The organism is Actinomadura napierensis, assembly GCF_039529375.1.
In the GTDB taxonomy this organism is placed as follows: domain Bacteria; phylum Actinomycetota; class Actinomycetes; order Streptosporangiales; family Streptosporangiaceae; genus Spirillospora; species Spirillospora napierensis.
Map to the genome: position 1 here is coordinate 1 of NZ_BAAAMR010000080.1, position 46,529 is coordinate 46,529.

A 46,529-nucleotide genomic window follows, 5' to 3' on the forward strand; every position below is an offset into this window, starting at 1 on the left:
GTCGCGGCGGCGGTCCCGGCGGCCCTGCCCGAGGCGTCGCACCGGGGCGGCCCGAACGCGGCGACGGGCGTCCGCTCGCCGGGGAACCTGGTGGACCCCTCGACCATCGTCACCATCCCCGCGGCCCTGCCGGGCGGCGCGACGTTCACCCCGGACGCGCTCGGCGCCGACGGATCGGTCGTCGGCCGCACCGCCGACGGCCGCGTCTACACCGCAGGGCGGAAGGGCGGCCGTCCCAAGCCGCTCGGCGTCCGCGCCGAGGGCGGCCTCGCGGCCGGGAACGGCTTCGTCACCTGGATCGCGCCGGGCTCCTGGAAACTCAGCTGCCGCACCTCCGGGGGACGCACCGGCGCGATCGGCCCGCAGGGCGCCACGCCCGCCGATCCCGTCCTCACCGGCGGCGGCGCGGTCATCGGCGACGACCCGATGAACCAGCCGTTCGTCGCCACCGGCTGCGGCGACGCCGGCCACACCGTCGACAACCACGGCAAGGGCGTGCTGGGGTCGGCGCTGGCGTTCGCGTACCCGACGCTGTTCGTCGCGGACACCTCGAACGACGACGTCCTGCGCGAGATCGACGTCAGGACCGACGCGATCGTCCGGGAGCACCCGCTCCCGCCCGGCGTCCGCCCCCTGGAGCTCACCGGCAAGCCCGGCAAGGGCGGCGAGCGCCGGGCCGTCCCCGGCACCGGCCCCGAGCAGAAGTGGCAGGCGGCGGCCAGCAAGGACTACTTCGCCTCACTCGTGGACGGGACGCTGCGGATCGTCGCCCGCGACGGCTGGAAGGCCGTCACCCCCCTCGACCTGGGGAAGGCGCGGGGCGGCACGAAGGCGGACGGCGGCACGCGGCTCACCGCGGGCGACCACCTGATCGCCTACACCAGCGCGGGCGCCTCCGGCGTGATCTACACCAGGACGCTGGAGAGCCGGCGCGAGCACCCGTCCAGCGTCCGCTGGACGGTCGTGCAGGGACCGGTCCTCGCGGCGGGCGGCTGGCTGCTGTGGCGCGACGGCGCCGCCTACCGCCTGGGCCGCGCACGGTGACCCCGGCGCCCGGTCAGGCACGGTGACCCCGGCGCCCGGTCAGGCAGGGTGACCCCGGCGCCCGGTCAGGCAGGGTGACCCCGGCGCCCGGTCAGGCAGGGTGACCCCGGCGCCCGGTCAGGAGGTCAGCTCCCTTTCCAGGGGGGTGCGGAAGCGGGGGGTCGCGCGGACGTCGCCGTACCAGGCGGCAATCCGCTCGGCCTCCCGCGCGACGGCGGCCTCGGCGTCGGCGCCGGCGTCCTCCAGCAGCCGGACGGCGATCTCGCCGTCCTTGCGCTGCGCCCAGCCGCCGACGATCCGGCCGTCCCACCATATGGACGGGCCGATGTTGCCGCTGCGGTCGAACAGCAGCGGGCCGTGGTCGCCGAGGAACCAGCCGCGGTCCTGCCAGCCCATGGGGGTGGCGTCCAGCGCGGGCAGCAGCGCGGCGCAGGGCTCCGGCGGGGGAGTGGGGTCCAGGTCGTCGGCGAGGACGATGCCGGTCGTGCCGCCGAGGTCGACCTCGGCCGTGTCGAGGCGGGCGAGCGCCTTGCCGACCTCCCCGGCCGTCCAGCCCGTCCACCATTTGAGATCGGCGGCGGGCGCGGGGCCGAAGGCGCGCAGCCACCGCCGGACGACCTCGGCGCGCGCCTCGTCCGCCGGGACGGACGCGACGCCGCCGGGCAGCCACGTCTCGATCGGCGCCCAGCGGTACTGGCTGCTGACCCAGCTGCCGTTCGGGCGGCCCCGCACGATCAGCCCCTCGCAGCCGAGCGTCACCAGCACCCACGTCGTCACGCCCGTCGGCCGCGAGTACGCCTTGCCGGGCGCCGGGTCGACCTGGGTGCGCAGCAGCGGCACGGCCGCGCTCAGCTGCGCGCCGGTCGCCTCCCCGCGCGCCAGCAGCGTCCGGTGCGTCGCCTCCTCCACCTCCCGGAACCAGGCCGGGACGTCCGCGATGTCGCTGCCGCGCTCGATCAGGGCGGCGTATCTGCGGCGCTGCTTGGCGGCCAGGGCGTTCGCGGTGGACGCCTGCAGCGCCGGGACGAGGTCGACGGGCACGACGAACATCGTCCGGCGCATCGCCAGCATCCGCAGCAGCGTCCGGTCGTCGTACAGCGCGCGCTCCACGTCGGGCGGCCCGGCCGTGACGCAGCGGGCCGCGACGGACAGGAACACCGTGGCCGGGTCGGTGGCGTGCAGCACCACCAGTGACCGGGCGATCTCCGCGACGTCGTCGGTGCGGGCGGCCGGGGCCAGGCGGTGCCGCCGCATGAGCCGGGCGCGCCGCTCGGTGACGCTGATCGAACGCATGAACGAATCATAGGGCCGCGCGGCGCCCGGCGCGCCACGGAACTGGATCTTCGCGCCGCCCCGTGCTGCACTGTGCGGATGACCGGTGACGACGGGTCCGGCCTGGTCGTGTGCGCGGCGCTGCGGCTGGAGGCCCGCGCGGTGCGGCGCGGGCTCGCCCGCGCCCCCGCCGTGGTCGTCGGGTACCGCGCGCGGCACGCCGCCCGGCTGCCGGACCGCGCGGCCGTCGCCGTCGTCGGGTTCGGCGGCGCGCTCGACGGCCGGCTGTCCCCGGGGACCGTCGTGGTGGCGGACGAGATCCGCGGCGGCGGCAAGCCCGTGCCGTGCCCCGGCGCGCGGGCGCGGGCCGCCGAACTCGCCGGCGGCGGCCTGCGCGTCCATGTCGGGCCGCTGGTCACCGCGGACCGGGTCGTGCGCGAGCGGGAACGCCACGTGTGGGCGGCGGACGGTGCCTGCGCGGTCGACATGGAGTCGGCGCGCGTCGCGGCGGCCCTCCCGGACGGGACGCCGGTCGCGGCCCTGCGCGTCATCGTGGACGGCCCGCACCACCCGCTGCTGCGGCCCGGCACGGTCACCCGCGGCCTGGCCGCCTGGCGCGTCCTGGCGCGCACCGGCCCGGCGCTGGAGCGCTGGGCCGCGGCGCTCGCCTGAAGGCGGCGGCGCTCGCCCGAAGGCGGCCCGGGTCAGGAGTGGCTCATCCCGTGCATCTCGCCCGACTGGATGCGCCCGCCCAGGTCCTTGCGGAGCGACTGCAGGGTCGCCGGGGTGCTCACCGCCACCCAGCGCGTCCCCACCAGGTACGTCCCGCCCCACGGCTTCGCCTCGTCCAGCCACGCGTTCATGTCCTGGTCGCGGTCGAAGCTGACCAGGACGTACTGGCCCCGCGAGTTGCGGCAGTTGCCCTGCTGGAGCTGCTCCGCCTTGCGCCGGCCGACGAGGCTGCACCCCGTCCGGGAGGCCAGCTCGTCAAGGCTCGCCGGGGCGGCGGCCCGGTCGCCGTCGCCGGACGCCCCGGCCTTGCCGGCCTGGCAGCCGGCCGCCAGCGGCAGCGCCAGCACGGCGGCCGCCGCCAGGGCCAGGCCGGCGCGGGGGAGTCTCGCGGCGCGTCCGAGGTGATGCGTGGAGCCCATGGCCCGTCCTCCCGGGGAGAGATGCGCGGTACGACGGGGCAATACGTGCGCGGGGCCGGAAGGGTTCAGCGCGGCCGGGAGAGACTCGGAGCGAACGCGGTTCAGGTCGCCAGGCGGGCTCCGGCGGCGGCCCGCACGTCGGTCTCCTCGGCTTCGTCGTGGTGGAGGCGTTGCAGCCGGATGCGGGTCTCGGGGGTGACCGGCGCGAACCGGGCGGCCTCGGCGCGCACGCCCTCCTGGCAGTCCCAGAGGCCCTCGATGGTGTACGACTCGGCGGTGTGCGGGGCGGTGCGGGTCAAAGCGGTCACAATGCGGGGTCGCAGGAAAGCGTAGGGTGATTCGGTCCAAGCGGTCTTCAGCAACGGGACGGCCTCGCCGGCGCGCAGTCTCCCGAGCCCCTCGATCGGGCCCGCGGCGGCGCGCCACTCGCCTGCCTCCAGCGCCTCGCGCAGCTCGTCCATCAGCAGCGGGACGTCCTGGCGGGTGCCGTGCCTGGCGAGCATGCTGATCCCCATGAACGCGCAGCCGCCGCGTTCGGCGGCCCACGCCCGCGCCCACGGCAGCGCCTCCGGCCCATACTCGCGCAGCGCCCGGCACACCGCGCCGCCGAACCTGCTCGGCCGCTGCGGCAGCACCTCCTCAGCGAGGTCCAGCAGCGCCGGCGTCCGCCGCCGCCCGAGCTCGAAGACCGCCGCGATGGCGCCGTCGTCGCGGCGCCTCGCCAGCTCCAGCAGCTCCGCCTCGGTGCGCTCCGCCCCGCCCGGGATCGTGCTCACCGGCCGCCGCGGCCGCCCCGCCTCCCGCCGCCGCGCCAGCGCCTCGGCTATCCGCGGCTGCCGCACCGCCCAGCTCTCCAGCACCGGATTCGTCCCGCCCGCCACCAGCGACCGGATGTCACCGTCGTCGCACCGCGCCGCCACCAGCTCGTCCAACCCGTCCGCCAGCCGCGGGTCGCCCAGCAGCACCAGCTCGTCGAGCGCGTCGAACCAGTGCGCGCCCTCCTCGGCGTACCGGCGCAGCGGCACCGCCGCCTCCCGCCGGCTCAACCGCACCAGATGCCCCAGCACCTCGAGCGCCAGCCGCACCCGCCACTCGTCGCCGTCGGCATGGTCGGCCGGATCGGCGAGATGCTCCGCGACCGGCCACACCGGCAACTCCAGGTCCACCATCAACCGGGCGTAGTAGAGGCCCCGCGTCTCGCACTGCCGGTCCCACCGCGGATCCCTGCGGATGCAGTCGTAGACGTACTCGCCCGCACCGGGCCTGTCCGCCGCGCGCCGCGCGGCCCTCCCGAGCCCCCGCTGCAGCTGTCCGCGCAGCGTGCCCGCCGATTCCAACACGACCTCGTTGCTCACTCCAGCAGAATGCGCACCCGACCAGATAACGGGCAAGTGCTTTTGGTCTCTAGATGCTTCTTTGGGCGATCCAGGAGGCGTGCAGGTCGGCGTAGACGCCCGGCCGGGCGACGAGTTCGGCGTGCGTGCCCCGCTGCACGATCCGGCCCGCCTCGAAGACGATCACCTCGTCGGCGGCCTCGGCGGTGGACATGCGGTGCGCGATGGAGATCGCGGTGCGGCCGCGCGTCACCCCCTCCAGGGCGCGCTGGATCCGGACCTCGGTGGCCGGGTCGACCGCGGACGTCGCCTCGTCGAGCACGAGCAGGTCGGGGTCGGCGATGTAGGCGCGGGCCAGCGCGACCAGCTGCCGCTCGCCCGCCGACATGGACTCGCCGCGCTGCCCCACGGGGGTGTCCAGGCCCTGCGGCAGGCCCTCCAGCCAGTCGGCGAGGCCCAGTTCCGCGACGGCCCGGGCGAGGTCGTCGTCGGTGGCGTCCGGACGGCCGTAGCGGATGTTGTCGGCGAGGGAGGCGTCGAACAGGAAGCCGTCCTGCGGCACCATGACGATCCGCTCGCGCAGCGAGGAGAACCGCACCCGGTCCAGCGGCACGCCGTCGACGAGCACCCGCCCGGACACCGGGTCCATGAGGCGGGTGAGCAGCTTGGCGAACGTCGTCTTGCCCGACCCGGTCTGCCCGACGATCGCGACGCGGCTGCGCGGCGCGATCTCCACGTCCACGTCGTGCAGGACGGGCGGACCGCCCGGGTAGGCGAACCCGACGGACTCGAACCGCACCTCGATCGGGCCGCGCGGCAGGGCCTCGCCGTCCTCGCCGGGGTCGGCGACGTCCGGGACGGTGTCGAGGACGCCCAGCACGCGGCGCCACCCGGCGATCGCGTTCTGCGCGTCGTTGAGCACCTCCGTCGCCGTCTGCATCGGGCTGACGAACAGGGTGACCAGGAACAGGAACGCCACCAGCTCACCGGCGGTCAGGTGCCCGCCGATGCCCAGCAGCGTGCCCGCGACGACGACGCCGCCGGTCGCGATGGCGGCGACCAGCTCGCTCACCGGGAAGGTGAGCGCGACCATCGCCTGCGCGCGGGTCTGGGTGCTGCGGAAGTCGTCGACCGTCTCGTCGACGCGGCGGCCGGTGCGCTCCTCGGAGGCGTACGCGCGGATGACCGCCGCGCCCACCACCGACTCGCTCACCGCGGCCAGCAGGTCGCCCATCCGCTCCCGCACCTGCATGTACCGGGCGGACACGAGCCGCTGGAAGCGGCGCAGCGCGAACGCCAGCGGCAGGAACGCCGCCCACACCAGCAGCGCCAGCTGCCACGAGTAGACGAGCATCAGCACGCTCGCGACGAGCAGCTGCCCGATCGACACGATGAACATCAGCCCGCCGGACTGCATGAAGGTGCTGATCTGGTCGACGTCCGACGTCACCCGCGACACCAGCGAGCCGCGCCGCTCGCCGCTCTGCGTCAGCATCGACAGGTCGTGGACGTGCCGGAACGCCTGGACGCGCAGCCCCGCCAACCCGCCCTCGGACGTCTTGTACAGCCGGACGTTCATCGCGTACGCGCACAGCGCCGTCAGCAGCACCGCCACCGCGCACAGCAGCACCGCCGAGCGGATGAAGCCGATGTCGGGCCCGCCCGCGCGGTCCAGGCCCTTGTCCATGGTCTGCTGGACGGCGATCGGCACCACCACCCGGCCCGCCGTGGACAGCAGCGCCAGCACCAGCGTGCCCGCCAGCCCGGCCCGGAACTCGGGGCTGAGCCGCAGGCCGCGGCGCAGCGTCCGCAGCCCGCCCTCGGTCGCCGAGGTCTCGTCGATCCCCGTACCGCTGAGCACCGTCACGCCAGGGCCTCCTCGCCGCCGTCGAGCGCTTCTTGGTCCGCTTCCGCCCTCTCGTAGGCGGTGACGAGGTCGCGGTAGCCCGCCGAGGTCTCCAGCAGCTCCGCGTGGCCGCCGCGCGCGGTGACGCGGCCGTGGTCGAGGTAGACGACCTCGTCGGCCAGCGCGATCGTGGCCTTGCGGTAGGCGACGACCACGACGGTCGCGCCGCCCCCCTCGTCCTCCGCCGTCTGCGCCTCCCGGAGGCTCTCCAGGATGCGCGCCTCCACCTGCGGGTCGACGCTGGACGTCGCGTCGTCCAGCACGAGCAGCCGGGGCCGCCGCACCAGCGCCCGGGCCAGCGCGAGCCGCTGCCGCTGCCCGCCCGACAGCGTCGCGCCCCGCTCGCCGACCTTCGTGTCGAGCCCGTCGGCGAGCGCCGCGACGAACCCGTCCGCCTGCGCGAGCCGCAGCGCCTCCCAGACGCGCTCGTCGGGGACGTCCAGGCCGAGTGTCACGTTCCCGCGGACGGTGTCGTCGAACAGGAACGTCTGCTGCGGGACGAGCGCGGCCGTCGCGGCGACGCCGCCGCGGCGGACGTCCCGCAGGTCCACCCCGTCCAGCAGGACCGACCCGTCGGCCGGGTCGACCAGCCGCACCAGCAGCGAGGTGAGGGTCGACTTGCCGGACCCGGTGGGGCCGACCAGCGCGACCGTCCGGCCGGGGGAGGCGGTGAACGTCACGTCGTGCAGCACCTCGCGGTCGCCGTCGGCGCCCTCGTAGGAGAACCGGACGTCGCGGACCTCCAGCGCGGCGGCCTTGTCCTCGCCGAGCGCCGCGTCCCCGAACGGCAGCGACCCCGAGGCGTCCAGCACGCCGCGGACCCGCTCCCAGCCGACGACGCTGCGCGGCACCTCCGCCAGCACCCAGCCGAGCGCCCGGATCGGCCACGACAGCAGCGTGAACAGGTACGCCACGTGCACCAGGTCGCCGGCCGTCATCGCGCCGGACTCCAGCCGCAGCGACCCGATCAGCAGGACGGCCAGCACGCCGAGGTTCGGCAGCGCCTCCAGCACCGGGTCGAACAGCCCGCGGATCCGGCCGACCGCGATGTTGGCGTCGCGCAGCTCGTGCGCCCGCTCCCGGAACCGCTCGGTCTCGGACGCCTCCCGGCCGAGGGTCTTGACGACCAGGCCGCCCTCGAAGCTCTCGTGCGCGACCTCGCTGACCTCGGCGCGCAGCTGCTGCGCGCGGGTCGCCACCGGCGCGAGCCGGCGCTGGTACACCACGTTGATCAGCGCGATCGCCGGGAAGAGCAGGAAGGCGACGCCGGCGACCGCGACGTCGGTGAGCAGGATCGACACCGCCGCGATCAGCAGCATGAACACCACGCCGACCGCCATCGGCAGCGGCGCGATCGGCGCCCACACCGCCTCCACGTCGGCGTTGGCGTTCGACAGCAGCTGCCCGGTCGGGTGCCGGTGGTGCCAGGCCAGCGGCAGCCGCAGGTACTGCCGGGTCACCGACCGCCGGTAGGCGGCCTGCATCCGGTACTGCATCAGGCCCGCGTAGAAGCGGCGGCCCGCGACGCCGAGCGCCTTCAGCAGTGCGACGCCGACGATCGCCGCCGCCGCGCCGGACAGGGCCCCGGCCGTGGTGTGCCCCTCCCGGAAAGCGGGCAGGACGACGGTCTGGGTCACCCAGCCGAGCACCTGGGCGGTCCCCACGGTCATCGCCGCGTACACCGCGCTGGCGACCACCGACACGGTGAACACCCGCGGCTCGGCGCGGACGGCGACCCACAGCACCCGCATCCCCTCCCGGAGGACATGGGGGCTGACGCGTCTGGACGCAGGCGGCACGGCGACTCCTCGATCACGGCACGGCGACCCGGGATTTTGCCCCCTGCGTACGGGGTTGTGGGGGTTTGCGGGCCTGAATAGTCCCTACCATGCGGCCCGGACGCTTATTCCCGAGCGGCCCGCGGCGGCCTACGATCATTCAATGAGCACGCCCGAGGACGACCCCGTCCGGCGCGAGCGCGGCCTGCTGGCCGGCGCCCTGGCCGGGGCGGGGCCCGACGCGCCCACCCGGTGCGGCGGCTGGGACGCCCGCGACCTGGCCGCGCACCTGGTCGTCCGGGAAGGGCGGCCGGACGCCGGGCCCGGAATACTGCTGCCCCCGCTGGCCTTCTACACCGAGCGCGTCCGGCGGCGCACCGCGCGGGCCGTGCCGTTCGAGCGGCTGGTGGAACGGTTTCGGCAGGGTCCGCCGAAGTGGTCGCCCTACGCGCTTCCCGGTGTGGACAAAATCGCCAACGGCGTCGAGTTCTTTGTTCACCATGAGGACATCCGCCGGGCCGGCCCGGACTGGGAGCCCAGGGACCTGTCCGGTGAACTCGAGGAACTTCTCTGGCGACGCATAAAAATTGCCCGCTTTGTCCTAAGAAAAGTTCACGTCGAGGTAACGCTGGTGCGCCCCGACGGACGCAGCGCCCGGGTGTCCGGCGGCGGCCGCGCCCGGGGCCGCGGCGGCCCCGGCGGCGGCCCCGGGCCCGTGCGGGTGCACGGCCCGGTCGGCGAACTCGTCCTGTGGGCGCTCGGCCGCACGGACGTCGCGCGGGTCCGCCTCACCGGGCCCACGGACTCTGTCAAGACCCTGACCGAGACCGGTTGGAGTCTTTAACGGGCAGGTAACGGCGGGGTTCGCCGAGAGGAGAATCGCAACCCTTCCCGCTCCTGCGTTTTGCGCGGAACCGGTGATACGGTGGACCGGTCGGTTGCAGTCGTGGTTCTCGATCGTTTGTCCAGACGCCCGCGGACTGATGGCAGCGGGCGTTTTGGCTTTTCCGGGACCGTACCGGGGGGCGAGAGCGTTCCGCAGTGACCGCGCCGGGCCCGCGAGGTGTGGGCCCATGTTTTGCCGCAAGGAGAAAGACATGCCCCAGCAGGGCACCGTGAAGTGGTTCAACGCCGAGAAGGGCTTCGGCTTCATCGCCGTGGACGGCGGTGGACCGGACGTCTTCGTGCACTACTCGGCCATCCAGTCCTCCGGGTATCGCTCCCTGGACGAGAACCAGCGCGTCCAGTTCGAGGTTACGCAGGGTAACCGGGGTCCGCAGGCCGACCAGGTCGTCCCCCTGTAACACCCGCAGTCGTACGTCCGGGCCCGTCTCCCCTCTCCCGGGAAGGCGGGCCCTTTCGTGTCCCGCCGCCCCGCGCCGGGGGCCGTCGCGGGTACCGGGGACCACCCGGCACAATGGACACCATGTCCGTTCCCTCGTCCAATCTGGACCCCAAGATCGCCGAACGGCTGAAGCGCGACGCCGCCGGCCTGGTGCCCGCGATCGCCCAGCAGTACGACACCGGCGAGGTGCTCATGCTCGGCTGGATGGACGACGAGGCCCTGCACCGCACCCTCACCACCGGACGCTGCACCTACTGGTCGCGCAGCCGGCGGGAGTACTGGGTGAAGGGCGAGACCTCCGGCCACCAGCAGTGGGTGAAGTCCGTCGCCCTCGACTGCGACGCCGACGCGATCCTGGTCAAGGTGGACCAGGTCGGCGCCGCCTGCCACACCGGCGACCGCACCTGCTGGGACGCCGACGTGCTCGACGCCGTGGTCGGGGAACGCCCTGACGCCCGGTCATGACCCCCGGGCGTGAGCGCGGCCTCACCGCGCTGCTGTGCGCCGCCGGCGCGGGCCTGGCCCTGCTGGCCGGGAACCCCACCTGGGCCACGGTCAAGGCCGAGGACGCCATCACCCCGTTCTCCCAGCACCTGACCGGCCACGACCTCGGCGGCACCGCCACCGCCCTCGGCTGGGCCGGCCTCGCCGGGCTCGCCGCCCTGTTCGCCACCCGGGGCCGCATCCGGTCCGGGGTCGGCGTCCTCATCGCCCTGTTCGGCGCCGGCGTCGTCTACGCCTCGGCCGCGGCCGTCCAGCGCGCCCACGTGCTGTCGGTCGCCGGGGACAAGAGCGCCCTGCTGAAGATCGGCGCGCACCCCTCCCTGTCGGTCAACCTGTGGTGGATGGCCTCGGTGACCGGGGGCGTCCTGCTCGTCGCCGGCGGCCTCTTCGCCGCCGTCCGCGGCGCCCGCTGGCCCGGCATGTCCGCCCGCTACGAACGGACCGGCACCGACGCGCCCCGTCCCGCCGCCCGCAAGGCCGGCCCGGCCGGCGCCCCGGCTGAGGACCCGTCCGCCCTGTGGAAGTCCCTCGACCGCGGCGAGGACCCGACCGCCCCGGACGAGCCGGCCGGACCCCCCGCGCAGGATCCGGCCGGACGCGAGGAAGCCGGCCCCGCCGCGCACCGGAACGGCCGCCCGTGACCGCCGACGGCCTGGTCCTGGTCGCCGAGCACGACCCCGCCGTCGCCGAACTGCAGCGCCGCTACCTCGCCCGCGAGGGCTACGACGTGCGGATCGAGGCCGTCCCCGGGCGCGGGCCCGCCGCCGCCGAGCGCGCCCGGCCCGACGTCGTCGTCCTCGACCTGTCCACCAGCCGGCTGCCCGCCGACCTGTACCGCCGCGTCGCCGACGCGGCCCGCCCCGCGCCGGTCGTGGCCGTCACCGGGCCCCTCGACCCCGCGGTCTCCCGCGCCCTCGGCGAGCACCGGGTGGACCGCCCCTTCGGCCCCCGCGTGCTCGTAGCCGCCGTCGGCGACGCGCTGCGCCGCCTCGTCCCCCTCCCGGCGCCCGGCCCCCTGCGCGCCGGTCCCGTCGCCGTCGACCCGCACGACCGCACCGCCGCCGTCGGCGACCGCCGCGTCGCCCTCACCGTCACCGAGTTCGACCTCCTCGAGTTCCTGATGGCCAACCCCGGCCGCGTCTTCACCCGCGAGCAGCTCCTTGACGCCGCCTGGGGCCCCGGCGCCGGGGCCGGCAGCCGCACCGTCGACGTCCACGTCGCCCAGCTCCGCGCCAAACTCGGCCACGACAACCCCATCCGCACCGTCCGCGGCGTCGGATACGTGCTGGATGCGTGATTTTTCGGGGGGACGCCCTGCGGGCCGGCGCCTAGGGTGGGTGGGATGAGCCGTGCAGACGTGCCAGCGCATCCGGGGGCCGCTTCGCCTCGTCCGACGGGGCGCAGGGGAGTGGTGCGGGCGCTGATGCCGCAGGGGACCCTGCTGGGCGTGGTGGCGGCGGGGGCGACGCTGGTCGCGCTGGTCGACCCGAACCAGCCGGGCCACTACCCGACCTGCCCGTTCCTGGCCATGACCGGCTGCTACTGCCCCGGCTGCGGCGCGACGCGGCTGGTCAACGCGCTCACGCACGGTCACGTGGGCACCGCGTTCGGGTTCAACCCGCTGGTCTTCCTGCTGCTGCCCGTCTTCGGCTACCTCTACGTCCGCTGGACGGTGCTCAGCGTGCAGGGGCGGCCGATGCAGTCCGCGCTGTTCCGGCCGGTGGCGGTGTACTCCTTCCTCGGCGTGGTGATCGCCTTCTGGATCGTGCGGAACCTGCCGTTCGCGCACGCCCTGGCGCCCTGACCCGCGGGCGGCGCCGCCGGACACCGGAGCGCCGTGCCCGCCGGGGGCCCCGGACCCCTCCCGGGTGCGAGGACCGTCGGCGGGGGCGGCTACGATCGGTGCACGGATCGACCGAAAATAGGGGGCCTGCCACTTGAGCGTCTTGGACGAGATCATCGACGGCGTCCGGGCCGATCTCGCCGAACGGCAGCGGGAGGTCCCGCTCGGCGCGCTGAAGGACAAGGCGGCGGCCGCCGCCGCCCCCCGCGACGCGCTCGCGGCGCTGCGCGGGCCGGGCGTCTCGGTCATCGCCGAGGTCAAGCGCAGCAGCCCGTCCAAGGGCGCGCTCGCCGCGATCGCCGACCCCGCCGCGCTCGCCCGCGACTACGAGGCCGGCGGCGCCAAGGTGATCAGCGTGCTGACCGAGCGGCGCCGCTTCGGCGGCAGCCTGCAGGACCTCGCGGACGTGCGCGCCAACGTCGGCATATCCGTCCTGCGCAAGGACTTCATCGTCACCTCCTACCAGCTGTGGGAGGCGCGCGCGCACGGCGCCGACATGGCGCTGCTGATCGTCGCCGCGCTGGAGCAGGACGCGCTGGTGTCGCTGGTCGAGCGCGCCGAGTCGATCGGGCTGCTGCCGCTGGTCGAGGTGCACACCGAGGAGGAGGCCGCCCGCGCCGTGGACGCGGGCGCCAAGGTCATCGGGGTGAACGCGCGCGACCTGCGCACCCTGCAGGTCGACCGGGGGGTGTTCGCGCGGGTCGTCCCCGCGATCCCGAAGGACGTCGTGAAGATCGCCGAGTCGGGGGTGCGGGGCCCGCACGACCTGCTCGCCTACGCCTCCAGCGGCGCGGACGCGGTGCTGGTCGGGGAGAGCCTGGTGATCGGCCGCGACCCGCGGTCCGCCGTCGCCGACCTGGTCGCGGCGGGCGCGCACCCGGCGCTGCGGCAGAGCGGCTGACGGGCCGCGGTGGAGAGTCGATAGGCTACGTCCATGCCCGCAGAGCCGCTCCACGAGCGATGGCGGGGCCTCGCCGCATCTCCCTGAGACTGTCCGACGCAGGCCCCTTCACGCATGACAGGACGCGTTTCCCATGACCATCGACAGTGCGGCGCGCGCTGCCGCCGTCCCCGACGCCACCGGCCACTTCGGGCCCTTCGGCGGGCGGTTCGCCCCCGAGGCGCTGATGGCGGCGCTGGACGAGCTGACCCGCGAGTTCGAGACCGCCAAGAACGACCCCGCGTTCACCGCGGAGCTCGACGACCTGCTCGCGAACTACGCGGGCCGGCCGAGCCTGCTGACCGAGGCCAAGCGGTTCGGCGCGCAGGCGGGCGGCGCCCGGGTGCTGCTGAAGCGCGAGGACCTCAACCACACCGGCTCCCACAAGATCAACAACGTGCTCGGCCAGGTACTGCTCACCCGGCGGATGGGCAAGACCCGGGTGATCGCCGAGACCGGCGCCGGGCAGCACGGCGTCGCGACCGCCACGGCCGCGGCGCTGCTCGGCCTGGAGTGCACCGTCTACATGGGCGAGGTCGACACCGAGCGGCAGGCCCTCAACGTCGCGCGGATGCGGATGCTCGGCGCCGAGGTCGTCCCGGTGCGGACCGGCAGCCGCACGCTCAAGGACGCCTGCAACGAGGCGTTCCGCGACTGGGTCGCCAGCGTCGAGAACACCCACTACTGCATCGGCTCGGTGATGGGCCCGCACCCGTTCCCGATGATGGTCCGCGACTTCCAGCGGATCATCGGCGTGGAGGCGCGGCGGCAGTGCCTCGAACTGACCGGCGCGCTGCCGGACGCGGTCGTCGCCTGCGTCGGCGGCGGCTCCAACGCCATCGGCATGTTCCACGCCTTCGTCCCCGACGAGTCCGTCCGGCTCTACGGGTTCGAGGCGGGCGGCGACGGCGTCGCGTCCGGCAGGCACGCCGCGACGCTCGTCGGCGGCTCGCTCGGCGTCATCCACGGCATGCGCACCTACCTGCTGCAGGACGACGACGGCCAGACCCTGGAGACCCACTCGATCTCCGCGGGCCTGGACTACCCCGGCGTCGGCCCGGAGCACTCGTGGCTGCACGACTCCGGCCGCGCCGAGTACCGCGAGATCACCGACGCCGAGGCGATGGACGCGTTCTCGCTGCTGTGCCGCACCGAGGGCATCATCCCGGCGATCGAGTCCGCGCACGCGCTGGCCGGCGCGCTCAAGGTCGGCAGGGAACTGGGCCCGGACGCCACGATCGTGGTCTGCCTGTCCGGGCGCGGCGACAAGGACATGCACACGGCCGCCTCCTTCTTCGGCCTGATGCCCGAGGGAGACCCGCAGTGACCGTCAAGGACGCCTACGACAAGGCCAGGGCGGAGAACCGCGCCGCCCTCGTCGGGTACCTGCCCGCCGGGTTCCCCTCCTTCGACGGCGCGATCGAGGCCGCGAAGACCATGGTCGACGCCGGCTGCGACGTCATCGAGATCGGGCTGCCCTACACCGACCCGATGATGGACGGCCCCACCATTCAGGACGCCGTCCACCGCGCGCTCGTCGGGGGCGTCCGGGTCGCCGACGTGTTCCGCACCGTCGAGGCCGTCGCCGCCACCGGCGTCCCGACCCTGGTGATGACGTACTGGAACCCCGTTGACCGGCACGGCGTCGGCGCGTTCGCCCGCGACCTCGCGAGCGCCGGCGGCGCCGGGCTGATCACCCCCGACCTCACGCCCGAGGAGGGCGGCGAGTGGCTCGAGGCCGCCGACGAGCACGGCCTCGACCGGGTGTTCCTGGTCGCGCTCAGCTCCACCGGCGAGCGCATCGAGGCCGTCACCGGGGCCTGCCGCGGGTTCGTGTACGCGGCGTCGCTGATGGGCGTCACCGGTGCCCGCACCGCCGTCGACACCGGCGCGCCGCGGCTGGTCGAGCGCACCAAGGAGATCATCGGCCGGTCCGGCCGGGACCTGCCGGTCGGGCTCGGGCTCGGGGTGGGCAACGGCGCGCAGGCCGCCGAGGTCGCGGGCTTCGCCGACGGCGTGATCGTCGGCTCGGCGTTCATCCGCCGGCTGCTGGACGCCCCGGACCTCGCCACCGGCCTCGCCGGCGTCCGCGCCCTCACCGGGGAACTGGCCGAGGGCGTCCGCAAGGGCCGCTGAACGTCCGCGAGGGCGGCTGAAAAGCGCCGCCGGCAAGGGCCGCCGGCCCCGCCGGCGCGGCACCGCCCGGAAAAGGGATCATCGACGTCCGCGGAATCGGCGTCACCCCCGTCCGGTTCATGCATGTGACGGCCTCCCGCTCCCGTAAGGTGTCTTCGCCGACGGAGGCCGTTCCGGAAGGATCCACGATGACGCAAGAGATGACGGCGCGGGAACGCGCGGCCGCGGCGGCGCCCGTCCCGGCCGCGTGGTACCAGGTCGTGGCCTGGCTGCTGACGCTGGCCGGGCTCGGCATCTCGGTCTACCTGACGATCAGCCACTACGACGAGGGCGCGCTGGTGTGCTCGGCCACCAGCACGGTCGACTGCCACGCGGTCACGACCAGCGAGTACTCCACGCTGGCCGGCATCCCGATGCCGCTGTTCGGGCTGGCGTTCTTCGTCGGGTTCGGCGCGCTGATCACCCCGTGGGCGCTGCGCTCGCCGTGGCCGCCGCTGCGCTGGGGGCGGCTCGCGGCGGTGTCGGTGGGCGTGCTGTTCGTGGTGTACCTCGTGACGGTCGAGCTGGCGGTGCTGCACAAGATCTGCCTGTGGTGCAGCGGGGTCCACGCCATCACTATCCTGCTATTCGTCCTCGTTCTGTTCGACGAATTCCGGCGGGCCGGTCAGGCCGACTAGGTCCGCCGGGTCCCGCGCCGCTCGCAGCACGCGCGGCCCCCATCCATAGGAGTACCAATGAGCAAGGCCGCACGAGAGCGGTCCGCGAGAGAGCGCCTGGCCGCCGAGCGGCGGCGGCAGGCGGCGCGGGCCAAGCAGCGGCGGCTGCTGTCCATCGTCATCGGGTCGGTGGTCGCGGTAGCGGTGATCGTGGTGGCGACCGTCCTCGTCATCGACCAGAAGAACAAGAACGGGCACGCCGAGGCGCACAAGGGCGCGCTCGCCCCCCTCAGCCGGCAGTCCGACGGGTCGGTCCTGATGGCCAAGGCGGGCGTGACCAAGCCCGAGTTGGAGATCTTCGAGGACTTCCAGTGCCCGATCTGCAAGCAGTTCGAGTCGTCCACCGGCTCGACCGTGCAGCAGCTCGCCGCGGAGGGCAAGGTCAAGGTCGTCTACCGGCCGTTCCACCTGTTCGGGCAGCAGAAGGACCCCGTCAAGACCAACTCGCTGCGGTCGGCCGAGGCGGCGCTGTGCGTCCCCGCGGACAAGTGGATCTCCTACCACGACGCGCTGTTCAAGTTCCAGCCGGCCGAGGGCGAGAAGGGCTTCTCGCCCGACGACCTGGTCAAGTGGGGCAAGGACGTCGGCGTCACCGACCCGAACTTCGAGAAGTGCGTGCGGGACGAGCAGAAGAAGTCCACCGTGGACTCGATGACCAACTACGCCCTGCAGACCCGCGGCGTCGACGGCACCCCGACGGTGTTCCTGGACGGCAAGAAGCTCGACAGCAGCCAGTTCATGGAAGCGTCCGCGCTGAAGGTCAGCATCGACGCGGCCGCCGCCCTGTCCGGCAAGAAGTGATCCCCGGCGACCACTGACCGGGAGGGCGGCGGTCCGTCCTCGACGGGCCGCCGCCCGACCCGCCGGCCTTCCGTGCCGCCTCACCGCGCCGGACGCTCGACCCCACTACGCTCTGATGTGCTCGGGCAACAGACCGTCACGGCCGATGGGGGACCGATGAGCAAGGCCGACAGGGAGCGTTCCGCGCGGGAGCGGCTCGCGGACGAGCGGAGGCGGGCCGCGGGGGCCCAGCGGCGCAGGCGGCTGCTGGTGGTCGTCCTCGGCGCCGTGGCGGCGGTGGCCGTCGTGGTCGTCATCGTCGTGGTCGTGGTGGGCCGCGACGGGGGCGGCGGCTCGAAGGTCGACGACTACACCGGCCCGATCGCGCCCGCCACCCGGCAGCAGGACGGCTCGGTCGCCATGGCGAACTCCGGCGTCACCGCGCCCGTCCTGGACGTCTTCGAGGACTTCCAGTGCCCCGCCTGCAAGGCGATGGAGGCCCGGATCGGCGGCACGATGAAGAAGCTCGCCGCCGAGGGCAGGGTCAAGGTCGTCTACCGGCCGTTCCAGCTGTTCCAGCAGGACCCGCTGATGTCGAACTCGCGGCGCGCCGCCAACGCCGCCGCCTGCATGCCGGCCGACCACTGGGTGAAGTACCACGACAAGCTGTACGCCGAGCAGCCCCCCGAAGGGGACAAGGGCTTCTCCAACGCCGACCTGGTCAAGTGGGCGGCGCGGCTCGGCGTCACCGCCCCCTCGTTCACCGGGTGCGTGAACGGCGGGCAGAAGCTGGGCCAGGTCGACCAGGCCACCGCCTACGCGGGCAAGGCCGGGGTGACCGCCACCCCGTACCTCGCGCTGAACGGCGGCCAGCTCGGCAACGACGCCCTGAGCTCCCCGGACGGCCTGCAGAAGGCCGTCGCCAAGGCGGGCTCCGGCACCCCGCGGTCGGCGGGACGGCGCCCGTCGCAGGGCTGAGCGGCATCCGCCCGAGACCGCGCGGGACGCCGTGCGGGACGCCCCGCGCGGCGTCTCGCACGGTCTCGTACCGGTGTCCGTAGCGCAGCGATCGGCTGTCGGTCGCGCGGACGTTTCCGTCCCATGCCGCCGGAGGCGGTAACGTCAACGGTCATGCACCCGGTCGCCTTCATCCCGAGCCCGTCCCAGGGCGTCTGGCACCTCGGACCCATTCCGCTCCGTGCCTACGCGATCATGATCATTCTCGGCATCGTCGTCGCGGTCTGGGTCGGCGAGCGACGCTGGACGGCCAAGGGCGGCAGCCCCGGCACGATCATCGACGTGGCCGTGTGGGCGGTGCCGTTCGGCCTGGTCGGCGGGCGCCTGTACCACGTGATCACCGACGCCCAGCGGTACTTCGGCAGCGGCGGCGACCCGGTCCGCGCCCTGGAGATCTGGAAGGGCGGCCTCGGCATCTGGGGCGCCATCGCGCTCGGCGCGGTCGGCGCCTACATCGGCTGCCGCCGGCGCGGCATCTCGATCCTCGCGCTCGCCGACGCGTGCGCGCCCGGGATCGTCCTCGCGCAGGCGGTCGGCCGCTGGGGCAACTACTGGAACCAGGAGCTGTACGGCAGGCCGCTGCACACCTTCTGGGCGCTGAAGATCGACCCCAGCCACCGCCCGACGCTCGGCGACGGCCCCGCCCTCGACCCCAAGTACGAGAACATCGGCACCTACCACCCGACGTTCCTGTACGAGTCGCTGTGGTGCATCGGCGTGGCGATCCTGATCGTCTGGGCGGAGCGCCGCTACAAGCTCACCCACGGCCGCGCGTTCGCGCTCTACGTCGCCGCCTACACCGTGGGACGCGGCTGGATCGAGGCGCTGCGCATCGACGACGCGCACCACTTCCTCGGCCTGCGGCTGAACGACTACACCTCGATCGTGCTGTTCCTGGGCGCGGTCGGCTACCTGTACCTCGCGCGCAACAGGACCGGCCCGGAGGCCGTCGTCGGGCATGCTCCCGGAGCCTCCGCCCCGGCCGGTGACGCCGCGGCCCCGGCCGTCGCCGACGAGGCCGGCGACGCGGAACCGGCGTCCGGGAAGGACGCGAAGGCCGGCGAGCCGGACAGTGATCCCGGGGCGGACGACGCCGCGTCCGACAAGCCCGCCGCCGACGACGATGCCGGCCACGACGAGGCCGACGAGGACGACGCGGAGCAGGACGACCCCGAGCAGGCGGACAAGCCCGAGCAGGACGCGTCCGAGCAGGACGAGGCCGCGGACGAGGATGCTGCGGCCCCCGAGCCGGCGGAGGCGGCGGAGCCCGCCGTGGACGAGCCCGCGGAGCCGGCCGGGACGCCGGAACCCGAGCCGGCCGCCGAGACGGCGGAGAAGCCCGCTGAGCGGCAGGACGACGAGCCCGTCGCGGAACCGGCCGCCGAGAGCCCGGAGCCCGCTCCGGAGCCCGAGCCCGAGCACGTGGCGGAGCCCGAGCCGGCGGCCGCGAGCGTGCACAATGAGGCCGACGGTGCCGCCGACGCTGCCGAGCGGGTAGGGAAGGGTGAGCCCGTCAAGGACGGGAAGTAGGAACGGCACGATGTCCGGTTCGGGGGAGATGACCGGGGAGAAGTCCGGCCAGGCGCCGGAGCTGCACCACCAGCACCGCGACGTCAGCGGTGGCTGGCTGCGCCCCGCGGTGTTCGGCGCGATGGACGGGCTGGTCTCCAACTTCGCGCTGATCGCGGGGATCGCGGGCGGCCGGCAGGACCCGAAGGTGGTGCTGCTGGCGGGACTGGCGGGCCTGGCGGCGGGCGCGTTCTCGATGGCGGCGGGGGAGTACATCTCGGTCGCCTCGCAGTCGGAGCTGGCGCTGGCGGAGATCGAGATCGAGCGGCTGGAGCTGGCCCGCCACCCGGCGGCCGAGCAGCGCGAGCTGGCCGCGGTCTTCGAGGCGCGCGGGGTCGACGCGGAGACGGCCGCCGAGGTGGCGCGGCAGCTGTCGCGCGACCCCGAGGAGGCCCTGGAGGTGCACTCCAAGGAGGAGCTCGGGGTGTCCCCGCGGGACCTGCCGTCCCCGCTGCTGGCGGCGGGCTCGTCGTTCCTGTCCTTCGCGGTCGGGGCGCTGCTGCCGGTGCTGCCGTACCTGCTGGGCGCGTCCACGCTGTGGCCGGCGGCCGCGGTGGCGGCGCTGGGCCTGTTCGCGGCCGGGGCCCTGGTGTCGCGGGTGACGACGCGGGCGTGGTGGTTCGGCGGGGCGCGCCAGCTGCTGTTCGGCGCGGCGGCGGCCGGGATCACCTACGCCGTCGGCGCGCTCATCGGGACCACCGGGCTGTGAGCGCCGGCGGCGGGCGGGGGCCCGCCGCCGGAGGCCGCACAACAAATACGGATGAATCGCCCTTTTGGGCGCGGCGGGTGCGGGCGGACCGCTAAGCTCCGGGGCGTGATCGAGGCGCGTGATACTGGTTCCCCCGCGGCCGGGCGCGACGGCGCAGGGCAGGACTTCTGGCCGGAGGACAAGCCCCGCCGGAACCTCCCGAACCCCAAGCTGCTGTACGGAGGGGCGGCCGCCGTGGTCGCCGTGATCGTGATCGCGGTGGTGGCCGTGGTCGTCCTCGGCGGCGGTGGAGGCGGCGACGACAAGGCCGCCGCGAAGGCGACGCCGACCGCCTACACGCCCGACTTCAGCGGCGACGGGTTCGGCAAGATCGCCCAGCGCACCGCCGACAACCGGGCGATCACGCAGGGCGAGGCGTTCTCCGCGGACAGCAAGACCCTCAAGCAGGGCAAGTACACGATGACGCTCGCCGCCTCGGACCTGGCCTCCGACTGCAAGGCGGCCAGCTGGGGCTCCCGGCTGCAGGGCGATCTCGCCAAGTACGGCTGCACGCAGGTGGTCCGCAGCGCCTACGTGAGCCCGGACAAGAAGTACGTCGGCCAGTTCATGGTCGTGAACCTGGCGAGCCAGGAGGGGGCCGCGCAGGTGCTGCGCGACCTCGACAAGGCGACCGGCGCCGGATGGCTGACGCCGCTGCAGCCCAAGGGCGTCCCGTCGTTCGGGCCGGGGTTCACCGCCGCCTACGCCAGCGTCTACGGCCACTACGCCGTGGTGACGTGGGTGGAGCGGGCCGGCGGCGCCCGTCCCGACTCGCTCAACGAGATGATCGACGTCAGCCTCGTGGTCGAGAACGCCGGGGACTTCCTCTACCAGCGGCTCGACCTGGCCGGCAGCGGGGCGTCGTAAGGTGCGCACCGGCGGAGAGCACGGTGGCCGCGGCCGTTCGCGCGGCGCGGCGGGCCGTCCGGACGCGGGCGTGTCACCGGCGCGCGGGCAGTAGTCTGCGCCGTCGTGGAACCCCAAACCCCCGGCCCGCCGCGGCGCCCGCCCGAGGCGGACCCCGGCGGGCCGTTCCGGCCGCCGGCAGGCCGCTGCCCCGCGCAGGACCACGGGCCGGACGGGCGGACCCCGCCGCGTGGGGTCGCCGCGTGACGGCGCCGCCCGGCAGGAACGTTCCGGAGGGCGCCGCCGGGGCGAGCGTCCCGCGCCGCCGCCCGAGAGCGCCCCGGTCGATCCCGCGCCCTACGGCGACGACCCCGGGCCGGGGCCCGAGGCCTACCCGGAGCAGTCCTACCCCGATCCGTCGTACGCCGAGCCCTATGCGCAGCCCGGCTACCCGGATCAGGACGTCTACCAGCAGGAACCGCCCTACGCGGACGTCCCCTACGGCGATCAGGAGCCCCCGCTCGAAGGCGGTCCGGCCGCGGCCCGCAGGCCCGCACGGACCAGGAGACCCCGAGGGCGCGGCAAGGCGGCCAAGGGCGCTGCAGGGCGTGCACCCGGCAAGCCGAAGGGCCTGGTGAGCCGAGGCGGGACAGGGAAGGGCAATCCCGGCGCGAAGCTGTACTTCGGTGCCGCCGCGGCCCTCGCGGTGCTGGTGGTGATCGGGCTGATCGCGGCCGTGACGCTCGGCGGGGGCGGCGACGACGGGGACGGCAAGCAGGCGGGCGCCGCGCCGCGCAAGCCGACGGTCACCGCGGCGGGCAACGGCCGGTCGCCGGACTCCTACTCCAGTTCGCCGTCGTCCTCGGCGTACGCGTCCATCGCGTCCCGCAAGACCGACGCCAAGCCGCTGACGGTCGTGGAGGCGTTCCCGTCGTCGGCGTCGAAGCTGTCCGTGGAAGGCACGGACGTGCGGCTCACGCTGCGGACCGAGAAGCTGGACGGCGACTGCACGGCCGCGGTGTGGGGCGCGTCGGTGGCGGCGGACCTGGCGCGCGGCGGCTGCACGCAGGCGGCTCGGGGGATCTACTCCGACACCCGGCACGGGTACGGGCTGGCGGTCGCGGTGTTCAACCTGGCGGGCTCGGCGGACGCCGACCGGTTCGTCGGGCTGCTGGACCGCACGCTCGGCGGCGGTTTCGTGCTGCCGCCGGCGGCTCCGGCGCCGCTCGACAAGTTCGGGCAGGGCTTCGGGATGGCGCGCGGGCTGGCGATGGGGCACTACGCGGTGGTGTCGTGGGCGCAGCGCCTGGACGGCTCGGGCGACGAGTCGGACGGGACGCTGCTGTCGCTGCTGATCGAGGGCGGTAAGGCCCCGGCGGTGCTGGGCCGCGCGGCCGCCGGGTCCCACTGAGCGGGACCCGCCGGCGCCGCCGTCCCGCGGTTACTCGGAAACGTGCGCGTGTTTCAGCCGTGTTGCGGTTTCCGATCGGTAAACCTCGCCCCTCGGTGATGATCCTCACCAGGTCACGGCGTTATGCGACTTTCGCGACCCGGTAGCCTGGTCTAAACCACTCGGAGATGACACGCAGCCGATCGCCCTGGAGAAGTTTCGCGATCCGGTGCAGTCGGGCATGATCCCGGCAGTGATGTAATGTCATCTCACCGCAGCAGGGCCAACGTCGTCCCGGACTGCACTGACACGAAGCCAGTGACACACGACGACGACGGGAGGGTTGATGGCTGCTGCTGCCCTCACACCGGGCCGCCCCGGATCCCAGGGGCTGTACGACCCGGCGAACGAGCACGACGCGTGCGGGGTCGGCATGGTGGCCGACCTGCACGGTCGCAAGAGCCACGACATCGTCCAGAACGCCCTGACCGTCCTGAAGAACCTGGACCACCGCGGGGCCGTGGGCGCGGAGCCGGACGACGGTGACGGCGTCGGCATCCTCGTCCAGATCCCGGACGCGTTCTTCCGCGAGGAGTGCGGCTTCGCGCTGCCCGAGGCCGGCGCCTACGCGGCCGGCATCGCGTTCCTGCCGGCGGACGCCGAGGAGCGCGCCGCCGCGGTCGCGCACGTCGAGACGCTGTGCGCCGAGGAGCACCTGACGGTGCTCGGCTGGCGGGAGCTCCCGCACGACCCCGCGTTCACCGGCCCGGCCGCCCGCCGCGTCATGCCGCACTTCGCGCAGCTGTTCCTGGCGCCCGCCGCCGGCGGCCCGCACGCGGGCAAGACCGGCCTGGAGCTGGACCGCGCCGTGTTCTGCATGCGCGAGCGCGCCGAGCAGGACGTCCGGGTCTACTTCCCGAGCCTGTCCAGCCGGACGATCGTCTACAAGGGGATGCTGACGACCCCGCAGCTGGAGCCGTTCTTCCCCGACCTGTCGGACCGCCGCTTCACCAGCGCGATCGCGCTGGTGCACTCGCGGTTCTCGACCAACACCTTCCCGGCGTGGGAGCTGGCGCACCCGTACCGGTTCATCGCGCACAACGGCGAGATCAACACCGTCCGGGGCAACCGGAACTGGATGCGGGCCCGTGAGGCGCTGCTGAAGACCGACCTGATCCCCGGCGAGCTGTCCCGGATCTTCCCGGTGATCGACATCGAGGCGTCCGACACCGCGTCGTTCGACGAGTGCCTGGAGCTGCTGCACCTGGGCGGCCGGTCGCTGCCGCACGCGGTGCTGATGATGATCCCCGAGGCGTGGGAGAACCACGCCGAGATGGACGCCGACCGCCGCGCGTTCTACGAGTTCCACTCCACCCTGATGGAGGCGTGGGACGGGCCGGCCAGCGTCAGCTTCACCGACGGCACCGTCGTCGGCGCCGTGCTGGACCGCAACGGGCTGCGCCCCGGCCGCTACTGGGTGACCGAGGACGGCCTGGTCGTGCTGGCCAGCGAGGCCGGCGTGCTCGACATCCCGCCGGGCAAGGTCGTCCGCAAGGGCCGCCTGCAGCCCGGCAAGATCTTCCTGGTCGACACCGAGGCCGGGCGGATCGTCGAGGACGACGAGGTCAAGGCGGAGCTGGCCGCCGAGCACCCGTACGCGGAGTGGCTGCACGAGGGCCTGGTCCGGTTCGAGGAGCTGCCGCAGCGCGAGCGGGAGATCCCGACGCACGACACCCTCGTCAAGCGGCAGCAGACGTTCGGGTACACCCTCGAGGAGCAGCGGATCATCCTCGGCCCGATGGCCAGGTCCGGCGCGGAGCCGATCGGGTCGATGGGCACCGACACCCCGATCGCGGTGCTGTCGGAGCGCCCGCGGCTGCTGTTCGACTACTTCAAGCAGCTGTTCGCGCAGGTCACGAACCCGCCGCTGGACGCGATCCGCGAGGAGCTCGTCACCTCGCTGCAGTCCACGCTCGGCCCGGAGGGCAACCTGCTGGAGCCCGGCCCGGACTCGTGCCGCCGGCTGGTGCTGCCCACCCCGATCCTGGACAACGACGAGCTCTCCAAGATCATCCACATCGACGACGAGGGATCCCTGCCGCACCTGCAGGCCCACGTCGTGCACGGCCTGTACGAGGTCGCCGGCGGCGGCGAGGCCCTCGAGACCCGCCTCGAGGAGATCAACTCCGAGGTCAGCCGGGCCATCGAGGCCGGCGCGCGGATCATCGTGCTGTCGGACCGCGGCGCCGACTCCGCGCGCGCCGCGATCCCGTCGCTGCTGCTCACCGGCGCCGTCCACCACCACCTGATCCGGGAGAAGACCCGCACCAAGGTCGGCCTGGTGGTCGAGTCCGGCGAGGCCCGCGAGTGCCACCACATGGCGCTGCTCATCGGGTACGGTGCGTCCGCGATCAACCCGTACCTGGCGATCGAGACCGTCGAGGACATGGTCCGCGGCGGCGCCCTGGACGGCGTCGAGGCGGACAAGGCCGTCCGGAACCTGATCAAGGCGTACGGCAAGGGCGTCCTGAAGGTCATGTCGAAGATGGGCGTGTCCACGGTCGCGTCCTACACCGGCGCGCAGATCTTCGAGGCGATCGGCCTCGGCGAGCGCGTCGTGTCGCGCTGCTTCACCGGCACCACCTCCCGGCTCGGCGGCGTCGGCTTCGACGTGCTGGCCCGCGAGGCCGCCGAGCGGCACGCCCGCGCCTACCCGCCCGGCGGGAACGAGGCCGCGCACCGCACGCTGGAGATCGGCGGCGAGTACCAGTGGCGCCGCGAGGGCGAGCCGCACCTGTTCAACCCGGACACGGTGTTCAAGCTGCAGCACGCCACCCGCACCCGCCGCTACGAGATCTTCAAGGAGTACACCTCCAAGGTCGACGCGCAGTCGCAGAAGCTGATGACCCTGCGCGGGCTGTTCAAGCTGAAGGAGGGCGGGCGGACGCCGGTGCCGATCGAGGAGGTCGAGCCGGTATCGGAGATCGTCAAGCGGTTCTCCACCGGCGCGATGTCCTACGGCTCCATCTCCGCGGAGGCGCACGAGACCCTCGCGATCGCGATGAACCGGCTCGGCGGCAAGTCCAACACCGGCGAGGGCGGCGAGGACCCGGTCCGGTTCACCGCGGACGCCAACGGCGACCTGCGGCGCAGCGCGATCAAGCAGGTCGCGTCCGGCCGGTTCGGCGTGACGTCGGAGTACCTCACCAACGCCGACGACATCCAGATCAAGATGGCGCAGGGCGCCAAGCCCGGCGAGGGCGGGCAGCTGCCCGGCCACAAGGTGTACCCGTGGATCGCCAAGACCCGGCACTCCACGCCCGGCGTCGGCCTCATCTCGCCGCCGCCGCACCACGACATCTACTCCATCGAGGACCTCGCGCAGCTCATCCACGACCTGAAGAACGCCAACCCGGCGGCGCGGGTGCACGTCAAGCTCGTGTCCGAGGTCGGGGTCGGCACGGTCGCGGCCGGGGTGTCCAAGGCGCACGCCGACGTGGTGCTGATCTCCGGGCACGACGGCGGCACCGGCGCGTCCCCGCTCACCTCCCTCAAGCACGCGGGCGCGCCCTGGGAGCTCGGCCTCGCCGAGACCCAGCAGACGCTGCTGCTGAACGGGCTGCGCGACCGGATCGTCGTGCAGGCCGACGGGCAGATGAAGACCGGCCGGGACGTGGTCGTCGCGGCGCTGCTCGGCGCCGAGGAGTACGGCTTCGCGACCGCGCCGCTGGTGGTGTCGGGCTGCATCATGATGCGGGTCTGCCACCTGGACACCTGCCCGGTCGGCGTCGCCACCCAGAACCCGGTGCTGCGCCAGCGGTTCTCCGGCAAGCCCGAGTTCGTGGTGAACTTCTTCGAGTTCATCGCCGAGGAGGTCCGCGAGTACCTCGCCGCGCTCGGGTTCCGGTCGCTGGAGGAGGCCATCGGGCACGTCGACATGATCGACACCCGGGAGGCCGTCGAGCACTGGAAGGCGTCCGGGCTGGACCTGGCGCCGGTGCTGCACGCGCCCGAGACCCCGTACGGGGACGCGCCGCGCCGCGTCGCCGCGCAGGACCACGGGCTGGAGAAGGCGCTCGACAACACCCTCATCCAGCTCGCCGAGGGCGCCGTCGCGTTCGGCGACAAGGTCACCCTCGACCTGCCGATCCGCAACGTCAACCGGACGGTCGGCACCATGCTCGGCCACGAGGTGACCAAGAAGTGGGGCGGCGCTGGCCTGCCCGACGACACCATCGACGTCACCTTCACCGGCTCGGCCGGCAACTCGTTCGGCGCGTTCGTCCCGCGCGGCATCACGCTGCGGCTGGTCGGCGACGCCAACGACTACGTCGGCAAGGGCCTGTCGGGCGGGCGGCTGACGCTGCGTCCCCCGGCGGACGCCGCATTCGCCGCCGAGGAGCAGATCATCGGCGGCAACGTGATCCTGTACGGCGCCACCTCGGGCGAGCTGTTCGCCCGCGGCGTCGTCGGGGAGCGGTTCTGCGTCCGCAACTCCGGCGCCACCGCCGTCGTCGAGGGCGTCGGCGACCACGCCTGCGAGTACATGACCGGCGGGCGGGCCGTCATCCTCGGCCGCACCGGACGCAACATCGCGGCCGGAATGTCCGGCGGCATCGCCTACGTTCTGGACCTGGTGGCCGACCGCGTCAACCGCGAGATGGTCGACCTGCAACCGCTGGACGAGGGCGACGAGGCGTTCGTCAAGGGCCTGGTCGAACGGCACCTCGCCGAGACCGGCTCGCAGGTCGCCGAGCGGCTGCTGGCCGGCTGGGACCCGGCCCGCTTCACCAAGATCATGCCGCGCGACTACCGGCGCGTCCTGGACGCGATGGCCGAGGCCGAGGCGCAGGGACGCGACGTCGACGAGGCCGTCATGGCCGCGGCACAGGGCTGAGAGAGGGGGATTCCCACATGGCTGACCCGAAGGGTTTCCTGACCGTCCAGCGGGAGCTCCCGAAGCGCCGCCCCGTGGACGTCCGGATCAGGAGCTGGTCGGAGGTCTACGAGAACTTCGGCGCCGACCGGCTGGAGAAGCAGGCGAGCCGCTGCATGGACTGCGGCATCCCGTTCTGCCACCAGGGCTGCCCGCTCGGCAACCTCATCCCCGAGTGGAACGACCTCGTCTACCGCAAGGACTGGCACGAGGCGATCGAGCGGCTGCACGCCACCAACAACTTCCCGGAGTTCACCGGGAGGCTGTGCCCCGCCCCGTGCGAGAGCGCCTGCGTCCTCGGCATCAACCAGGACCCCGTCGCGATCAAGCGGGTCGAGGTCGAGATCATCGACCGGGCGTTCGCCGAGGGCTGGGTGCGGCCGCAGCCGCCCGCGGTGAAGACGGGCAAGAAGGTCGCCGTGGTCGGCTCCGGCCCGTCCGGGCTCGCCGCCGCCCAGCAGCTCACCCGCGCCGGGCACGACGTCACCGTGTACGAGCGCGCCGACCGCATCGGCGGGCTGCTGCGCTACGGCATTCCCGAGTTCAAGATGGAGAAGCGGCACCTCGACCGGCGCCTCGCCCAGATGCGCGCCGAGGGCACCGCCTTCAAGACCTCGGTGAACGTCGGCGTCGACATCACCGCCGACGAGCTGCGCGAGCGCCACGACGCGGTCGTGCTCGCCGGCGGCGCCACCGTCTGGCGCGACCTGCCCATCCCCGGACGCGAGCTCAAGGGCGTCCACCAGGCGATGGAGTACCTGCCGCCGTCCAACAAGGTGCAGGAGGGCGACTTCGAGAAGTCCCCGATCGACGCGGCGGGCAAGCACGTCGTCGTGATCGGCGGCGGCGACACCGGCGCCGACTGCGTCGGCACCGCGATCCGGCAGGGCGCCGCGTCGGTGACCCAGCTGGAGATCATGCCGCGGCCGCCGGAGGAGCGCAGCGGCGCCCAGCCGTGGCCGACGTACCCGATGCTGTTCAAGATGGAGAGCGCCCACGAGGAGCTCGCCGGCCTGGGCGGCGACCGGCTGTACGCGGTGTCCACCACCGAGTTCGTCGGCGACGCGGACGGCGACGTCCAGGCGCTGCGGATCGTCGAGGTCGGCGGCCCCGGCACCGGCTTCAAGCCGGTCGAGGGCACCGAGCGCGAGATCCCCGCGCAGCTGGTCACCCTCGCCATGGGCTTCCTCGGCCCGCAGCGCGAGGGCCTGCTGGAGCAGCTCGGCGTCGAGCTGGACCAGCGCGGCAACGTCGTCCGCGACCGCGAGTACAAGACCTCCGTGGACGGGGTCTACGCGGCCGGCGACATGGGCCGCGGCCAGTCCCTGATCGTCTGGGCGATCGCCGAGGGACGCGCCGCCGCGCACGGGGTCGACCAGTTCCTCACCGGCCACACCGCCCTGCCCTACCCGATTCCGCCCACAGCGCGACCGATAGCCTGATCCGCGAACATTCGACCGCCGTGCCTCCGGTGTCCGCCGGAGGCGCGGCGGCGTCGCGCGTACGGGGGTTACCATGCCGACCCGGCAGATCGAGGTCACCGACTGGCACCTGGAGCAGGTCGGCCCCGCCGACCTGCGCCCGGCGCGGACGCCCGACGTCCCCGTCGGCATCGTCCGCGCCGAACTGCCCAGCCCCGAGCTGAGCCGGTACCTCTACACCGCGGTCGGCGGCGACCACTACTGGACCGACCGGCTGACCTGGACCTACGACCAGTGGCTCAACTGGCTGTCGCGGCCCGGCGTGGAGACCTGGATCGCGCACGTCCGCGGCACCCCCGCCGGCTACGCCGAACTCGACCCGCAGCCCGACGGCATCGTCGAGATCAGCTGCTTCGGCCTGCTGCCCGCCTTCACCGGCCAGGGCATCGGCGGGCACCTGCTCACCGTCGGCACCGCCCGCGCCTGGGACCTCGCCGCCCGCTGGGACGACCGCAAGCCCACCCGCCGCGTCCGGCTGACCACCAGCTCCCACGACGCCCCCGCCGCGCTGAAGAACTACCAGGCCCGCGGTTTCCGCGTGTACGACGTCACCGTCGCGACCGCCACCGTCGGCCACACCCCGCCCGGCCCCTGGCCCGGAGCCCGCTGACCCCGATCTACGGCGCCAGGTCCGCCGCCAGTTCCCTCAGCACCTCCACCAGGCGCTCCACGTCCGCCGTCGTCGTCCGCCAGTTCAACGGCGCCGGACGGAACACCGTCATGCCCCGGTAGGTGCTGGTGCCCGCGTACACCCGGCCGTCCTCCAGCAGCGCCTCACCGAGCCTCGCGTTCAGCTCGTCCAGCCGGTCCTCGGGCACGCCCGGCGGACGGTACCGGAAGCACACCACGCACAACTGCACCGGCGCCAGCAGCTCCAGATCCGGCGCCTCCTCCACCAGCTTCCCCAGATGGGCCGCGACATCGAGATGCCGCTCCACCATCGCCCGGTACCCGTCCCGCCCGTACGCCCGCAGCGTCGCCCAGATCGGCAGCGCCCGCGCCCGCCGCGACGACTCCGGCCCCAGCATGTTGTAGTTGACCCGCTCACCGTCCTCGTCCGGCAGGTACGCCGCGCCCCACGCCCCGAACGCCCGGCTCAGCACCCCCGGATCCCGGACGAACGAGAACCCGCTCTCGTACGGCACGTTCAGCCACTTGTGGCCGTCCGCCGTCACCGAATCCGCCCGCTCCACCCCGCGCGCCAGGTGCGCCGACCGCGGCGACAACGTCGAGAACAGCCCGAACGCCCCGTCCACGTGCAGCCACGCCCCGTGCCGCTCCGCCAGATCCGCCAGCTCGGCGATCGGGTCGGAGTCGCCGGTGTTGACCTCCCCGAGGTTCGCCACGATCACCGCCGCGCCGCCCGCCTCCGCCAGCGCCGCGTCCATCGCCGCCAGATCCACCCGGCCCGCGTCGTCGCGCGCGAACACCCGCAGCGTGTCCCGCCCGCAGCCGAGGATCTGCAGCGCCTTACGGGTGCTGACGTGCACCAGCCCGCTGCTGAACACCGGCATCACCGGGAGCCCCGCCAGACCGCGCGACGCGACGTCCACGCCGTGCCGCTCCGCCCACCAGTGCCGCGCGCACGCCAGCCCGGTCACGTGCGCGAGCGTCGCGCTCGGCGTCAGCACCCCGCCGAACGACGCCGGCAACCCGAACAGCTCCTTCAGCCACCGCAGCACCACCGTCTCCGCCCGCGCCGCCAGCGGCGACGTCAGCCACAGCCCCGCCGCCTGGTCCAGCAGCGACGCCGTCCAGTCGCCCGCCATCGCCGCCGGCGTCGACCCGCCCACCACGAAATGGAAGAACCGCGGCCCCGACGAGTGCGTCGCTGCCCCCGTGCCCACCCGCACCAGCCGCTCGACCGCCGCCACCGAACCCTCGCCCCGCTCCGGCAGCGGCCCGTCCAGCTCGTCCAGCAGCACGTCCATCGCCCGGTCGTGCACCGGACGTTCCGCCAGACCGCCCAGATAGGGCCCCGCCGCGTCCGCGACCAGCCCCAGCGCGGCCCCCGCGATGTCACGTTCGTCCAGAGGATCACCCATGGCACCAGAACACCACACCGCCGGCCCCGCCGATCACACGGAATGGCCCCTCATTCCGGACCGGTCACCCTTGTGATCACCGGACCGGTCCGCTACCGTCCCGCCAGTCCCGCACGCGGGACGCTAGGGCCCGGTCGCCCACCGCTGGGGCGGCCGGGCCCGCCGCTGCGCTGGCCGGGCCCGCCGCGTCCGGCGGGCCGGGCCCGCCGCCGGGGTGGCCGGGCCCGCCGCGTCCGATTCCTGCAAGACCCCTCACCACGCGCCCCCTACCGTGAGCCGCATGAGAACGCTGCACGCCACCGACCTGCACCGCGCCTGGGAATTCATGCGGCTCAACGCCCGGCTCATCGACCGCCACCGCTTCGCCCTCCACTTCCGCGACGCGCCCCCTGAACCCCTCCTCGCCGCCCTCGCCGCCTACGAGAACCCCGACGGCGGATACGGCCACGCCCTCGAACCCGACCTCCGCGGCGAGGCCAGCCAGCCCGTCCCCGCCCAGCACGCCCTCGACGTCCTCCACCAGGCCCGCGCCGACGACCACCCCGCCGTCGACCGCATCGCGGGCCACCTCGCCGCCATCACCGCACCCGACGGGGGAGTGCCCTTCGTCCTGCCCACCGTCAACGACGCACCCCACGCCCCCTGGTGGCAGACCCCCGACGACCCGCCCGGCGCCATCAACCCCACCGCCTCCCTCGCCGGCATGCTCCACCGCGCCCGAGCCCGCCACCCCTGGCTCGACACCGCCACCGCCTTCTGCTGGAAACACCTCGAAAACCCGGGCACCGACCCCGGCCCCTACGACGTCCTCGCCACCCTCACCTTCCTCGACCACGTCCCCGACCGCGAACGCGCCGAAGCAGCCTTCACCCGCCTCCGCGACACCCTCACCCACCACGCCGCCAGCGACCACCACGGCGTCCTCGACTTCGCCCCCGCACCCGGCGGATACGGACACCGCCTCTTCGCCGACGACGCCGTCGACAACGCACTCGACGCCCTCATCGACGCCCAGCACGACGACGGCGGCTGGGATATCGACTTCCTCATCTGGACGCCCATCACCCGCCCCGAATGGCGCGGATTCATCACCGTCGAACGCCTCAGGACACTGCGCGCCTACGGCCGCCTCAAGCCCTGACTCACATCAGCGCGCTCACCGGCTCGCCCGCCAGCGCCCGCACCTCGTTCGCGAAATGCGCCTGATCGGCGAAGCCCGCCGCATACGCCACGTCCGCCAGCGGCACCCCCGACCGCGCCAGCGCCAGCGCACGCTGGAACCGCAGCACCCGCTGCAGCACCTTCGGCCCGTACCCGAACGCCGCCAGCGAACGCCGCCGCAACTGCCGCTCACCCAGCCCCAGCGCGTCCGCCACGTCCCGCACCGACCCCTCCGCCAGCCCCGCCACCACCTCCGGCACCAGCGGATCCACCGGCTCCACCCGCGCCGCCCGCGCCCGGACCGCCGCCACCAGCACCTCCCGCCGCGTCTCCAGCGACCCCGCCCCGGCCACCGCGTCGGCCAGCCCGTCCGCCGCACCGCCCCACAGATCCCGCAACGGCACCCGCGCGTCCCGCAACGCGTCCGCCGGCACCCCCAGCACCGGCGGCGCCGCTCCCGGCCCGAACCGCACCGCCGCCATCCGCGCCCCCGGACGCAGCGCCGCCGGCATCGGCCCCGTGTCCGGCCCCGCCACCTGCACCCCGTCAGCCGACCAGATCACGTCCACGCACCCGTCCGGCACCACCCGCTGCACGAACGGCACCGCGTCCGCCGGCAGCGCCGCCGTCCACGAGCAGACCAGCCCCGCCCCGCGCTCGGGGACCTCGCGATAGCCCGTCGGGTTCACCCCTCCTGCATACCACCCGCCCGCACGGGCAGGGGAGGCAGAGAACCGAACGGGAGGAAACCCCACATGTCCACCGATCTTCAGGGCAAGTCCATCGCCTTCCTCTGCGCCCCCGAAGGCACCGAGCAGGTCGAACTCACCGAACCCTGGAAGGCCGTCGAGCAGGCCGGCGGCACCCCGCGCCTCGTCTCCACCCAGTCCGGCCGCCTCCAGGCCTTCAACCACCTCGACAAGGCCGACACCTTCCCCGTCGACACCACCGTCGACGTCTCCGACCACACCGAGTTCGACGGCCTCCTGCTGCCCGGCGGCGTCGCCAACCCCGACTTCCTGCGCACCCAGCCCAACGCCGTCGCCTTCACCAAGGCGTTCTTCGACGCCGGCAAGCCCGTCGCCGTCATCTGCCACGGGCCGTGGACGCTCATCGAAGCCGACGTCGTCCGGGGCCGCACCATGACATCCTGGCCCAGCCTCCAGACCGACCTGCGCAACGCCGGCGCGACGTGGGTCGACGCGGAGGTCAAGGTCTGCGAGGGCGGCCCCAACGTGCTCGTCAGCAGCCGCAAGCCCGACGACCTCAAGGCCTTCTGCCAGGCCGCCGTCGAGGCCTTCAAACGGTGACCGGGCCCCTGTGGTCTAGACCTCTGACCTAGACCATTCGGTGAACCTTGGGCGACCGCACCCTGCACGAATATCCGTACCAGCGGGTAACTAAGTACGGTTGTGGACGTGACCCGTCGAGCGAAGATAGTCAGCACCATCGGTCCCGCCTGCTCCAGCACGGAACAGATCAACGCCCTCGTCGAGGCCGGCGTCGACGTCGCCCGGCTCAACATGAGCCACGGCGAGCACGCCGTCCACGAGGAGGTCTACCACCGGATCAGGGCGGCCGCCGACGCCACCGGACGCGGCGTCGGCATCCTCGCGGACCTGCAGGGCCCCAAGATCCGCATCGGGCGGTTCCCCGACGGCCCCGTCCGCCTCACGCTCGGCGACGAGTTCACCATCACCACCGAGGACGTCCCCGGCACCCGCCGCGAGGTCTCCACCACCTACCACGGCCTCCCTGGCGACGTCGGCCCCGGCGACCCCGTCCTCATCGACGACGGCCGCGTCGCCCTCGAGGTCACCGCCGTCGACGGCCCCCGCGTCCGCACCGTCGTCAAGGTCGGCGGCATGGTCTCCGACAACAAGGGCCTCAACCTGCCCGGCGTCCCCGTCAGCGTCCCCGCCCTCACCGAGAAGGACGAGACCGACCTGCGCTGGGCCCTGCGCCTCGGCGTCGACCTCGTCGCCCTCTCCTTCGTCCGCACCCCCGCCGACGCCGACATCTGCTACCAGATCATGGAGGAGGAGGGCGTCCGCGTCCCCCTCATCGGCAAGATCGAGAAGCCGCAGGCCGTCGAGCTCCTCCCGGAGATCGTCGCCGCCTTCGACGGCATCATGGTCGCCCGCGGCGACCTCGGCGTCGAACTCCCCCTCGAGCAGGTCCCGATGGTCCAGAAGCGCGCCATCGAACTCTGCCGCGAGAAGGCCCGCCCGGTCATCGTCGCCACCCAGATGCTCGAATCCATGATCTCCGCGCCCCGCCCCACCCGCGCCGAGACCTCCGACGTCGCCAACGCCGTCTTCGAGGGCGCCGACGCCGTCATGCTCTCCGGCGAGACCAGCGTCGGCCAGTACCCCATCGAGTCCGTCCGCACCATGAGCCGCATCGTGGAGACCGCCGAGCAGGCCACCCTGCACGCCACCCACACCCTGCAGCGCATGCCCGAGACCGTCGGCGGCGCCATCGCCCGCGCCGCCGCCGAGGTCGGCGCCATCGTCGGCGCCGAGGCCCTCGCCGCCTTCACCATGTCCGGCGAGACCGCCCGCCGCCTGTCGCGCTACCGCTCGCCGATCCCGCTGCTGGCCTTCACCTCGGTGCCCGCCGTCCGCGGCCGCCTCGCCCACGTTTGGGGCGTCGAGACCTTCATCGTCCCCCAGGTCGACCACACCGACGCCATGTTCCGCCAGGTCGAGCAGGCCCTCCTCGAGCTCGGCCGCTGCCAGAAGGGCGACAAGGTCGTCGTCGTCGCCGGCTCGCCCCCCGGCACGGCCGGCTCCACCAACGCCTTGCAGGTCCTCAACATCGGCGAAAGCCACTGACCCGCGCCGACCGGCCGCCGCCCCGCAAGGGCCGGCGCCCGGCCGGCCGCGCGCGCATATTGATCACCGGCGGGTCTCGTTTCCACGACGCTCCGGACACCACGTCAACCCTCAGTACTTGGCCCCCACGAACTCATCCAACCGAGCCACCGCCTCCCGCCTCGCGACGGATATGTCGGTGGCGTTCATCTGCCTCCACGCGATCCCGAGCCGGTCCAGGGCGTCGGTGAAGAGTCGCTGGATGTCGACCGACAGGTCGGTGAAGTTGTAGCGCGGATACTCGTACCACCGATCCCCGCTCTTGAGCGGCCTTCGCACCCGGTTGACGGACCTGCATCCGTCCGAGTGGAGCAGCCCGTGGACGAACTCCTGCGTGTGCCGGTCGACGATCTCCTTCTGCCAGGCCGCCAAGGTGATCGCGCGTTCGTGCTTCCTGCCCGGCCCGTGCTGAGGGAAGAGGCACGGCCAGTGCTTGGAGTGGCTGTTGACCTCCACGCAGCCGATCTTCGGGATGATCCGGACCTTGTTCGCCGGCCGAACCGCCTGGACGGCTTCCACGCACAGTTCGATGAGCCCAGGCCAGGCGTTCGCGCAGGCGATCCCCATCGCCCACACCTCCTTGCGAGGGTCCCCGACCGGGCTGATGCACCCGTCCCCGAGATAGAGACCGAGCAGGTAGGCATAGCTTCGGTTGTCGAGGGGAGTAGCGAAGCACCGAGGGCAGTCACGTTTGACGCGGCCGTCGTGCCACGCGGGATCCAGGCCCGGTTCGGGGTCTGAGGAGTCGCCTTTCGGCATGGAAGGGGCCGCTGGGCCAGGGTGATCAGCTTCAGTGATCACCTGCAGCGTCACGTCTGAGTGAGGACTGCTGGACGTACGCAGGTCAGGGCGCTCTTAAAGACGTCCTGATGTGCAAGGGTGCCCCGGGTGGGACTCGAACCCACACTAAACGGGTTTTGAATCCGCGTCCTCTGCCAATTGGGATACCGGGGCATCTTCCCGACTAAGTGGGAAGAATTGGACTCACCTGGTCAAACGAACAGGCCCGCTGGGAACCAGGGTAGCGGGTTTCGGTAGGGTCGGGGGCGTGGAGAGCGCTCGGCGAGTTGTGATCGCGGAAGACGAGGCACTGATCCGGCTGGACCTGAAGGAGATGCTGGAGGAGGACGGGTACGAGGTCGTGGGCGAGGCCGGGGACGGGGAGACCGCCGTCCGGCTGGCCGGCGAGCTCAAGCCGGACCTGGTGATCCTGGACGTGAAGATGCCCGTCCTGGACGGCATCTCGGCGGCCGAGCGCATCTCGGCGGACCGGATCGCGCCGGTCGTGATCCTCACGGCGTTCTCCCAGCGCGAGCTCGTCCAGCGGGCGACGGAGGCGGGCGCGATGGCCTACCTCGTCAAGCCGTTCGCCAAGACGGACCTGACGCCGGCCATCGAGATGGCGGTGAGCCGGTACACCGAGCTGCGGGCGCTGGAGGCGGAGGTCGCCGGGCTGCAGGAGCGGCTGGAGACCCGCAAGGTGGTGGACCGGGCCAAGGGGCTGCTCCAGGAGGCGAACGGCTGGTCCGAGCCGGAGGCGTTCCGGTGGATCCAGAAGACCTCGATGGACCGCAGGCTCACGATGCGGGCGGTGGCGGAGGCCGTGGTGGCGGGCGCCACCGGCGGCGCGAGCGGCGGCGCGAGCGGCGGCGGCGGGACGGCCGGCGGTGAGGCCGGCGCGGGGAGCGAGTCCCCGGCGGGCTGACTTCCTGCCCTGTCATCCGGCGCGTTGTCAAGATCCAATGCGCCCGTCCCGGACCGGCCATGGTCGGCACGCTCCGTAATCATCCCTGGCAAAACGGGGGAACCGATGGGCACGGGGGCGTAACGAAGCAATAACCCTTCGATCCGGGGGTGCTGTTCTGGGTCGGGTCGACGGTGTACGACATAGCTGGTCCCCGCGTGACCGATATCTCCTCCCGGGAGCGGTCGGCGTCGGGGCATGACTCGTACCCGATCCGGTGCGGATCCGGATGTGAAAGGTTGGACACCTTGCGGCGCAACAGGATGAGGGTGACCGGCGCGATCGCGCTGGGAGCGGCGATGGCGCTGGGCGCCGCCGCGTGCGGCTCGGGAGACAGCGGCGGGGGCAAGGATCTGACGATCGCCTACATCGGTGTCCAGACCGGCGACAACTCCCCTGAGCTCGGCATCAACATCTCCAACGGGGTGAAGCTGGCGATCGACCAGTACAACGCCACGAACCCCAAGAAGAAGGTCAAGTTCAAGATCTACGACACCAAGGGCGACCCGGCCGTCGCGCCCGGCCAGGTCCAGAAGGCGATCGACGACGACGTCACCGCGGTCATCGGCCCGGTGTTCTCCGGCGAGTCGAAGGCCACGGTGCCGAGCCTGGAGGAGGCGGAGATCCCGAACATCTCCCCCTCGGCCACCTCCACGGCGCTCGGTAAGAACGGCTGGAAGTTCTGGCACCGGCTGATCTCCAACGACGACGCGCAGGGCCAGGTGGACGGCGACTTCATCGTGAAGACGCTGGGCGCCAAGAAGGTCTTCGTCATCGACGACAACCAGGAGTACAGCGTCGGCCTGGCCGACAAGGTGTTCTCCGCGGTGCAGGCGCAGGGCGTCACGCCGCAGCGCGACAAGATCGACCCGAAGGCGACCGACTACTCCAGCACGGTCAACAAGGTGAAGTCGGTCAAGCCGGACGCGATCTTCTTCGGCGGCTACTACAACGGCGGCGACAAGCTGCTCAAGCAGCTGCGCGACGGCGGCGTGACCGCGAAGTTCGTCTCCGACGACGGCGCGCTGGACCAGAAGCTGGTCGACGGCGCCGGCACGAAGCAGGCGGAGGGCGCGCTGGTCTCGTGCGCGTGCCAGTCGATCAACCCGACGGCCGACAACCCGGCCGTCGCGAAGTTCATCAACGACTACAAGGCCGCGTTCCACAAGGACCAGGGCACGTACTCGGCCGAGGGCTACGACGCCACGACCGCGGTCCTGGACGCCTTCAAGGCCGGCAAGACCACGACCAAGGACGTCAACGACTACCTCAAGACGGTGAACTTCCAGGGCGTGTCGAAGCCGGTCAAGTTCGCGGCGAACGGCGAGATCGAGGTCAAGACCATCTACATGTTCCAGGTGGTCGACGGGAAGCTGAAGTTCCTCGGCGACGCCTCCAAGGTCAAGCCCGAGTGAGCTAGACCGCCACGACGCAGGACGGACGCCGGTCCTCCGGCGCGGGGCGGGAGCGCCACAGCGCTCCCGCCCCCTCTTTCTTGAGGAACCCTCTGTGCTCCACGACTTCACATCCCAGTTCTGGGCGAACACGGTCGACGGGCTGACCGTCGGTTCGATCTACGCGCTGGTCGCGCTCGGCTACACGATGGTCTACGGCGTGCTCCGGCTCATCAACTTCGCCCACTCCGAAATCTTCATGATCGGCACGTTCGGCGGGCTGACCCTGATCCAGGTGGTCGGCTTCGACAACGGCCCCTACACCGGCATCGCCCTGGTGGGCGTCCTGCTGGCGTGCCTGGTGGCCTCCATGGTCGCCTCGGGCGGGGCGGCGCTGCTGCTGGAGCTGATCGCCTACCGGCCGCTGCGCCGCAAGGGGGCGTCGCGGCTGGCGGCGCTGATCTCGGCGATCGGCGCGTCGCTGTTCCTGCAGGAGCTGTTCGCGACGCTGGTGATCCCGCACTTCTTCGGGCACGGCGGCGGCCGCGACCCGATCCACGTGCCGGACCTGCTGAAGAAGGAGACGCTGTTCTCGATCGGTTCCGGTGACGTCCGCAACGACAAGCTGCTGATCTTCGTCGCGGCGATCGTGATGATGGTGATCCTGGACCGGTTCGTGAACGCCTCCAAGCTCGGCCGGGGCATCCGGGCGACCGCGCAGGACCCCGAGACGGCGGTGCTGCTCGGGGTGAACATCGACCGGGTCGTCGTCGTGACGTTCCTGGTCGGCGGCCTGATGGCGGGCGCGGCCGGCTTCTTCTTCGCGCTGCTCTACCAGCAGACGATGTTCAACATCGGCTTCATCCTCGGCATCAAGGCGTTCACGGCGGCGGTGCTCGGCGGCATCGGGAACCTGCGCGGCGCCCTCGTCGGCGGGTTCACGCTGGGGCTCGTCGAGAACTACGGTGGCTCCATCTTCGGCTCCGAGTGGAAGGACGTCATCGCGTTCACGCTTCTCGTGGTCATCCTCCTGTTCCGTCCCACCGGCATCCTCGGTGAGTCCCTCCAGCAGGCGCGCGCATGAGCGACAACACGAACAAGACACGGAACGCGGCCGGCTGGCGCGATGCGCTGGGCGGCCCCCTCGAGACGGCCCGCACGTGGTGGGACCGGGCGCCCGGCTGGCAGCGGTGGGCGGTGTACGTCCTGCTGATCGTCGGTGCGCTGTTCCTGCCGTACCAGGGGCTGGCGCCGGCGATGTCGCCGGAGTCGTCCTGGCAGACGATCCTGTTCTATCCGATCGGCATCTACGTGCTGCTCGCGCTGGGCCTGAACGTGGTGATCGGGTACGCGGGCATGCTCGACCTCGGGTACGTGGCGTTCTGGGCGATCGGCGCGTACACGATGGCGACGATGGCGGTGAAGCACGGGATCGGGTTCTGGCCGCTGCTGCCGTGCGGGATCGTGCTGGCGGCGGTGTCCGGGGTGATCCTGGGCGCTCCGACGCTGCGGTTGCGCGGCGACTACCTGGCGATCGTGACGCTGGGGTTCGGGGAGATCGTCCGGAAGGTCGCGGAGAACACGAACTGGCTGGGCGGGACGCGCGGGATCAACAACATCCCGCATCCGCCGAGCCATGAGGGCGTGTGGTTCGCCGGGGTGGACCTGTTCACGTACAAGATCAGGGACGCGCGGCCGTACTACTACCTGCTGGTCGCGGTGATCGTGCTGGTGGTGATCTTCTCCAAGCGGCTGGAGGCGTCCCGGATCGGCCGGTCGTGGACGGCGATCCGGGAGGACGAGGACGCGGCCGAGATCATGGGCGTGCCGACGTTCAAGTTCAAGCTGCTGTCGTTCGCGACGGGCGCGGCGATCGGCGGTGCGGCGGGCGTGGTGTTCGCGGCGAAGACCGGTTACGTGGCGCCGGCGAACTTCCCGTTCCTGCTGTCGGCGACGATCCTGGCCGCGGTGGTGCTGGGCGGTGCGGGCAACATCCCCGGCGTGATCGTGGGGGCGTTCCTGGTGGCGTGGCTGCCGGAGCGGTTCCGCGGCCTGGCCGACTACCGCGACCTGGCGTTCGGGGCGATCCTGGTGGCGATGATGATCTTCCGTCCGGAGGGGCTGATCCCGTCCCGGCAGCGCAAGGCCGAGATGGCCGAGGGCGGCGGCGGGATGGGCCATCTGGGCGCCGAGGTCGACACGTCCGGTACGGAGACCGAGGTGGGGAGCAGATGAGCGAGGTTTCCGGTGCCGCGGGCGGCGGGTCGGGCGGCGTGCTGCTCGAGCTGTCGCGGCTGACGATGCGCTTCGGCGGCGTCGTCGCGCTGAACGCGGTCGACCTGACGGTGCGCGAGGGCGAGATCTTCGCGCTGATCGGGCCGAACGGCGCGGGCAAGACGACGGTGTTCAACACGGTGACCGGGGTGTACCGGCCCACGTCCGGCGACATCACGTTCGACGGCGGGCGGCTGAACGGGCTGAAGCGGTACCAGGTCACCAAGCGGGGCGTCGCGCGGACGTTCCAGAACATCCGGCTGTTCCCGAACATGACGGCGGAGCAGAACGTGCAGGTGGGCGCGGACGCGCACCACAACGCCGGGCTGATCAGCGTGACGTTCGGGCTGCCCCGGCACCGGCGGGCCGAGCGCGAGGGCAAGGCGCTGGCGCGCGAGCTGCTGGACTTCGTCGGGGTGTCGCACCGCACGCACGACATGGCGAAGAACCTGCCGTACGGCGACCAGCGGCGGCTGGAGATCGCGCGGGCGCTGGCGACGGACCCGAAGCTGCTGCTGCTGGACGAGCCGGCGGCGGGGATGAACCCGGCGGAGAAGATCGCGCTGATGGAGCTGATCCGCAGGATCCGCGACAACGGCCGGACGGTGCTGCTGATCGAGCACGACATGGGCCTGGTGATGGGGATCAGCGACCGGGTCGCGGTGCTGGACTTCGGGCAGAAGATCGCCGACGGGCTGCCCGCCGAGGTGCAGAACGACCCGAAGGTGATCGAGGCGTATCTGGGGGCTCCGGCCGATGCTTCTTGAACTGAGGGACGTGCACGTCCACTACGGCAAGATCGAGGCGCTGAAGGGCGTGTCGCTGCAGGTGGACGAGGGCGAGATCGTCTCGCTGATCGGCGGGAACGGCGCGGGGAAGACCACCACGCTGAAGACGATCTCGGGGCTGCGGTCCTGCTCGTCGGGGTCGGTGTACTTCGAGGGCGCCGACATCGGGTCGATGCCGGGGCACCGGCGGGTGCTGGCGGGCATCGGGCAGGCGCCGGAGGGCCGGGGGATCTTCCCCGGCATGTCGGTGCACGAGAACCTGCTGATGGGTGCCTACGCCCGCAAGGACGACCACTCCAAGGAGCTGGCGGAGGCGTACGAGCTGTTCCCGCGGCTGGCGGAGCGGCGCACACAGGCGGCGGGCACGATGTCGGGCGGCGAGCAGCAGATGCTGGCGATCGGCCGGGCGCTGCTGTCCAAGCCGAAGGTGCTGCTGCTGGACGAGCCGTCGATGGGGCTGGCGCCGATGCTGGTGCAGCAGATCTTCTCGATCATCGAGGAGATCAACCGGCGCGGCACGACGATCCTGCTGGTGGAGCAGAACGCGCAGCAGGCGCTGCGGCTGGCGCACCGGGCGTACGTGCTGGAGACGGGGCGGATCGTGCGGTCGGCTCCGGCGTCGGAGCTGCTGGACGACCCGCAGGTGCGGGCGGCCTACCTGGGCGGCGACGTCGGCGACGCGGGCGGTGCCCCGGGCGCATCCGGCGGGGTCGCGTTGGGCAAGACGGCGAAGGGCGGTTCCGAGGAGGAGGCGTCCGAGGCCGGCGAGGCGGGCGCCGCGAACGGCGCGAAGGACGCCTGACCGGGTGTCGTGCCACGACCCCGGGGCGGGGCCGCCGCTCATCGCAGCGGCAGTTCCGCCCCGGGGTCGTGCGGCAGTTCGACGCCGAGGTCGTCGGTGGGCGAGGAGTACAGCCGCAGCGCCTCGATCCGGGCGTCCTTCGGGACGTCGTACATCAGGTCGAACTCCAGGCGGTCGTGGGAGCCGAGCTCGATGTCGGTCGGCTGCCGCTTGACCCGCATCGCGTCGACGTCGGGCGGGTAGGCGCCGCGCGAGGTGACCAGGAGCTGCCGGTCGAGGTCGACCTTGTGGAAGGTGGCGTAGCGGTTCTCGGCGAGCATCCGGACGCGGGTGAAGCCGCCGCGGCGGGACGGCAGGTCGGCGTGGCTGCCGGTGATGGTGGTGAGCCCGGTGCTGAGGCCGATCGCGGCGAACACGATCTGCCCGTCGCCGACCTCGCGGTAGGGGAGCGGGTGCTCGTTGTCGCGTACGGCGCGGGCGGGGACGCGGTAGTGGTCGTCGTCGTGGCCGCCGCACGCGGACGCCAGCGGGATGAGCGGCACGAGCAGCAGGACGGTAGTCAAGGCGCGCCAAGCCGACGTGCGCCGTGCCGGAAGGGGCCGCATGGGCCGCACCGTAGGACGGGGTCCGCGGCGTGCGCCAGATCATGGGACGTCCTGGGATCGTCCCGTGACATGCGTCGGGCCTGGGATCACCTTTGGGGCCGTACGGCCCTCGCGGGCGCGTGCGTTGTCTACTCGGTGATCCCAGGCCGTTCCGATCCACGCTACAGACCCCGGCCGGTCGATCGCAAAGAAAGCCGCGGATCGGGCGCTGGGGGACGGCCGGGACGCGGGCGCGGGCGGTGCCCGGCGCGTCCGCGGGCGTGTCAGGCCGCGGGCGCGTCGCGGAGCATGCAGGTGAGGCGGGCGGTGCAGACCCGGCGGTCCTGCTCGTCGGTGATGACGATGTCGTAGGTGGCGAGGGTCCGGCCGCCGTGGGCGCGGGTGGCGACGCCGGTGACGTACCCGTCGGTCGCGGAGCGGTGGTGGGTGGCGTTGAGCTCGATGCCGACGGCGATGCGGCCGGGGCCGGCGTGCATCGCCGACCCGGCGGACCCGAGGGTCTCGGCGAGGACGCAGGAGGCGCCGCCGTGCAGCAGCCCGTACGGCTGGGTGTTGCCCTTGACGGGCATGCGGCCGACGACGCGTTCGGCGGACACCTCCAGGTACTCCACGCCCATCGCCTTGGCGAGGTCCCCGCGGGCCTCGATCCCCTCCCCGGAAAGGATCTTCGCGGCCAGGTCGTCGCGGCTCAGGCCGTCGGTGTCGCTCACTTACGCCTCCACAAAACTGTCGTACGCGCAGACTAGAGTCCTGGTGTGGCGAACACACCAGCGACCCCTGACAAGCGTGACCGGCTCCTCCTGCTCGACGGGCATTCCCTGGCCTACCGCGCGTTCTTCGCGCTGCCGGTGGAGAACTTCTCCACCACCGACGGGCAGCCGACGAACGCGGTGTACGGCTTCACCTCGATGCTCATCAACGTCCTGCGCGACGAGCAGCCCACCCACATCGCGGTGGCGTTCGACCGCAGCGAGCCGACCTTCCGGCACGAGCAGTACGTGGAGTACAAGGCGGGCCGGGCCAAGACGCCCGACGAGTTCCGCAGCCAGGTCAGCCTGATCTTCGAGGTGCTGGACGCGCTGCGGGTCCCGCGGATGTCGGTCGCGGGGTTCGAGGCCGACGACATCATCGCCACCCTGTCGGTGCAGGCCACCGAGGCGGGCCTGGACACCCTCGTCGTCACCGGCGACCGGGACGCGTTCCAGCTCGTCAACGAGCACGTCACGATCCTGTACCCGGTGAAGGGCGTGTCGGAGCTGGCCCGGATGGACCCGGCCGCCGTCGAGGCCAAGTACGGGGTGCCGCCCGAGCGGTACCGGGAGCTGGCGGCGCTGGTGGGGGAGAGCAGCGACAACCTGCCGGGCGTCCCCGGCGTCGGCCCGAAGACCGCCGCGAAGTGGCTGGTCAAGTACGGCGACCTCGACACCCTCGTCGCGAAGGTCGAGGAGATCAAGGGCAAGGCGGGCGACAACCTGCGCGAGCACCTGGCCGGGGTGCTGCGCAACCAGCAGATCAACAAGCTCGACACCAACGTCGGGCTGGAGCTGACGCCGCCGCAGCTGACCATGGGCCAGTGGGACCGCGACGAGATCCACACCCTGTTCGACTCGCTGCAGTTCCGGGTGCTGCGCGAGCGGCTGTACTCCTCGCTGTCGGCGGCCGAGCCGGAGGCCGACGAGGGCTTCGAGGTCGAGCTGGACGCGCTGGAGCCGGGGGCGCTGGGCACCTGGCTGGACGCCAACGCCGGCGGGCGGCTCGGCGTCGCCGTCGCCGGGACGTGGGGGCGCGGCACCGGCGAGATCACCGCGCTGGCGCTGGCGTCGAAGGAGGGCCCGGCGGTCCACCTCGACCCGGCGGAGCTGATCGAGGACGACGAGCGCGCCCTGGCCGCCTATCTCGCCGACGCGGCGAAGCCGAAGGCGGTCCACGAGGCGAAGGGCCCGATGCTGGCGCTCGCCGCGCGCGGCCTGTCCCTGGAGGGCGTCACCAGCGACACCGCGCTGGCGGCCTACCTGGCGCTGCCCGGGCAGCGGACGTTCGACCTCGCCGACCTCGCACTGCGGTACCTGCACCGCGAGCTGCGCAGCGAGACCGAGGACTCCGGGCAGCTGACCCTGGACGGCTCCGGCGAGGAGGAGGCCGCCGAGGCGCTCGCCGTCCGCGCCCGCGCCGTCACCGAGCTCGCCGACGTCCTCGACCAGGACCTGGAGAAGCGCGGCGCGACGCGGCTGCTGCACGAGGTGGAGCTGCCGCTGGTGGGCGTGCTGGCCGGCATGGAGCGGGCCGGCATCGCCGTCGACGCCGACCACCTGGCGGGCCTGTCGGCGTCGCTCGGCGGGCAGGTCAAGGAGCAGGAGCAGCGGGCGCACACCGCCGTCGGGCACGAGTTCAACCTCGGCTCGCCCAAGCAGGTGCAGCAGGTGCTGTTCGACGAGCTGAACCTGCCGAAGACCAAGCGCACCAAGACCGGCTACACCACCGACTCCGAGGCCCTCACCACGCTGCTGGAGAAGGACGGCCACCCGGTCCTGGAGCACATCCTGCGCTGGCGCGAGGTCGCCAAGCTCAAGAGCATCGTCGACTCGCTCATCCCGATGGCCGACGACGCCGGCCGCATCCACACCACCTTCAACCAGATGATCGCCGCGACCGGGCGGCTGTCGTCCACCGACCCGAACCTGCAGAACATCCCCATCCGCACCGCCGAAGGCCGGCAGATCCGCGAGGCGTTCGTGGTCGGCGGCGGGTACGAGTCGCTGCTGACCGCCGACTACTCCCAGATCGAACTGCGGATCATGGCGCACCTGTCGGAGGACGAGGCGCTGCTCGAGGCGTTCGGGACCGGCGCCGACTTCCACACCATCACCGCCTCCCGCGTGTTCGGCCTGCCGCCCGAGCAGATCGACTCGGAGCTGCGCGCCCGCATCAAGGCGATGAACTACGGGCTGGCGTACGGGCTGTCGGCGTACGGGCTGTCGCAGCAGCTGCGGATCTCCCCGGACGAGGCGCGCGGCCTGATGGAGGAGTACTTCCAGCAGTTCGGCGGCGTCCGCGACTACCTGCGGAACATCGTCGCCAAGGCCCGCCAGGACGGCTACACCGAGACGATCCTCGGCCGCCGCCGCTACCTGCCCGACCTCAACTCCGACAACCGGCAGCGCCGCGAGATGGCCGAGCGGATGGCGCTGAACGCGCCGATCCAGGGATCGGCCGCCGACATCATCAAGGTCGCGAGCCTGAACGTCGACCGCGCCCTGCGCGAGGCCGGCCTGAAGTCCCGGATGCTGCTGCAGGTCCACGACGAGCTGGTGTTCGAGGTCGCCGCCGGCGAGCTCGACGAGCTCACCTCGCTCGTCCGCGACCAGATGGCGGGCGCCTACGCGCTGCGCGCCCCGCTGAGCGTCTCCATGGGCACCGGCCGCACCTGGCAGGACGCTGCGCATTAAATGCAATCCCGGCCCAGGGGCCTCGCCTGGCGGCTCGGCCCCTGACCGTGCTTGGGGCGAGCGCGGCCTCGCTTCGCGAGCTTTCCGGTGGGGGCTTGCCTTCGGCTTCGCCCCCACCGGTCAGGTAGCGCGCTCGCGTGACGGCTGAGCCCTCTTGAAGCGCTGAAGCCCCTTGAGGCACTGGGGGCCCTTGAGGCACTGAAGCCTCTTGAGGCAATGGGACCCTGAGGCAGGGCTTGCCGACGGTGTCGTCGCTGGTCATCAGGGTGTTCGGTGCTCCGCGTCCTTCTGGGCGCGGGGCATCTTTTCATGCCTGCTGTGGGCGGCCTGCGGGTGGGGTGTCCGGGTTTACCGGGGCGTTTCACACTTGGTGTGATGCGGGGCGGCCCTGGAGTGGTCTGTGGAGATCATTCGGGTACGCCGGTGGGTGTCCGTTGATGTCCGGGGGGTCGTACGCTGTCCCCCTGGTCCTGTTCGGGTCTACCGGCGGGGGAAACGTGCCTCTCCTTCACAAGATCGCTGGAGTTGTGGTCGTCTGCGCCGTGATCCTGGGACTGACGTTGCCAGGGGAGCGGCGCGAGCGCGGCAAGGGCGCCACCGCGGCGCAGGCCGGGGCGACGGCGCGGGCGGCGCGCGACGAGCGCGCGGCCGCGGCCGG

The 46,529-nt window shown here is 72.8% G+C and carries 41 protein-coding genes and 1 tRNA gene; 31 read left to right on the forward strand and 11 right to left on the reverse strand.

Annotation, left to right across the window (positions count from 1 at the left end):
- On the forward strand, positions 1-1,044 hold a 1,044-nt coding region (locus ABD296_RS34590; RefSeq protein WP_344277187.1), incomplete at its 5' end, for a hypothetical protein.
- A gap of 117 nt (positions 1,045-1,161) precedes the next feature.
- Here the strand turns inward: ABD296_RS34590 and ABD296_RS34595 are convergent.
- The gene (locus ABD296_RS34595) at positions 1,162-2,337 is read right to left on the reverse strand and encodes a winged helix DNA-binding domain-containing protein (protein ID WP_344277189.1); all 1,176 of its coding nucleotides are present in this window, start codon (positions 2,335-2,337) and stop codon (positions 1,162-1,164) included.
- A gap of 78 nt (positions 2,338-2,415) precedes the next feature.
- Here ABD296_RS34595 and ABD296_RS34600 point away from each other — a divergent pair, with 78 nt between their 5' ends.
- A complete protein-coding gene (locus ABD296_RS34600; protein ID WP_344277191.1) occupies positions 2,416-2,988 on the forward strand; it encodes a phosphorylase family protein in 573 nt (190 codons plus the stop codon).
- Between the two features lie 32 nt (positions 2,989-3,020).
- Here the strand turns inward: ABD296_RS34600 and ABD296_RS34605 are convergent, their stop codons facing one another.
- The 4 genes from ABD296_RS34605 to ABD296_RS34620 all read right to left on the reverse strand — a co-directional run bounded on the left by ABD296_RS34605 (position 3,021) and on the right by ABD296_RS34620 (position 8,458).
- The gene (locus ABD296_RS34605) at positions 3,021-3,467 is read right to left on the reverse strand and encodes a hypothetical protein (RefSeq protein WP_344277193.1); all 447 of its coding nucleotides are present in this window, start codon (positions 3,465-3,467) and stop codon (positions 3,021-3,023) included.
- 101 nt (positions 3,468-3,568) lie between these two features.
- The gene (locus ABD296_RS34610) at positions 3,569-4,822 is read right to left on the reverse strand and encodes a hypothetical protein (protein ID WP_344277195.1); all 1,254 of its coding nucleotides are present in this window, start codon (positions 4,820-4,822) and stop codon (positions 3,569-3,571) included.
- Positions 4,823-4,871: 49 nt separating this feature from the next.
- Positions 4,872-6,668 (reverse strand): ABC transporter ATP-binding protein, encoded by a 1,797-nt coding sequence (locus tag ABD296_RS34615; RefSeq protein ID WP_344277197.1) that lies wholly within the window; start codon positions 6,666-6,668, stop codon positions 4,872-4,874.
- Positions 6,665-8,458: an ABC transporter ATP-binding protein gene (locus ABD296_RS34620; RefSeq protein ID WP_344277271.1), complete on the reverse strand. Its 1,794-nt coding sequence runs from the start codon at positions 8,456-8,458 to the stop codon at positions 6,665-6,667. The genes ABD296_RS34615 and ABD296_RS34620 overlap by 4 nt, the downstream gene beginning before the upstream one ends.
- A 190-nt stretch (positions 8,459-8,648) precedes the next feature.
- Between ABD296_RS34620 and ABD296_RS34625 the strand changes: the two genes are divergently transcribed.
- The 19 genes from ABD296_RS34625 to ABD296_RS34715 all read left to right on the forward strand — a co-directional run bounded on the left by ABD296_RS34625 (position 8,649) and on the right by ABD296_RS34715 (position 29,346).
- Entirely contained in the window at positions 8,649-9,329 is a 681-nt protein-coding gene (locus tag ABD296_RS34625; RefSeq protein WP_344277199.1) for a TIGR03085 family metal-binding protein, read from the forward strand.
- Positions 9,330-9,582: 253 nt separating this feature from the next.
- Positions 9,583-9,789 (forward strand): cold-shock protein, encoded by a 207-nt coding sequence (locus tag ABD296_RS34630; protein WP_030144886.1) that lies wholly within the window; start codon positions 9,583-9,585, stop codon positions 9,787-9,789.
- A gap of 122 nt (positions 9,790-9,911) precedes the next feature.
- On the forward strand, positions 9,912-10,295 hold the full coding sequence (gene hisI / locus ABD296_RS34635) for a phosphoribosyl-AMP cyclohydrolase (RefSeq protein ID WP_344277203.1): 384 nt from the start codon (positions 9,912-9,914) through the stop codon (positions 10,293-10,295).
- A complete protein-coding gene (locus tag ABD296_RS34640) occupies positions 10,292-10,975 on the forward strand; it encodes a Trp biosynthesis-associated membrane protein (RefSeq protein ID WP_344277205.1) in 684 nt (227 codons plus the stop codon). Before hisI ends, ABD296_RS34640 begins: the two co-directional genes overlap by 4 nt.
- On the forward strand, positions 10,972-11,631 hold the full coding sequence (locus tag ABD296_RS34645) for a response regulator transcription factor (RefSeq protein ID WP_344277207.1): 660 nt from the start codon (positions 10,972-10,974) through the stop codon (positions 11,629-11,631). Before ABD296_RS34640 ends, ABD296_RS34645 begins: the two co-directional genes overlap by 4 nt.
- A 126-nt stretch (positions 11,632-11,757) precedes the next feature.
- Positions 11,758-12,138: a DUF2752 domain-containing protein gene (locus ABD296_RS34650; RefSeq protein ID WP_344277209.1), complete on the forward strand. Its 381-nt coding sequence runs from the start codon at positions 11,758-11,760 to the stop codon at positions 12,136-12,138.
- Positions 12,139-12,271: 133 nt separating this feature from the next.
- A complete protein-coding gene (gene trpC / locus ABD296_RS34655) occupies positions 12,272-13,078 on the forward strand; it encodes an indole-3-glycerol phosphate synthase TrpC (RefSeq protein ID WP_344277211.1) in 807 nt (268 codons plus the stop codon).
- A 133-nt stretch (positions 13,079-13,211) separates the two neighbouring features.
- A complete protein-coding gene (trpB, locus tag ABD296_RS34660) occupies positions 13,212-14,444 on the forward strand; it encodes a tryptophan synthase subunit beta (RefSeq protein WP_344277213.1) in 1,233 nt (410 codons plus the stop codon).
- Positions 14,441-15,253 (forward strand): tryptophan synthase subunit alpha, encoded by an 813-nt coding sequence (gene trpA, locus ABD296_RS34665; protein WP_344277215.1) that lies wholly within the window; start codon positions 14,441-14,443, stop codon positions 15,251-15,253. The genes trpB and trpA overlap by 4 nt, the downstream gene beginning before the upstream one ends.
- A 188-nt stretch (positions 15,254-15,441) precedes the next feature.
- Positions 15,442-15,930 (forward strand): vitamin K epoxide reductase family protein, encoded by a 489-nt coding sequence (locus ABD296_RS34670; protein ID WP_344277217.1) that lies wholly within the window; start codon positions 15,442-15,444, stop codon positions 15,928-15,930.
- 57 nt (positions 15,931-15,987) lie between these two features.
- Positions 15,988-16,770, forward strand: a complete 783-nt coding sequence (locus ABD296_RS34675; protein WP_344277219.1) for a DsbA family protein — start codon at positions 15,988-15,990, stop codon at positions 16,768-16,770.
- A gap of 156 nt (positions 16,771-16,926) precedes the next feature.
- Positions 16,927-17,727, forward strand: coding sequence for a DsbA family protein (locus tag ABD296_RS34680; protein ID WP_344277221.1), 801 nt, complete (start codon positions 16,927-16,929; stop codon positions 17,725-17,727).
- Between the two features lie 153 nt (positions 17,728-17,880).
- Positions 17,881-19,296: a prolipoprotein diacylglyceryl transferase gene (lgt, locus tag ABD296_RS34685; protein ID WP_344277223.1), complete on the forward strand. Its 1,416-nt coding sequence runs from the start codon at positions 17,881-17,883 to the stop codon at positions 19,294-19,296.
- A 10-nt stretch (positions 19,297-19,306) separates the two neighbouring features.
- Positions 19,307-20,044, forward strand: a complete 738-nt coding sequence (locus tag ABD296_RS34690; RefSeq protein ID WP_344277225.1) for a VIT1/CCC1 transporter family protein — start codon at positions 19,307-19,309, stop codon at positions 20,042-20,044.
- A gap of 105 nt (positions 20,045-20,149) precedes the next feature.
- Positions 20,150-20,950 (forward strand): hypothetical protein, encoded by an 801-nt coding sequence (locus tag ABD296_RS34695; RefSeq protein WP_344277227.1) that lies wholly within the window; start codon positions 20,150-20,152, stop codon positions 20,948-20,950.
- A gap of 229 nt (positions 20,951-21,179) precedes the next feature.
- Entirely contained in the window at positions 21,180-22,340 is a 1,161-nt protein-coding gene (locus ABD296_RS34700; protein WP_344277229.1) for a hypothetical protein, read from the forward strand.
- A gap of 325 nt (positions 22,341-22,665) precedes the next feature.
- Entirely contained in the window at positions 22,666-27,216 is a 4,551-nt protein-coding gene (gltB, locus tag ABD296_RS34705) for a glutamate synthase large subunit (protein WP_344277231.1), read from the forward strand.
- A 17-nt stretch (positions 27,217-27,233) separates the two neighbouring features.
- Positions 27,234-28,697: a glutamate synthase subunit beta gene (locus ABD296_RS34710; protein WP_344277233.1), complete on the forward strand. Its 1,464-nt coding sequence runs from the start codon at positions 27,234-27,236 to the stop codon at positions 28,695-28,697.
- A 73-nt stretch (positions 28,698-28,770) separates the two neighbouring features.
- Positions 28,771-29,346, forward strand: a complete 576-nt coding sequence (locus ABD296_RS34715; RefSeq protein WP_344277234.1) for a GNAT family N-acetyltransferase — start codon at positions 28,771-28,773, stop codon at positions 29,344-29,346.
- Between the two features lie 7 nt (positions 29,347-29,353).
- Here ABD296_RS34715 and ABD296_RS34720 read toward each other — a convergent pair whose 3' ends face one another.
- Entirely contained in the window at positions 29,354-30,781 is a 1,428-nt protein-coding gene (locus ABD296_RS34720; RefSeq protein WP_344277236.1) for a pyridoxal phosphate-dependent decarboxylase family protein, read from the reverse strand.
- A gap of 280 nt (positions 30,782-31,061) precedes the next feature.
- Here ABD296_RS34720 and ABD296_RS34725 point away from each other — a divergent pair, with 280 nt between their 5' ends.
- A complete protein-coding gene (locus tag ABD296_RS34725; protein WP_344277238.1) occupies positions 31,062-31,922 on the forward strand; it encodes a hypothetical protein in 861 nt (286 codons plus the stop codon).
- Between the two features lies 1 nt (position 31,923).
- Here ABD296_RS34725 and ABD296_RS34730 read toward each other — a convergent pair whose 3' ends face one another.
- Positions 31,924-32,631, reverse strand: a complete 708-nt coding sequence (locus ABD296_RS34730; protein ID WP_344277240.1) for a helix-turn-helix transcriptional regulator — start codon at positions 32,629-32,631, stop codon at positions 31,924-31,926.
- A gap of 66 nt (positions 32,632-32,697) precedes the next feature.
- On the opposite strand from ABD296_RS34730, the gene ABD296_RS34735 reads away from it, so the two are divergent.
- Positions 32,698-33,252: a type 1 glutamine amidotransferase domain-containing protein gene (locus tag ABD296_RS34735; protein WP_344277242.1), complete on the forward strand. Its 555-nt coding sequence runs from the start codon at positions 32,698-32,700 to the stop codon at positions 33,250-33,252.
- A gap of 108 nt (positions 33,253-33,360) precedes the next feature.
- Positions 33,361-34,779: a pyruvate kinase gene (pyk, locus tag ABD296_RS34740; protein ID WP_344277245.1), complete on the forward strand. Its 1,419-nt coding sequence runs from the start codon at positions 33,361-33,363 to the stop codon at positions 34,777-34,779.
- A gap of 111 nt (positions 34,780-34,890) precedes the next feature.
- Here the strand turns inward: pyk and ABD296_RS34745 are convergent, their stop codons facing one another.
- Positions 34,891-35,385 (reverse strand): hypothetical protein, encoded by a 495-nt coding sequence (locus ABD296_RS34745; RefSeq protein ID WP_344277248.1) that lies wholly within the window; start codon positions 35,383-35,385, stop codon positions 34,891-34,893.
- Between the two features lie 313 nt (positions 35,386-35,698).
- Positions 35,699-35,772: transfer RNA gene (locus ABD296_RS34750), tRNA-Leu, on the reverse strand.
- A 94-nt stretch (positions 35,773-35,866) separates the two neighbouring features.
- On the opposite strand from ABD296_RS34750, the gene ABD296_RS34755 reads away from it, so the two are divergent.
- The 6 genes from ABD296_RS34755 (at position 35,867) to ABD296_RS34780 (ending at position 41,820) form a co-directional block, all read left to right on the forward strand.
- A complete protein-coding gene (locus ABD296_RS34755; RefSeq protein WP_344277251.1) occupies positions 35,867-36,523 on the forward strand; it encodes an ANTAR domain-containing response regulator in 657 nt (218 codons plus the stop codon).
- Between the two features lie 302 nt (positions 36,524-36,825).
- Entirely contained in the window at positions 36,826-37,977 is a 1,152-nt protein-coding gene (locus ABD296_RS34760) for a branched-chain amino acid ABC transporter substrate-binding protein (protein WP_344277274.1), read from the forward strand.
- Positions 37,978-38,071: 94 nt separating this feature from the next.
- Positions 38,072-39,040, forward strand: coding sequence for a branched-chain amino acid ABC transporter permease (locus ABD296_RS34765; RefSeq protein ID WP_344277253.1), 969 nt, complete (start codon positions 38,072-38,074; stop codon positions 39,038-39,040).
- On the forward strand, positions 39,037-40,191 hold the full coding sequence (locus ABD296_RS34770) for a branched-chain amino acid ABC transporter permease (protein WP_344277256.1): 1,155 nt from the start codon (positions 39,037-39,039) through the stop codon (positions 40,189-40,191). The genes ABD296_RS34765 and ABD296_RS34770 overlap by 4 nt, the downstream gene beginning before the upstream one ends.
- Positions 40,188-40,997, forward strand: a complete 810-nt coding sequence (locus tag ABD296_RS34775) for an ABC transporter ATP-binding protein (RefSeq protein WP_344277259.1) — start codon at positions 40,188-40,190, stop codon at positions 40,995-40,997. Before ABD296_RS34770 ends, ABD296_RS34775 begins: the two co-directional genes overlap by 4 nt.
- On the forward strand, positions 40,987-41,820 hold the full coding sequence (locus tag ABD296_RS34780) for an ABC transporter ATP-binding protein (RefSeq protein WP_344277262.1): 834 nt from the start codon (positions 40,987-40,989) through the stop codon (positions 41,818-41,820). The genes ABD296_RS34775 and ABD296_RS34780 overlap by 11 nt, the downstream gene beginning before the upstream one ends.
- 38 nt (positions 41,821-41,858) lie before the next feature.
- Here ABD296_RS34780 and ABD296_RS34785 read toward each other — a convergent pair whose 3' ends face one another.
- Together ABD296_RS34785 and ABD296_RS34790 are read right to left on the reverse strand one after the other, a co-directional pair.
- On the reverse strand, positions 41,859-42,383 hold the full coding sequence (locus tag ABD296_RS34785; RefSeq protein ID WP_344277265.1) for a DUF4352 domain-containing protein: 525 nt from the start codon (positions 42,381-42,383) through the stop codon (positions 41,859-41,861).
- A 305-nt stretch (positions 42,384-42,688) separates the two neighbouring features.
- The gene (locus ABD296_RS34790; RefSeq protein ID WP_344277277.1) at positions 42,689-43,042 is read right to left on the reverse strand and encodes a PaaI family thioesterase; all 354 of its coding nucleotides are present in this window, start codon (positions 43,040-43,042) and stop codon (positions 42,689-42,691) included.
- 138 nt (positions 43,043-43,180) lie between these two features.
- On the opposite strand from ABD296_RS34790, the gene polA reads away from it, so the two are divergent.
- Entirely contained in the window at positions 43,181-45,871 is a 2,691-nt protein-coding gene (gene polA / locus ABD296_RS34795) for a DNA polymerase I (RefSeq protein WP_344277268.1), read from the forward strand.
- The last annotated feature ends 658 nt before the right edge of the window (positions 45,872-46,529 follow it).

Excerpts from the sequence above, each read along its gene's own strand:
- ABD296_RS34650 (WP_344277209.1), top strand. The coding sequence starts at position 11,758 with ATGCCGCAGGGGACCCTGCTGGGCGTGGTGGCGGCGGGGGCGACGCTG.
- hisI (WP_344277203.1), top strand. The coding sequence starts at position 9,912 with ATGTCCGTTCCCTCGTCCAATCTGGACCCCAAGATCGCCGAACGGCTG.
- ABD296_RS34630 (WP_030144886.1), top strand. The coding sequence starts at position 9,583 with ATGCCCCAGCAGGGCACCGTGAAGTGGTTCAACGCCGAGAAGGGCTTC.
- ABD296_RS34780 (WP_344277262.1), top strand. The coding sequence starts at position 40,987 with ATGCTTCTTGAACTGAGGGACGTGCACGTCCACTACGGCAAGATCGAG.
- ABD296_RS34600 (WP_344277191.1), top strand. The coding sequence starts at position 2,416 with ATGACCGGTGACGACGGGTCCGGCCTGGTCGTGTGCGCGGCGCTGCGG.
- ABD296_RS34625 (WP_344277199.1), top strand. The coding sequence starts at position 8,649 with ATGAGCACGCCCGAGGACGACCCCGTCCGGCGCGAGCGCGGCCTGCTG.
- ABD296_RS34725 (WP_344277238.1), top strand. The coding sequence starts at position 31,062 with ATGAGAACGCTGCACGCCACCGACCTGCACCGCGCCTGGGAATTCATG.
- ABD296_RS34595 (WP_344277189.1), bottom strand. The coding sequence starts at position 2,337 with ATGCGTTCGATCAGCGTCACCGAGCGGCGCGCCCGGCTCATGCGGCGG.
- ABD296_RS34620 (WP_344277271.1), bottom strand. The coding sequence starts at position 8,458 with ATGCGGGTGCTGTGGGTCGCCGTCCGCGCCGAGCCGCGGGTGTTCACC.
- ABD296_RS34670 (WP_344277217.1), top strand. The coding sequence starts at position 15,442 with ATGACGCAAGAGATGACGGCGCGGGAACGCGCGGCCGCGGCGGCGCCC.
- ABD296_RS34715 (WP_344277234.1), top strand. The coding sequence starts at position 28,771 with ATGCCGACCCGGCAGATCGAGGTCACCGACTGGCACCTGGAGCAGGTC.
- ABD296_RS34745 (WP_344277248.1), bottom strand. The coding sequence starts at position 35,385 with ATGGGGATCGCCTGCGCGAACGCCTGGCCTGGGCTCATCGAACTGTGC.
- ABD296_RS34735 (WP_344277242.1), top strand. The coding sequence starts at position 32,698 with ATGTCCACCGATCTTCAGGGCAAGTCCATCGCCTTCCTCTGCGCCCCC.
- ABD296_RS34760 (WP_344277274.1), top strand. The coding sequence starts at position 36,826 with ATGAGGGTGACCGGCGCGATCGCGCTGGGAGCGGCGATGGCGCTGGGC.
- ABD296_RS34675 (WP_344277219.1), top strand. The coding sequence starts at position 15,988 with ATGAGCAAGGCCGCACGAGAGCGGTCCGCGAGAGAGCGCCTGGCCGCC.
- ABD296_RS34775 (WP_344277259.1), top strand. The coding sequence starts at position 40,188 with ATGAGCGAGGTTTCCGGTGCCGCGGGCGGCGGGTCGGGCGGCGTGCTG.
- ABD296_RS34720 (WP_344277236.1), bottom strand. The coding sequence starts at position 30,781 with ATGGGTGATCCTCTGGACGAACGTGACATCGCGGGGGCCGCGCTGGGG.
- ABD296_RS34770 (WP_344277256.1), top strand. The coding sequence starts at position 39,037 with ATGAGCGACAACACGAACAAGACACGGAACGCGGCCGGCTGGCGCGAT.
- gltB (WP_344277231.1), top strand. The coding sequence starts at position 22,666 with ATGGCTGCTGCTGCCCTCACACCGGGCCGCCCCGGATCCCAGGGGCTG.
- lgt (WP_344277223.1), top strand. The coding sequence starts at position 17,881 with ATGCACCCGGTCGCCTTCATCCCGAGCCCGTCCCAGGGCGTCTGGCAC.
- ABD296_RS34605 (WP_344277193.1), bottom strand. The coding sequence starts at position 3,467 with ATGGGCTCCACGCATCACCTCGGACGCGCCGCGAGACTCCCCCGCGCC.
- ABD296_RS34680 (WP_344277221.1), top strand. The coding sequence starts at position 16,927 with ATGAGCAAGGCCGACAGGGAGCGTTCCGCGCGGGAGCGGCTCGCGGAC.
- ABD296_RS34710 (WP_344277233.1), top strand. The coding sequence starts at position 27,234 with ATGGCTGACCCGAAGGGTTTCCTGACCGTCCAGCGGGAGCTCCCGAAG.
- ABD296_RS34790 (WP_344277277.1), bottom strand. The coding sequence starts at position 43,042 with ATGGGCGTGGAGTACCTGGAGGTGTCCGCCGAACGCGTCGTCGGCCGC.
- ABD296_RS34690 (WP_344277225.1), top strand. The coding sequence starts at position 19,307 with ATGTCCGGTTCGGGGGAGATGACCGGGGAGAAGTCCGGCCAGGCGCCG.
- ABD296_RS34640 (WP_344277205.1), top strand. The coding sequence starts at position 10,292 with ATGACCCCCGGGCGTGAGCGCGGCCTCACCGCGCTGCTGTGCGCCGCC.
- trpB (WP_344277213.1), top strand. The coding sequence starts at position 13,212 with ATGACCATCGACAGTGCGGCGCGCGCTGCCGCCGTCCCCGACGCCACC.